Source organism: Amycolatopsis sp. NPDC102522 (assembly GCF_055584485.1).
On sequence record NZ_JBVJLY010000002.1, the window covers coordinates 833,949 to 890,096 of the forward strand.

53 protein-coding genes and 1 tRNA gene (1 of these 54 cut by a window edge) are annotated in these 56,148 nt (G+C 68.3%); 24 read left to right on the forward strand and 30 right to left on the reverse strand.

Annotated features, from left to right (window positions below; genetic code table 11):
• Positions 1–391: 391 nt before the first annotated feature.
• From ACZ6YV_RS09840 to ACZ6YV_RS09855, 4 genes are all read right to left on the reverse strand, one after another.
• A complete protein-coding gene (locus tag ACZ6YV_RS09840) occupies positions 392–1,642 on the reverse strand; it encodes an MFS transporter (protein ID WP_465509225.1) in 1,251 nt (416 codons plus the stop codon).
• Positions 1,635–2,879, reverse strand: coding sequence for a glycosyltransferase family 2 protein (locus ACZ6YV_RS09845; RefSeq protein WP_465509226.1), 1,245 nt, complete (start codon positions 2,877–2,879; stop codon positions 1,635–1,637). Before ACZ6YV_RS09845 ends, ACZ6YV_RS09840 begins: the two co-directional genes overlap by 8 nt.
• Positions 2,880–2,963: 84 nt before the next feature.
• The gene (locus tag ACZ6YV_RS09850) at positions 2,964–4,244 is read right to left on the reverse strand and encodes a cation:proton antiporter (RefSeq protein WP_465509227.1); all 1,281 of its coding nucleotides are present in this window, start codon (positions 4,242–4,244) and stop codon (positions 2,964–2,966) included.
• 68 nt (positions 4,245–4,312) lie between these two features.
• Positions 4,313–9,646 carry a type I polyketide synthase gene (locus tag ACZ6YV_RS09855; protein ID WP_465509228.1) on the reverse strand — a complete coding sequence of 1,778 codons (5,334 nt, stop codon included), beginning with the start codon at positions 9,644–9,646 and terminating at the stop codon, positions 4,313–4,315.
• A 176-nt stretch (positions 9,647–9,822) separates the two neighbouring features.
• Between ACZ6YV_RS09855 and ACZ6YV_RS09860 the strand changes: the two genes are divergently transcribed.
• Positions 9,823–11,469 (forward strand): (2,3-dihydroxybenzoyl)adenylate synthase, encoded by a 1,647-nt coding sequence (locus tag ACZ6YV_RS09860; protein WP_465509229.1) that lies wholly within the window; start codon positions 9,823–9,825, stop codon positions 11,467–11,469.
• Between the two features lie 61 nt (positions 11,470–11,530).
• Here the strand turns inward: ACZ6YV_RS09860 and ACZ6YV_RS09865 are convergent, their stop codons facing one another.
• Entirely contained in the window at positions 11,531–12,544 is a 1,014-nt protein-coding gene (locus ACZ6YV_RS09865) for a methyltransferase (protein ID WP_465509230.1), read from the reverse strand.
• Positions 12,545–12,700: 156 nt separating this feature from the next.
• On the opposite strand from ACZ6YV_RS09865, the gene ACZ6YV_RS09870 reads away from it, so the two are divergent.
• Positions 12,701–13,963 carry an FAD-binding protein gene (locus ACZ6YV_RS09870; protein WP_465509231.1) on the forward strand — a complete coding sequence of 421 codons (1,263 nt, stop codon included), beginning with the start codon at positions 12,701–12,703 and terminating at the stop codon, positions 13,961–13,963.
• Here ACZ6YV_RS09870 and ACZ6YV_RS09875 read toward each other — a convergent pair.
• The 4 genes from ACZ6YV_RS09875 to darT all read right to left on the reverse strand — a co-directional run bounded on the left by ACZ6YV_RS09875 (position 13,927) and on the right by darT (position 17,779).
• Positions 13,927–15,294, reverse strand: a complete 1,368-nt coding sequence (locus ACZ6YV_RS09875; protein ID WP_465509232.1) for a pyridoxal phosphate-dependent decarboxylase family protein — start codon at positions 15,292–15,294, stop codon at positions 13,927–13,929. The genes ACZ6YV_RS09870 and ACZ6YV_RS09875 overlap by 37 nt on opposite strands.
• The gene (locus tag ACZ6YV_RS09880) at positions 15,287–15,916 is read right to left on the reverse strand and encodes a class I SAM-dependent methyltransferase (protein WP_465509233.1); all 630 of its coding nucleotides are present in this window, start codon (positions 15,914–15,916) and stop codon (positions 15,287–15,289) included. Before ACZ6YV_RS09880 ends, ACZ6YV_RS09875 begins: the two co-directional genes overlap by 8 nt.
• An 80-nt stretch (positions 15,917–15,996) precedes the next feature.
• Positions 15,997–17,073: a type II toxin-antitoxin system antitoxin DNA ADP-ribosyl glycohydrolase DarG gene (gene darG, locus ACZ6YV_RS09885; RefSeq protein WP_465509234.1), complete on the reverse strand. Its 1,077-nt coding sequence runs from the start codon at positions 17,071–17,073 to the stop codon at positions 15,997–15,999.
• A 13-nt stretch (positions 17,074–17,086) separates the two neighbouring features.
• Entirely contained in the window at positions 17,087–17,779 is a 693-nt protein-coding gene (darT, locus tag ACZ6YV_RS09890) for a type II toxin-antitoxin system toxin DNA ADP-ribosyl transferase DarT (protein ID WP_465509235.1), read from the reverse strand.
• 275 nt (positions 17,780–18,054) lie between these two features.
• On the opposite strand from darT, the gene ACZ6YV_RS09895 reads away from it, so the two are divergent.
• From ACZ6YV_RS09895 to mscL, 3 genes are all read left to right on the forward strand, one after another.
• Positions 18,055–18,396, forward strand: coding sequence for an FmdB family zinc ribbon protein (locus ACZ6YV_RS09895; protein ID WP_465509236.1), 342 nt, complete (start codon positions 18,055–18,057; stop codon positions 18,394–18,396).
• Positions 18,397–18,511: 115 nt separating this feature from the next.
• Positions 18,512–19,153, forward strand: coding sequence for an SAF domain-containing protein (locus ACZ6YV_RS09900; protein ID WP_465509237.1), 642 nt, complete (start codon positions 18,512–18,514; stop codon positions 19,151–19,153).
• A 93-nt stretch (positions 19,154–19,246) separates the two neighbouring features.
• Positions 19,247–19,651 (forward strand): large-conductance mechanosensitive channel protein MscL, encoded by a 405-nt coding sequence (gene mscL / locus ACZ6YV_RS09905; protein ID WP_465509238.1) that lies wholly within the window; start codon positions 19,247–19,249, stop codon positions 19,649–19,651.
• A 6-nt stretch (positions 19,652–19,657) separates the two neighbouring features.
• Here mscL and ACZ6YV_RS09910 read toward each other — a convergent pair whose 3' ends face one another.
• Positions 19,658–19,831: a hypothetical protein gene (locus ACZ6YV_RS09910; protein WP_465509239.1), complete on the reverse strand. Its 174-nt coding sequence runs from the start codon at positions 19,829–19,831 to the stop codon at positions 19,658–19,660.
• Between the two features lie 54 nt (positions 19,832–19,885).
• On the opposite strand from ACZ6YV_RS09910, the gene ACZ6YV_RS09915 reads away from it, so the two are divergent.
• Positions 19,886–20,164, forward strand: coding sequence for an Rv0909 family putative TA system antitoxin (locus ACZ6YV_RS09915; protein ID WP_465509240.1), 279 nt, complete (start codon positions 19,886–19,888; stop codon positions 20,162–20,164).
• Here ACZ6YV_RS09915 and ACZ6YV_RS09920 read toward each other — a convergent pair.
• Positions 20,161–20,661 carry a MogA/MoaB family molybdenum cofactor biosynthesis protein gene (locus ACZ6YV_RS09920; RefSeq protein WP_005155592.1) on the reverse strand — a complete coding sequence of 167 codons (501 nt, stop codon included), beginning with the start codon at positions 20,659–20,661 and terminating at the stop codon, positions 20,161–20,163. The two genes, ACZ6YV_RS09915 and ACZ6YV_RS09920, sit on opposite strands and share 4 nt — an antisense overlap.
• Before the next feature lie 128 nt (positions 20,662–20,789).
• Here ACZ6YV_RS09920 and ACZ6YV_RS09925 point away from each other — a divergent pair, with 128 nt between their 5' ends.
• Both ACZ6YV_RS09925 and ACZ6YV_RS09930 read left to right on the forward strand, forming a co-directional pair.
• Positions 20,790–21,851, forward strand: coding sequence for an NAD-dependent epimerase/dehydratase family protein (locus tag ACZ6YV_RS09925; RefSeq protein WP_378240108.1), 1,062 nt, complete (start codon positions 20,790–20,792; stop codon positions 21,849–21,851).
• A gap of 71 nt (positions 21,852–21,922) precedes the next feature.
• Positions 21,923–22,726 carry an MBL fold metallo-hydrolase gene (locus ACZ6YV_RS09930; protein WP_465509241.1) on the forward strand — a complete coding sequence of 268 codons (804 nt, stop codon included), beginning with the start codon at positions 21,923–21,925 and terminating at the stop codon, positions 22,724–22,726.
• 5 nt (positions 22,727–22,731) lie between these two features.
• Here the strand turns inward: ACZ6YV_RS09930 and ACZ6YV_RS09935 are convergent, their stop codons facing one another.
• From ACZ6YV_RS09935 to ACZ6YV_RS09950, 4 genes are read right to left on the reverse strand one after another with little or no spacing between them, the layout of a single operon-like run.
• Entirely contained in the window at positions 22,732–23,907 is a 1,176-nt protein-coding gene (locus tag ACZ6YV_RS09935; protein WP_465509242.1) for a serine hydrolase domain-containing protein, read from the reverse strand.
• A gap of 55 nt (positions 23,908–23,962) precedes the next feature.
• Positions 23,963–25,012 (reverse strand): sensor histidine kinase, encoded by a 1,050-nt coding sequence (locus ACZ6YV_RS09940; protein WP_465509243.1) that lies wholly within the window; start codon positions 25,010–25,012, stop codon positions 23,963–23,965.
• Complete coding sequence (locus ACZ6YV_RS09945; protein WP_465509244.1) at positions 25,009–25,707, reverse strand: response regulator transcription factor; 699 nt, start codon at positions 25,705–25,707, stop codon at positions 25,009–25,011. Before ACZ6YV_RS09945 ends, ACZ6YV_RS09940 begins: the two co-directional genes overlap by 4 nt.
• A gap of 10 nt (positions 25,708–25,717) precedes the next feature.
• Positions 25,718–27,070 (reverse strand): hypothetical protein, encoded by a 1,353-nt coding sequence (locus tag ACZ6YV_RS09950; RefSeq protein WP_465509245.1) that lies wholly within the window; start codon positions 27,068–27,070, stop codon positions 25,718–25,720.
• 131 nt (positions 27,071–27,201) lie between these two features.
• Between ACZ6YV_RS09950 and ACZ6YV_RS09955 the strand changes: the two genes are divergently transcribed.
• The 5 genes from ACZ6YV_RS09955 to ACZ6YV_RS09975 are packed head-to-tail and all read left to right on the forward strand — an operon-like array spanning position 27,202 to position 30,578.
• A complete protein-coding gene (locus ACZ6YV_RS09955; RefSeq protein WP_465509246.1) occupies positions 27,202–27,858 on the forward strand; it encodes a glycosyltransferase family 2 protein in 657 nt (218 codons plus the stop codon).
• On the forward strand, positions 27,855–28,499 hold the full coding sequence (locus ACZ6YV_RS09960) for a TIGR04282 family arsenosugar biosynthesis glycosyltransferase (RefSeq protein WP_465509247.1): 645 nt from the start codon (positions 27,855–27,857) through the stop codon (positions 28,497–28,499). The genes ACZ6YV_RS09955 and ACZ6YV_RS09960 overlap by 4 nt, the downstream gene beginning before the upstream one ends.
• Positions 28,496–29,107 carry a methyltransferase domain-containing protein gene (locus ACZ6YV_RS09965; RefSeq protein ID WP_465509248.1) on the forward strand — a complete coding sequence of 204 codons (612 nt, stop codon included), beginning with the start codon at positions 28,496–28,498 and terminating at the stop codon, positions 29,105–29,107. The genes ACZ6YV_RS09960 and ACZ6YV_RS09965 overlap by 4 nt, the downstream gene beginning before the upstream one ends.
• Entirely contained in the window at positions 29,104–30,171 is a 1,068-nt protein-coding gene (locus ACZ6YV_RS09970) for a molybdopterin-dependent oxidoreductase (protein WP_465509249.1), read from the forward strand. The genes ACZ6YV_RS09965 and ACZ6YV_RS09970 overlap by 4 nt, the downstream gene beginning before the upstream one ends.
• Complete coding sequence (locus ACZ6YV_RS09975) at positions 30,168–30,578, forward strand: hypothetical protein (protein ID WP_465509250.1); 411 nt, start codon at positions 30,168–30,170, stop codon at positions 30,576–30,578. Before ACZ6YV_RS09970 ends, ACZ6YV_RS09975 begins: the two co-directional genes overlap by 4 nt.
• Before the next feature lie 120 nt (positions 30,579–30,698).
• Here ACZ6YV_RS09975 and ACZ6YV_RS09980 read toward each other — a convergent pair whose 3' ends face one another.
• From ACZ6YV_RS09980 to ACZ6YV_RS10020, 9 genes are all read right to left on the reverse strand, one after another.
• Complete coding sequence (locus tag ACZ6YV_RS09980; RefSeq protein ID WP_465509251.1) at positions 30,699–32,108, reverse strand: S1C family serine protease; 1,410 nt, start codon at positions 32,106–32,108, stop codon at positions 30,699–30,701.
• Positions 32,109–32,180: 72 nt separating this feature from the next.
• Positions 32,181–33,263, reverse strand: coding sequence for a galactose-1-phosphate uridylyltransferase (galT, locus tag ACZ6YV_RS09985; RefSeq protein WP_465509252.1), 1,083 nt, complete (start codon positions 33,261–33,263; stop codon positions 32,181–32,183).
• On the reverse strand, positions 33,260–34,060 hold the full coding sequence (locus ACZ6YV_RS09990; RefSeq protein ID WP_378240122.1) for a DeoR/GlpR family DNA-binding transcription regulator: 801 nt from the start codon (positions 34,058–34,060) through the stop codon (positions 33,260–33,262). Before ACZ6YV_RS09990 ends, galT begins: the two co-directional genes overlap by 4 nt.
• Before the next feature lie 83 nt (positions 34,061–34,143).
• On the reverse strand, positions 34,144–34,671 hold the full coding sequence (gene lspA / locus ACZ6YV_RS09995) for a signal peptidase II (protein ID WP_378240123.1): 528 nt from the start codon (positions 34,669–34,671) through the stop codon (positions 34,144–34,146).
• The gene (locus tag ACZ6YV_RS10000; protein WP_465509253.1) at positions 34,649–35,149 is read right to left on the reverse strand and encodes a carboxymuconolactone decarboxylase family protein; all 501 of its coding nucleotides are present in this window, start codon (positions 35,147–35,149) and stop codon (positions 34,649–34,651) included. Before ACZ6YV_RS10000 ends, lspA begins: the two co-directional genes overlap by 23 nt.
• On the reverse strand, positions 35,149–36,573 hold the full coding sequence (locus tag ACZ6YV_RS10005) for a HAMP domain-containing sensor histidine kinase (protein ID WP_465509254.1): 1,425 nt from the start codon (positions 36,571–36,573) through the stop codon (positions 35,149–35,151). The genes ACZ6YV_RS10000 and ACZ6YV_RS10005 overlap by 1 nt, the downstream gene beginning before the upstream one ends.
• Entirely contained in the window at positions 36,570–37,262 is a 693-nt protein-coding gene (locus ACZ6YV_RS10010) for a response regulator transcription factor (protein ID WP_378240126.1), read from the reverse strand. Before ACZ6YV_RS10010 ends, ACZ6YV_RS10005 begins: the two co-directional genes overlap by 4 nt.
• Positions 37,263–37,347: 85 nt before the next feature.
• Complete coding sequence (locus ACZ6YV_RS10015; RefSeq protein WP_465509255.1) at positions 37,348–37,962, reverse strand: trimeric intracellular cation channel family protein; 615 nt, start codon at positions 37,960–37,962, stop codon at positions 37,348–37,350.
• Positions 37,962–38,615 carry a response regulator gene (locus ACZ6YV_RS10020; RefSeq protein ID WP_005155565.1) on the reverse strand — a complete coding sequence of 218 codons (654 nt, stop codon included), beginning with the start codon at positions 38,613–38,615 and terminating at the stop codon, positions 37,962–37,964. Before ACZ6YV_RS10020 ends, ACZ6YV_RS10015 begins: the two co-directional genes overlap by 1 nt.
• A 371-nt stretch (positions 38,616–38,986) precedes the next feature.
• Here ACZ6YV_RS10020 and ACZ6YV_RS10025 point away from each other — a divergent pair.
• Positions 38,987–39,059, forward strand: a tRNA-Arg gene (locus ACZ6YV_RS10025).
• A gap of 19 nt (positions 39,060–39,078) precedes the next feature.
• On the opposite strand, the gene ACZ6YV_RS10030 is transcribed toward ACZ6YV_RS10025, so the two are convergent.
• Positions 39,079–39,504, reverse strand: a complete 426-nt coding sequence (locus tag ACZ6YV_RS10030) for a DUF6416 domain-containing protein (protein WP_465509256.1) — start codon at positions 39,502–39,504, stop codon at positions 39,079–39,081.
• A gap of 624 nt (positions 39,505–40,128) precedes the next feature.
• Complete coding sequence (locus ACZ6YV_RS10035; protein WP_465509257.1) at positions 40,129–40,842, reverse strand: hypothetical protein; 714 nt, start codon at positions 40,840–40,842, stop codon at positions 40,129–40,131.
• 206 nt (positions 40,843–41,048) lie between these two features.
• On the opposite strand from ACZ6YV_RS10035, the gene ACZ6YV_RS10040 reads away from it, so the two are divergent.
• Genes ACZ6YV_RS10040 through ACZ6YV_RS10055 form a run of 4 tightly spaced genes read left to right on the forward strand, consistent with a single transcriptional unit; the run spans position 41,049 to position 49,049 of the window.
• Positions 41,049–42,596: a TIGR02677 family protein gene (locus ACZ6YV_RS10040; RefSeq protein WP_465509258.1), complete on the forward strand. Its 1,548-nt coding sequence runs from the start codon at positions 41,049–41,051 to the stop codon at positions 42,594–42,596.
• Positions 42,593–43,786 carry a TIGR02678 family protein gene (locus ACZ6YV_RS10045; RefSeq protein WP_465509259.1) on the forward strand — a complete coding sequence of 398 codons (1,194 nt, stop codon included), beginning with the start codon at positions 42,593–42,595 and terminating at the stop codon, positions 43,784–43,786. Before ACZ6YV_RS10040 ends, ACZ6YV_RS10045 begins: the two co-directional genes overlap by 4 nt.
• On the forward strand, positions 43,783–47,820 hold the full coding sequence (locus ACZ6YV_RS10050) for a TIGR02680 family protein (protein WP_465509260.1): 4,038 nt from the start codon (positions 43,783–43,785) through the stop codon (positions 47,818–47,820). Before ACZ6YV_RS10045 ends, ACZ6YV_RS10050 begins: the two co-directional genes overlap by 4 nt.
• Positions 47,820–49,049 (forward strand): TIGR02679 family protein, encoded by a 1,230-nt coding sequence (locus tag ACZ6YV_RS10055; protein WP_465509261.1) that lies wholly within the window; start codon positions 47,820–47,822, stop codon positions 49,047–49,049. Before ACZ6YV_RS10050 ends, ACZ6YV_RS10055 begins: the two co-directional genes overlap by 1 nt.
• Here ACZ6YV_RS10055 and ACZ6YV_RS10060 read toward each other — a convergent pair.
• Both ACZ6YV_RS10060 and ACZ6YV_RS10065 read right to left on the reverse strand, forming a co-directional pair.
• On the reverse strand, positions 49,046–49,765 hold the full coding sequence (locus ACZ6YV_RS10060) for a hypothetical protein (RefSeq protein WP_465509262.1): 720 nt from the start codon (positions 49,763–49,765) through the stop codon (positions 49,046–49,048). The two genes, ACZ6YV_RS10055 and ACZ6YV_RS10060, sit on opposite strands and share 4 nt — an antisense overlap.
• A gap of 131 nt (positions 49,766–49,896) precedes the next feature.
• On the reverse strand, positions 49,897–50,283 hold the full coding sequence (locus ACZ6YV_RS10065; RefSeq protein ID WP_465509263.1) for a cupin: 387 nt from the start codon (positions 50,281–50,283) through the stop codon (positions 49,897–49,899).
• A 78-nt stretch (positions 50,284–50,361) separates the two neighbouring features.
• On the opposite strand from ACZ6YV_RS10065, the gene ACZ6YV_RS10070 reads away from it, so the two are divergent.
• From ACZ6YV_RS10070 to ACZ6YV_RS10080, 3 genes are all read left to right on the forward strand, one after another.
• Entirely contained in the window at positions 50,362–50,928 is a 567-nt protein-coding gene (locus ACZ6YV_RS10070; protein WP_465509264.1) for a TetR/AcrR family transcriptional regulator, read from the forward strand.
• Between the two features lie 117 nt (positions 50,929–51,045).
• Complete coding sequence (locus ACZ6YV_RS10075) at positions 51,046–52,476, forward strand: UvrD-helicase domain-containing protein (RefSeq protein WP_465509265.1); 1,431 nt, start codon at positions 51,046–51,048, stop codon at positions 52,474–52,476.
• Positions 52,473–53,135 carry a DarT ssDNA thymidine ADP-ribosyltransferase family protein gene (locus ACZ6YV_RS10080; protein WP_465509266.1) on the forward strand — a complete coding sequence of 221 codons (663 nt, stop codon included), beginning with the start codon at positions 52,473–52,475 and terminating at the stop codon, positions 53,133–53,135. The genes ACZ6YV_RS10075 and ACZ6YV_RS10080 overlap by 4 nt, the downstream gene beginning before the upstream one ends.
• Here the strand turns inward: ACZ6YV_RS10080 and ACZ6YV_RS10085 are convergent.
• Together ACZ6YV_RS10085 and msrA are read right to left on the reverse strand one after the other, a co-directional pair.
• Positions 53,130–53,600, reverse strand: a complete 471-nt coding sequence (locus tag ACZ6YV_RS10085) for a molybdenum cofactor biosysynthesis protein (protein WP_465509267.1) — start codon at positions 53,598–53,600, stop codon at positions 53,130–53,132. The genes ACZ6YV_RS10080 and ACZ6YV_RS10085 overlap by 6 nt on opposite strands.
• Positions 53,579–54,073 carry a peptide-methionine (S)-S-oxide reductase MsrA gene (gene msrA / locus ACZ6YV_RS10090; protein WP_465509268.1) on the reverse strand — a complete coding sequence of 165 codons (495 nt, stop codon included), beginning with the start codon at positions 54,071–54,073 and terminating at the stop codon, positions 53,579–53,581. The genes ACZ6YV_RS10085 and msrA overlap by 22 nt, the downstream gene beginning before the upstream one ends.
• Before the next feature lie 108 nt (positions 54,074–54,181).
• Between msrA and ACZ6YV_RS10095 the strand changes: the two genes are divergently transcribed.
• From ACZ6YV_RS10095 to ACZ6YV_RS10105, 3 genes are all read left to right on the forward strand, one after another.
• Complete coding sequence (locus tag ACZ6YV_RS10095) at positions 54,182–54,508, forward strand: hypothetical protein (RefSeq protein ID WP_465509269.1); 327 nt, start codon at positions 54,182–54,184, stop codon at positions 54,506–54,508.
• An 87-nt stretch (positions 54,509–54,595) separates the two neighbouring features.
• Positions 54,596–56,089, forward strand: coding sequence for a TIGR02677 family protein (locus ACZ6YV_RS10100; RefSeq protein WP_465509270.1), 1,494 nt, complete (start codon positions 54,596–54,598; stop codon positions 56,087–56,089).
• On the forward strand, positions 56,086–56,148 hold the 5' end (the start) of the coding sequence (locus tag ACZ6YV_RS10105; RefSeq protein ID WP_465509271.1) for a TIGR02678 family protein. Its footprint extends 1,158 nt past the window's final position; the window shows 63 of its 1,221 coding nt (coding positions 1–63); the start codon lies at positions 56,086–56,088; the stop codon falls past the right edge of the window. Before ACZ6YV_RS10100 ends, ACZ6YV_RS10105 begins: the two co-directional genes overlap by 4 nt.

Below are 56,148 nucleotides of genomic sequence, written 5' to 3' on the forward strand. Positions count from 1 at the left end.
CTTGCCGCCCCCACAATCTCTGTGGGGGGGGGCGGGGGGGGGGGGGGGGGGGGGGGGGGGGGTGGTTTTTGTGTCCCGCCCCCACACCCCCCCACCCCCCCCCCCCCCCCCCACTGGACCGACCGGCCGACCGAGCGTGGACGCAGGCATGCCGTGGGGACCGTCGCCAGTTTGGCGGCGGTCCCCACGGCTTGTGCGGGCTCAGGTGACGGCGCCGGGGAGGTCGGAGCGGGTCAAGGTAAGTGCGGCGGCACGAACTCCGGCCGCCGGTGAGCAGCGCAGGGCCAGGCTCCGGAGATCGGCCGGTCCGCGACGTCACCCCTCAAGCCTCGTGAGTGGTGAGGACGGTTAGAACCGTCCGCACCACTCACGAGACGAGACAAGACGGACCCTAAGCAGCCCGAGGAACCACCGGCTCAGGTTCAGGCCCAGGCTCCGGAGCCGAAGCCCCGGAAGCACTCGAAGCAGGAGCCGTAGCCGCCGCGAACGCGCAGATCACCCCGAGCGGAACCAGCAGCAAAGTCAGCGCGGTACTGATCCCGAACGTCTGCGCCAGCCACCCGAAAATCGCCGGGCCCGCGAGCACTCCCGCGTTGTGCAGCGTGCTGTACCGCGCGATCGCGAGGCTGGTGTTGGACTTCGTGCCGTGCCCGACCGCGCTGGAGATGATCGGGATCGCCACGGCGAGCCCGACACCCGCCATCGCGAGCCCGGCCAGCCCGAACCACACGCTCTGCACCATGACGGCGAGCAGGACGCCGGCCGCGGTCATCGCCATGCTCCAGCGCACCAGCGCCACGGCGCCGAATCGCCGGTGCAGCCTGTCGCCGATGAGCCGGGTTCCGGTCTGCGCCACGATGAACGCGAAGTAGCCCAGTGACGCGATGTTCGCCGCCGCGCCGCGTTGTTCGCTCAGGAACACGCCGCCCCAGCTGGACACCGCGCCTTCGCACAGCGCGACGGCCGCGCCGAGGCCGCCGAGGATGATCACCGCGCGGGTCCAGCCGGAGAAGAAGCCGACCTTCGGCGGCTTCGCTGCGGCAGAGGACGAAGCGGTGCGGGATTCCGTCAGCAGCCAACGGCCGCTGAACAGCGCGATCACGACGAGCACCACCGAAACGACCCAGAAGTGGGTGCTCAGCGAGACGTCCGCCCGGACGGCCAGCACCGTGCCGCCCGATCCGAGCAGCGCGCCGATGCCCCACACCGCGTGCAGGCTGTTGAGCACCGGCCGACGGGCCCGCCGTTCGACCTCGACGCCCTGTGCGTTCATCGACACGTCGAGCAGACCGGCGATCACGCCCCAGGTCAGCATGCCGAGACCCGCGGTGACCGCGCCGGGCATCGCCGCCATCAGCGGCAGGAACCACGGCAGGACTAGGGAAGTGACGCGGATGACCGCACGGCTGTCGAGATGGTTCGACAGATGCCCGGCCAGCTGCATCGCCAGCAGCACGCCGACGGTCTGGCTGAGCAGTACCATGCCCAGTTCCGCGAAGTTCAGCCCGAGTTCGATCCGCAGCTGCGGCACCCGCGCGAACCACGAGCCGAGCATGATCCCGATCATCAGGAAGATCCCCGAGATCGCGATCCGCTGGCGCCGAACGTCCTTCACCGGATGGATCTCCAGCCCGCTACTCATCGCCGCTCGCCACACCGGACGTGTCCCCGAAGCCCGCCTCGCCGGTCCAGCTGCCGACCTCGACGTGCGCGTTGAACGGCTTTCCCTCGGCGTTGCGCATCGGCGGCCGCCGGTGCGCGAGGTGCAGGAAGACGTCGTCGTACTGCGTGACGTCGCCCGCCGCGGAGATGCGGTAGAGCATGTCCTCGTCCTCGCCGCCCCAGCCCTTGTAGCGCTCGTCGAAGCCGCCGATGCGCTGGAAGATCTCCGGCCGCGTCCACAGGCAAGCGCCGGGGACGTCGCGCAGCAGCAGCCCGCGCGCGCCAGCCAAGGGTGCTTCCGGCGTGTTCTCGCCGCAGCGGCGTTCGATCAGCCAGTCGCTCGAAGGGCCGTCCAGCGACAGCATTTCGGTATGCGGCAGATGCGCGTCGGCGCGCTGGTCGGCGAACCGCGCGTGGTTGCGCTCCAGGAATTCCCGGTCCACCAGGATGTCGGCGTCGAGCAGGCACAGCGTCCTCGCCGCGCCGAGGGTTTCGCGCACACCCACGTTCAGCGTCCAGGACTTGTTGAACAGCCCCTCGCCCTGGATGTGCACGTAATGGTCGACCAGCGGCTCGACGATGTGCTTCCAGCGCGGTTTCTCGTCGAACTCGACGACGGTCACCCGGTACCGGTCCGACGGGAACGTCTGGTCGCGCAACGCGAGCAGGCAGGCGGTCAGGTTCCGGATCCGCCCCGCACCGTCCCGATCGGACAGTGGGACGACGACGAGGATCTCGTCACCGGTTCCGGAAGGCCGCGTGCGCACGCCCTGGGCGAGTTCCGTCAGCCTGTCGAGCCCGGCGGGTTCGGACTCCGGTTCGTAGAGCCTGCCGCGGAAGTAGTTGATGTAGACGTTGTCGTCCGCGGCGTCCGCCTCTTGAGCCAGCTTCGAGGCCAGCGAGGGGTTTTCGTCGAGCAACGCGACGACGCGCTCTTCGAGCCGCCGCTCCGCGAACGTGTCGGTCGGCTGCGCGACGAGCCGCCGGTACGACAGATCGTGGCCGATCTCGGCTTCGAGCGGGTCGACGACGGCACGATAGAAGCGTTCGCTGTGCATCCAGTAGTCGGCGGCGACGTCCGGCACCGCGGGGTCGTTGGCCAGCACGACGTACCGGACGATCCGCCCCGCGAGATCCGCGCTCCCCGGCTCGGCCTTCCAGTAGGCCGACGCCGAGGCGAAGGTCTTGCCGCCCGTGCGGGTCGGCCGGATCTGCATCGGATTGGTCGCCCTCAACACGCACATCGGGCTGCAGTCACAGGGATGCGGTTGCACTGCTCCTCCGTCCCTCGTTTTCCTTGGTCATTCGGACACCGAGCGTGACAGTCCGTCGCGGGAACGAACGTCTTCTTGATTGCCGACAACTTCGAAGGGCTCCCGACGGGTGAGATAACGCATCAAGGGTCCGGTGATGGCCGTGGTGACGACGGCGACCAGGACGAGCATCGTGAAGCCCAGCTGGTTCACCAGCCCGTATTTCAGCCCGATGGTGGCGACGACGAGTTCGGTGACGCCGCGGCAGTTCATCAGCGTGCCGAGCTGGATCGCCTGGTTCCCCGGCAGGCCGGCCAGCCGCGCCGCGCCGCCCGCGCCGATGAACTTCGTCAGCTGCGCGACCACGAGCACCCCGGCGAAGAGCAGCCAGTGCGACACGTTCGACCCGAGCAGGCCGATCGACGTGCTCAGCCCGACCAGCGCGAAGAACAACGGCAGCAGGACGACGAGGGTGAAGCCGCGCAGCTGTTCACTGATCCGCTCGACCAGCGGGCAGTCCCTCGGGACGGCGGTGCCGAACAGGAAGGCGCCGAGCAGCGCGTGCAACCCGAGGATCTGGGTCATCACGGCGAAACCGAGCGCGCCCACGAGCAGCACCACGGTCATGACCTTCTCGGACTGGATCCGCGTGACCAGCGCGCTCAGCACCCGGCGCACGACGACCTGGGTGACGACGACCAGCACCACGGCCAGGATCGCCGTCGTGGCCGGGTTTCCGCTGCCGTGGACGCCGGTGCCGACCAGGATCAGGGTGAGCGTCAGCCAGGCGACGCCGTCCCCGATCGCCGCGCTGGTGACCGAAAGCGCGCCGAGCCCGGTGCGTTCCATCTTGAGGTCGACCAGGATCCGTGCCAGTACGGGCAAAGCGGTGATGGCCATCGCGAGCGCGAAGAAGAGTACGTAGCCCGATTTCGGGGCGTCCGCACCGGCCAGCACGGACGACGCGGCGAACGCGACGCCGATCCCGGCGGCGAACGGGAGCCCCATCCCGCCGAGCACCACCGCGCCGACCAGGGATTTGCGTTCGATGCGGTCGGTCCGCAGTTCGCAGCCGAGCAGGAACATGAACACGACCAGGCCCAGTTGCGCGGCTTTGTCCAAACTGGACAGAACCTCGGGCGCGAAGAGCCACGCGCCGCCCGCCGGCCAGATCAGGCCCAGTACCGAGGGACCCAGCAGGAGCCCGCCGACGATCTCGCCGAGCACCGGCGGCTGCCCCAGTCTTCGCAGCACCTCCCCGCAGAAATGGCTGACCAGCAGGATCGCGCCGACGGCGAGCAGGAACCGCGTGATCGGTTCGATGGCCATGGGACACCTTTCTGACGCCGAAGGGCGTGGACGGCCATCGAGGCCGCCCACGCCCTTCGGCTCGGGGATCAGGCCGCGTCGGCCTGGTTTTCGCTCGCCTCGGCCAGTTCGGCGAGGCTGGTGTGGATGTGGTCGGACACCGCGGCCACGGTGGGCTTGGCCCACAGGATGGTCGGCGGGAGGTCCAGCCCGTAGCGCCGCTGCAGCCGCACCCGCAGCGCCACCGTCATCACCGAGTCGACGCCGAGCTCGACCAGCGGCCGCTTCAGCTCGATGTCACCGGCCTCCAGGTTCAGCTCCGCCGCCACCTGCTCGCGGACGTCGCCGGTGACCTTCTCGCGGGTCTCGGATTCGGACAGGTTCGCGAAGTCGACGGTGAACCCGTTGCCCGCGTTGGCTTCGGCGTTCTCGTCGACCACGGTCAGCTCGCGGAACATCGGCAGCTTCCGCTGGTGCGGCGGGGTCGGCAGGACCCGCAGCACAGCCTGGTAGTCCGAGGAGAACCTGTCGCCGAACGCCCACGCCCGGAACGCCTCCGAAGCGGAAACGGCCTCCAGACCGCGGGAATTCGCTTCCAGCATGGTCGTCGCGATGTCCTGCGAGAGACCGACACCGCGCCACGCCGTCCAGCCGAGGCTGATCGTGTCTTGGGTGCCGCCGGAGTTGCGGTGCGTGGCCAGCGCGTCGAGGAACGAGTTGGCCGCCGCGTAGCTCGCCTGCCCGGAGAGGCGGGCGAACTGGCCGCACGAGGAGAACAGGACGAAGAAGTCGAGCGACCCCGCCGGGAAGAGCCGGTGCAGCACCAGCGCCCCGCCGACCTTCGGCGCGAACACGTCGCGCAGCCCGTCCTGGTCGACCTTGTCCACCAGCGCGTCGTTGACCACACCGGCGGCGTGGATGACGCCGGTGATCGGCGGAAGACCCAGCGCGCCCGGCGCGAGCGCCGACGCGACCGCGTCCTCGTCGGTGATGTCCAGCGCCAGCACGCCGACCGTGACGCCCAGCGCTTCAAGCCCGAGGACGCTGTCGATCTGGTGCTTCACGTCCGGGTCGGTCACCGAAGCCCAGTCCGCGCGCGGCGGCAGGCCACGGCGGCCGGCCAGCAGCAGACGGCGGGCGCCGCGGTCGACCAGCCAGCGGGCGACCTCCAGCCCGAGTCCGCCGAGACCGCCGGTGATCAGCACCGTGCCCGAGGGCGAGCAGTGCAGCGGGGAACCGTCGGCGCTGCGGGTGATCTGGCTCAACCGCGCCACTTCCGCGCCTTCGCCGGTCAGCGAGATGACGTCCTCGTCACCGGCCGGGCCGCGGAAGACCTCGATCAGCCGCGAGCCGAGGTCCGAAGCCGTGCAGTGCTCGACGTCGATCGTGCCGCCCCACAGCTCCGGGTGCTCACCGGCGATGATGCGGCCGACGCCCCACAGCGGGCCGTGCGCGACCGAGCGTTCGTCGGTGCCCTGACGCACGCCGCTGGTGATCGCCCAGATCCGCTGGGTCGCGACCTTGCCCTTCGACGTCGCCTGGAGTTCCGCGATCCGCTGCGCGGTGCGGATGAGCGACCACGTGGTGCGTTCGGTCGAGTCCTCCAGCCGCTCGCCTTCCGCCGCCCGCGAAGGCGCGACGACGACCGCGCCCGGGTTCGCGAACATGCCCGCGGTGAGGTCGAGCGGTTCGCCGTCGATCGCCACCTCGACAGCGGTGGCGGAGACCCCGGCGGCGGTGAACTGCTCCACCAGCGTGCCCGTGGTGGCGGGCGGGCCGACCACGACGATCTGGTCGAGCTCCGAAGCCAGCGTGGCCTCGGGCAGCTCGTGCCAGGTGACCTCGTGCACCAGGTCGCGCGGCAGGACCGCGGTGCCCAGGTGCTCGACCGCCGCGAACTTCAGCCCGATGACCTCGCTGACGATGTCGCCGTTCTCGTTGGCGACCAGGACGTCGACAGTGTCCTCCGGTGACTTCGGCGAACGCGTGGCGTGCACGATGATCCGCGCGGGCGGCTCACCCTTCCACGCCACCTTCTCGATGCCGCGCGACATCCACAGCACGGTGGCGTGGCCGGGCGAGACCACCATCGCGCTGATCGTGAGCGCGGCGTCGATCACGTGCGCCCAGCTGGTGGCCAGCTTCGCGGGCGGCGCGACGCAGTCCATCAGCGCGAGCTGCTCGACGTCGTCGTAGTACAGCTCGCTCATGTCCCACGGGAACGCGTAGCCCTCGACGCCCATCCGGCCGAACATCTCGTCGGCCTTCGTGAGCGACCCGCTGGGCAGCCGGTCGCGGATCGTGGCGAATTCGATCCGCCCCTCCGGCACCTTCGCGCTCGTGTCGATCGACGCGGTGGTGTGCGTGATCCACTCGTCGCTGTCGGCGCTGGTCTCGTCCGCGACGCGGGTGGCGAGCGCGAGCGACCGGCCCTCCTTGACGATCTGGACGATGCGGGCGGGCTGCACGGCGAGCGGGGTGCGCAGCACGATGTCGGTCAGCGCGGGCGCGATCTCCTCCTCCGCCGCGAGGGCGAAGGTGTTGATGATCGACGCCGCCGGGGTGACCTCGACCCCGACCAGGCCGTGGCTCTGCGGGTACGGACGGCTGTCCATGTCGAGCCGCGTCTGCCAGACCTGCCGCGACGGGGCGCCGGACACGGTCATCCGGCCGCCCAAGAGGCTGTGGCTCTCCGGGTCGTGCCCGCTGCCGAGGCCGGCGTCGGCACCGGTCTCCGGGAAGATCCAGTACGGCTTGTGCTGCCACGCGGCCGCCGGGATGCTCAGCAGTTCACCCTCGGCGAAGTCGCGTGTCCAGTCGATCTCGACGCCCTGGACGTGCAGCTTGGCGAGGTTGTGCAGCAGCGTGCCGACCTCGTCGGTGTTGCGACGCAAGGTCGCGCAGCCCGCCAGGTCGTCGATGCCGAGGCTCTCGGCGGTCTCGATGATCGAGTGCGAGACGACCGGATGCGACGAGATCTCGACGAACACGCGGTGCCCGTCCTCGAAAGCGGCCTCGACGGCTTCGGCGAAGCGCACCGGGTTGCGCAGGTTGCCCGCCCAGTAGTCGCCGTCGCGAGCCACGCCGGAACGCGGGTCGGTCAGCGCGGTGCTGTAGAGACTGACCGACGGCGTCCGCGGGTTGAGCTGACGCGCCGCGGCCGCGACCTCTTCCAGCACCGCGTCCACATGCGTGCTGTGGAAGGCGATGTCGGTGTCGACGACCCGCATGTCGATGCCCTCTTCACGCCACTGCGTGACGAGTTCCGCGATGGCACCCTTGTCGCCGGAGACGACCGTCGACGTCGGGCTGGCGGAGATGGCGGCGACGAGGTCGGGGCGCTCACCGAGCTTGGCCTGGACCTCGGCGAACGACAGGCTCGCCAGCACCATCCCGCCGTCGCCCTCCAGCCGCTGCAACGCGGCCGCGCGGCGGCAGGCGAAGCGAGCGGCTTCGAGGAGGTCGAGCGAACCTGCGGCCACCGCGGCGGCGATCTCGCCGACGGAGTGCCCGATGATCGCGCCCGGCTCGACGCCGCGGCTGCGCCACACCCCGGCAAGGCCGACCTGCATGGCGAAGGTCAGCGCCTGGACGTGCGCGGCGGTCCAGGGACCACCGTCGAGGATCGCCTCACGCGGCGTCCAGCCCAGTTCCTCGCGGTAGACACCGGCCAGCGAGTCGATCGTGGCGGCGAATCCCGCGTGCTCGGCGAGCAGCTGACGGCCCATGCCGGACCACTGCGAACCGTGCCCGGAGAAGACCCACACCGCGCCATCGCTCTGCTGACCCGCGCGGGCCAGCAGGATGCCGGACGCGGGTTCGTCGACCGCGAGCGCGCGGAGCCGCTCGGCCAACTGCTCGGTGGAGGCGGCGATGACGGTGCCACGCTGCGGAAGGTGCGAGCGACGCCGCGCGAGCGTGTAGCCGATCGAGCCGAGCGACGCGCCGGGGTTGGCGTCGATCCAGTCCGCGACCGAACCGGCCAGCGCGCGCAGGCCCGCTTCCGACATCGCGGAGATCGGGAAGACCTTCCGGGTGCCGTCGCTGGTTCCCTTGCCCGCCTTGGTTTCCGGCTGCACGGGGCCCTCTTCGAGGACGACGTGGGCGATGGTGCCGCCGACGCCGTAGCTGGAGACACCGGCGCGGCGGGTGTTCTCGCCGGCGGGCCACGGGGTGTTCTCGCCGACCAGCTTCAGCCCCGAGCTCGGGTCCGAGATCGCGTCGTTCGGCTCGGTGTGCAGGCTCGGCGGGATCTGCTCGTTCCGCAGGGCCAGCACGGTCTTGATCACGCCGGTGATGCCGGAACCGCCCTCGACGTGCCCGATGTTCGGCTTCACCGAACCGACCAGACAGGGGTTTTCCGCCGACCGCACCGAACCGATGACGGCGGCCAGTGCCTCGACCTCCTCACCGTCGCCTGTCGGCGTGCCGGTGCCGTGCGCCTCGACGTAGTCCACAGTGGACGGATCGACGCCCGCGCGCTCGTAGACCTCGCGCAGCATATGGGCCTGCGCGTCGGCGTTCGGCGCCATCATGCCCTCGGACCGGCCGTCCTGGAAGACGCCGCTGCCGCGGATGACGGCCTGGATCGGGTCGCCGTCGCGGACGGCGTCCGAAAGCAGCTTCAGCACGATGACGCCGGCGCCCTCGCCGCGGCCGTAACCGTCGGCGTTCTTGTCGAAGGCCTTGCTGGTGCCGTCCGGCGACATCGCGCCCGCGCCCTCCAGCGCGACGTTCAGCGCCGGGGTGGCCATGATGTTGACGCCACCGACGAGCGCGATCGACGTCTCTCCGGTGCGCAGGCTCTGCGCCGCGATGTGCAGCGCGGTCAGCGAGCCGGCGCAGGCGGTGTCGACAGCCATGCTCGGGCCGCGGACGTCGAGGAAGTAGGAAACGCGGTTCGCGATCCCGTAGAACGTCGTGCCGTTGACGGCGTACGCGCCGGTGAGGGGGAGGTCCTCCAGCAGGCGGCGGCCGTAGTCGTTCGAGTTGGCGGCGACGAACACACCGGCGTCGGAGTTGCGCAGCGAAAGCGGCGGGACACCCGCGTCCGCCAGCGCCTCCCAGGCCAGTTCGAGGATGAACCGCTGCTGCGGGTCGAGGAAGTCCGCCTCGCGCGGGGAAATGCCGAAGAAGTCGGCGTCGAATCCCTCGATGTCGTCGAGGAAGGAGCCGCGGATCGTGGTCCCCCTCAGGATCGCGGTCGCCTGGGGGCTGCTCGCCGCGTAGGACTTCCATCGCTTTTCGGGCATGTCGCTGACGGTGCTCTTACCATCGGCGAGGAACTCCCAGAACTTCTCCGGAGAGTCGAGGTCTGGAGCGAACCTGCAACTCATACCGATGATCGCAATGGCTTCGTCGGGTGCTTTGTTCTCGCTCAAGTCCTCGCTCCTCGATATAGATCGCCCGACCGGAGACAACACAAGATTCCGGCGCCTCGTTGTACGGACAGCGTCTGCCCTGCCGCCTGACTCCGGCATCTCCTCGACTGCTTGCGCGTGATCCTCGAGCGACCTTCGAGTGCGAGCGCAAGGTTCGAGACGCCCCGGCGCGCACCGCGTCCCTAGTGTCCAGCCGGGACCCACAGCGAGGAGGAACCATGCCGGGATCAGCCGGGCGGTCGACGGGGTCGGGGGTCGTGCCGTGGCCGCGCGCCACCGCGGACCGCTATTTCGCCGAGGGCTATTGGGAGGGCCGGTCGCTGGGGACACAGCTGGCCGAGATCGCGCGCAAGTACCCGGATGAGGTCTGCCTCGTGGACGGCGACGTGCGGATGACGTTCGGGGAGCTGCTGGCCAAGGCCGACGGCGCGGCGATCCGGATGAGCGCGCTCGGTGTCGGCGGCGACGACCGCGTCGTCATCCAGCTGCCGAACTGCTGGGAATTCGTCGTCACCACGTTCGCCTGCCTGCGGCTCGGCGCTGTTCCCGTGTGGACGATGCCGCAGTTCCGCGAGCACGAGATCGGCGGGATCCTCGCGAACGCCGAGGCGAGCGCGATCGTCGTACCGGACGTCTACAAAGGATTCGACCATCAGGCACTCGCTCGCGAGGTACTGCCGGACGGGCTCGTATTCGTGGTCGGCGAGGACGTCGCACCGGGCAACATCGACCTGCGCGGGCTGTTCGTCGCGGACGAGCCCGTCGAGGTTACGCAGGCGCTCGACGCCGCCGCGCCGAACGGTGATTCCGTCGCGACCTTCCTGCTTTCGGGCGGGACGACGGGGCTGCCGAAGCTGATCCCGCGCAGCGGCAACGACCTGACGTACATGATCAAGACGGCGTCGGAGATCTGCCGGTTCGGGCCGGACACCTCGTATCTGGTGGTGCTTCCGCTCGGGCACGGGTTCGCCAACACCGGGCCGGGGATCCTGGGCGCGCTGCTGTCCGGCGGACGGGTCGTCATCGCGCCGTCGCCCGCTCCGCAACAGGCGTTGCCGCTGATCGAGAGCGAGCGGATCACCGCGACGTCCGCGGTGCCGGCGATCCTGCACCGGTGGATCGAGTACCTGGAAACCGAACCCGGGATCGATCTGTCCACTTTGGAAATGATCCAGATCGGCGCGGCCAAACTCGATCCCGCTCTGGCGGCGCAGGTGCGGCCGAAGCTCGGGTGCACGCTGCAGCAGGTTTTCGGGATGGGCGAGGGACTTCTGTGCCTGACGCGGCTCGACGACCCGGACGAGCTGGTGCTGCACACCCAGGGCAAGCCGATCTCACCGCACGACGAGATCCTTTTGGTGGACGAAGAAGGCGCGCCGGTTCCCCCTGGTGAGCCGGGAATCCTGCTGGTCCGCGGCCCGTACACGACTCGTGGCTATTACCGCTCCCCTGAGCTGAACGCGCGGTCGTTCGCCGACGGCTGGTACAACACCGGCGACATCGTCCGTGTGACGCCCGAGGGCTATCTGGTGGTTTCCGGGCGGGAGAAGGACGTCATCAACCGCGGCGGGGAGAAGATCAACGCCGAGGAGATCGAGTCGTTCGCCGTCGAGCTGGCCGGGGTCGATCACGCGGCCGCGGTCGCCATGCCGGATCCGGAGCTCGGCGAGGTCGTCTGTCTCTATGTGGTCGCCACGGAACCTGTGGCGCTGCAAGACGTCCACGACCTGATGCTCGCCGCGGGCGCGGCCCGGTTCAAGCTTCCGGAACGCCTGGTCGTCGTCGACGCCCTGCCCGCCACCGGAATCGGCAAGGTGGACAAGAAGGCACTGCGGGCCGACATCGCTTCACGCCTGGCCGCCTGAAAGTCCGTGAAGGCCTCTTTCCCTACTCTCAAGGCAGGGAAGGAGGCCTTCACGGAACTCGCTAGGCCTTGACCAGTTCCACAATGGACATATACGACTTCTGCCCCACCTTGTGCGTCCCACGCACCTTGAGCCCGGCCATCCGGGCCAGCTCGGCCAGCTCGGAAAGCCCGCGCTCCTTGCCACCGTTGTAGATGAGCATGCGCAGGTCCATGCCGGTGTTCGGGGTCTCGCCGTCGGAACCGATCGCCTCGACGAGCAGCACGACGCCGTCGTCCCCGGCCGCCTCCGCGCAGCGCTTCAGGATCTCGACGGACGGCCCGTCGTCCCAGTCGTGGATGATCGCCGAAAGCACGTACGCGTCCGCGCCGTCGGGCAGCGGGTCGAAGAAACTTCCCGGCACGACGTCGACCCGCTCGGCCAGGCCGCTTCCGGCGAAGCGCTCGCGCGCGTTCGCCGCCGGCCCCGGCAGGTCCACCAGCGTGCCGCGCAGCCCGGAATGCTTGATGAGCAAGGCTTCCAGGAGCGCGCCGCTGCCGCCCGCGACGTCGACCACGTGCCCGAGGCTCGCCCAGTCGTAGGCGTCGACGATGCCCGAGTTGTCCAGCGCGATGTGGTGCCCCATCAGCGCGTCGAAGGACGCCGAGAGTTCCGCGTCGCCGCTGAGGTCGTCCCAGAACGGGACGCCGTGGCGCACCGAATAGGACTCCTCGCCGGTCTTCACCGCGTGGGCGAGGTCGACGAAACTCAAGTCGCCCTTGCCGATGGCGCCGTTCATGTCCAGCCACTTCCGCTTGCTGCGCGGGTGGCCGTCACGGAGCTGCTCGCCGACCTCGGTCACCGCGTAGGCGCCCGTGTGGTCCCTGGTGAACAGCCCGACGGTGACCAGGTGCAGCAGCAGGCGGTCCAGCGCCCCCGCGTGCGTGCCGGTGACCGCGGCGAGTTGCGCCGGGGTGCGCGCCCCGGCCGCGAGGTGGTCGGCGATCCGCAAGGTGGCCGCCACCCGGACCGCCATCGGTGTCGCCAGATCCGCCAACGCCCTCAGCCCGAGCCGTCCCGCGTCGTCGACCGACATTAGTGCTCCCTTCGCCCTTCGGTCAGGCTAGGGGCGACAGGTGTGGCGAGGCTTATCCACGACTGCTCGCAATCGTGGAGAGGCCAGCGGGTGTTCGCGACCTTTAACGTCGTTGTCCGAGGAGAAGGCAGTTCCCCGGACCGGAGGTCGCATCCCGTGGCACACCACGATTTCGAACCTCGGCTGGCGATCCCCGGACGCGGAGCCGTGGAACTGCCCGAACTCGCCGGAACGCTCAGCGTCCGCGACCGTGACCTCGCGGACGCTGAGCGGGACTTCGGCGACCACGTCCACCGCCGTCCGCTCGCCGTCGCCTTCCCGGCCACCGCCGTCGACGTGGCGACCCTGGTGCGGTTCGGCCGGAAGCACGGAATCCCTGTCGTGGCAAGGGGTGCCGGACATTCCGTCGACGGGCAGGCGCTCGTCGACGCCGGGATCGTCATCGACATGTCGTCACTCGGCGGGGTCCGCCCGTTCGGCCCGGACCGGATCAGCGTGGACGCGGGCGCCCGCTGGCGCGCGGTCGTCGACGCGACGCTGCGCACCGGCACCGTCCCGCCCGTACTCCCCGACTACCTGGAACTCTCGGTCGGCGGTTTGCTGTCCACCGGCGGTTTCGGCGGCGCGAGCCACCGGTACGGCTCGCAAGCGGACAACGTCCACGACCTCGACGTCGTCACCCCCGACGGGGAACTGGTGACCTGCTCGCCCACCGGCAACGCGGCGCTCTTCGACGCCGTGCGCGGGACGCAGGGGCGGCACGGGATCATCACGCGGGCCACCGTCGCGCTGACCCGCGCGCCTTCGAAGGTCCGGCGGCATCGCCTGACGTATCACGATCTCGGCGCCTATCTCGGCGATCAGCGGCGGCTGGTGGACGAGCTCCGCTTCGATCACGTCGACGGCCAGGCGCAGTTCGTGGACGGGCGCTGGCGATTCGTCCTGGAAGCGGTTTCCTCGCAGTCGCCGCCGATCGACGACCTCCGGCACGAGTCGGCCGAGATCATCGAAGCGACGTACCGGGAGTTCGTCGACCGGATCCTGCCGATCGAGGCACAGCTGCGGTCGACGGGGTCGTGGTACCACCCGCATCCCCGGGCGAACGTGCTGCTTCCCGGCGCCCACGCCGAAAAGGTGCTCGGCGACGCGTTGGCCGGATTGACTCCCGACATGCTCGGCGCCGGCGGCAGCGTGCTCCTTTATCTGTTCCCGACCGCACGGGTGTCCGCTCCCCGCGTCCCGACCGCGCGGGATCCGTACACCGTGCTGTTCGGCGTCCAGCGGACAGCGCCGCCCGGAGACCTCACGACGCTGCGGCGCATGCGCGAGGCCAACGCCGCCCTGCACGCGACAACGCGGCGTCTCGGCGGTGCGAGCTACGCCTATCCCCTGGACGCGACGGACGCGCGGGCGGCCTGAATCGCGGCGACACTGCGGTCGACGTCGGCTTCGGTCGTGCTCCAGTTGGACACAGAGACGCGCATCAGGCGCCGGCCGCGCCAGGTGGTCGCGCCCATCCAGCATTCGCCGGACCGCTGAACCGCCTCGACCACGCGCTCGGTGTCGTCACCGAAGTCGACGAGAACCTGGTTCAGCACCACATCGTTCACGACGGTGATGCCCGCTTCGGTGAGCTGCTCGGCGAACCTGCGGGCCAGCGCGCAGCAGCGCTCGATCAGCTCGGCGATCCCCGTGCGGCCCAGCTCGCTGAGCGCCGCCCACGTGGCGAACCCCCGCGCCCGGCGGGACGACTCCGGCACGAAGTCGCTCGGCGCCCGCACGCCGCCGTCCCCTTGGCCGGTCAGATACGCGGCGGTGAGCGACATCGCGGCCACATGCGACTCGGGATGGGCGCAGAAGGCGTACCCGCTGTCGTAGGGGACGTTGAGCCACTTGTGGCCGTCGACCGCCCAGGAGTCTGCCGTTTCGAGTCCTGCGGTCAGCCGCCTGAGCGCGGGAGCGGCGGCCGCCCAGAGGCCGAACGCGCCGTCGACGTGGACCCACGCACCATGCCGGTGGGCGATGTCCGTCGCGGCGGCGAAATCGTCGAACGCCCCGGTGTTCACGTTCCCCGCCTGAAGGCAAACGATTGCGGGCCCGTCGAGCGCCTTCTCGAGATCAGCGATGTCGATGGCGCCTTGATCGTCCGCGCGCACCGGCTTGACGGCGTCGGTCCCCAGCCCGAGGAGCCGGAGGGAGCGGTCGATCGTCGCGTGCCGCTCCTCGTTGGCGATGACCCGCAGCGGCGGCGCCCCATGCAGCCCGCGGCGCTCGACGTCCCAGCCGGCCTTCGCCAGCACGTGATGCCGGGCGGCGGCCAGGCCGACCGTGTTCGCTCCCTGCCCTCCGGTCACGAAGCCGAAAGAAGCGTGGGACGGCAGGCCGAGGACGTCCTTGAGCCACTCGCCCGCCACGTCCTCGACGATCGCGGCGGCCGGTGAGGTGACCTTGTTGAACGCGGGCTGATCCCAGCCGGTCGCCAGCATGTCGGCCGCCGTCGCGGCATCGAGAGCGCCACCGGTGACGAAACCGAAGTACCTCGGCCCCGTACTCCCCACCAGCGCGGGCTCGACGGCATCGGCCAGCCGCCGGACCACGTCGGCGGGCAGCACCGGCTTCTCGGGCAGGTCGCCGAGCTTCTCGCGAACACCCGTCGTGTCGTCCGGGAAGACAGGCCCGTCGGCCACGCTCTCGCGGTAATCGGCCGCGCGGGCGGCGACATCGGCCAGCAGCTCTCGCAACTCACTCATCCGACGGCTCTCTTTCGATCGTCGCGAACCAGGCGGGAGCGCCGTTCTCGTCGTGGAACCCGGTCCGGACGCGCTCCTCCGCGATGGTCTTCACGCGCCATCCTGCACCGAAGGGCTTTGTCAGCGCCTCGCGTTTTACGGGATGCGGCCCGGCGTTCTCGCCGTCGCGGAAACACAGGATGTAGAGCGTGCCCTTGGTGACCGCTTCGAGGCTTTTGACGTACGCCACGCGCTCGTCGGCGTCGAAAGCGTGGAAGAGCCCGCAATCGAGCACCGTGTCGAACTTGAGCTGGAGCCGCTCCAGGTGGAGCGCGTCGGCCGTCTTGAACTCGGCCTCGAGGTTTCGCTCACGGGCCTTCCTTCGCGCGGTCTCGAGCGCCGTCTCGGCGACGTCGATGCCCAGGACCTGGAGCCCTCTGGACGCGAGGTGGAGCGTGTTCTCGCCGGAGCCGCAGCCCGCGTCGAGCACCGTTCCGGCGAACCTCCCGGCGGCCCTGACCACGGCGGGTTGGGGGCCGCCGAAGTCCCAGGGAGCGGGGCCGTCGTGGTAGGAGGCGTCCCAGGGGAGGCCGGTCATGCGCTCGTGACTGGTCGGGTTTCTGCCGTCGAAGGGATCTTCCACCCCAGCGCTCCTCATCCCACGCCGCCAGAATCGAATTTCACGAAAGATCTTCCGCCGAGAAGACGAATCGGCGAACTGTTCTAGATAGCGATGCTCGCGTCCGCAAGCTGGACATTTTGCAGGTGCCGGTACGCGGTCTGCGCCTGCCGCGGCTTGAACAACCGCCCTTTCCTCGCCGACCAGCGCCCGATCGCCTGCACGACTTCGTCCAACGACGGCACGGTGGCAGAGTGGGCCACTACGTAGTGCACTGTGGACAGCAGCTCGATCCCATACGGAAATTCGAACCCTTCCACGATGACGTCGAACCGTTCAAGGGTCCGCTGGAAGGCCTCGTCTTCACCCAGCACTTCGCGTGCCTCATCCAAAGCGCTGTCCACGAGAGTCAGTGTGGCTTTGCTACCGCTGCTACCGTCTCCGAAGCCGTGAAGGAAATGCCCCTCGACGCTGCTGACGAACTGGTCGATCGTCTGCGCGTATGGACCGAAATGGCTTGGCGTGAATGTCCACGTCTTCTTGCCACCCGCCAACTGCAAGAAGTATGCGACCTTCTGGGCTTCCACCAACGAGATCGCTCCGGTATCGGACAGACCTGAGTCGATGCTTCGATCACGATAACGTTCGAATGCCAGCAACAGCGCCGCCTTCGCACGCGTTACCGCAGGCCGTTTGGTCCGTATCGGCATATTCTCCGGGGCGGGCGCCCCGGCGGGGGGGTACACCAGCACCCGGACCCCCTCCAGGTCGCCAAGAGCGTCCCGAATCATCGGGTAAACCTGCGCCCAGTCCAATCCACCATTACCACAGCCCAGCGGCGGCACCGCGATCGAAGTCATCTCATTTTTCTCGATCACTCGCCGCAGATCCCGCAGACCGCTCGCGATGTCCTCGATCCTCGACGACGCCTTCCAGTGCCCCTTGGTGGGAAAGTTCACAATGAACCGCGGGCCGGTGATCGTGTCCAACTCGTGGACGAACATCTCACCCAGGCGGACCTGCTTGCTCTTGCACGCCTTCTCGTACTGGCGAAAATTCTCGGGGAAAGCACGTTTGAACTGCAAGGCGATGCCCTTGCCCATCACGCCGACGGTGTTCACCGTGTTCACCAGGGCATCGGCATCCGCCTCGAGCAGGTTTCCTGTCGCTTCCTCGATCATTTTCGCCTCCCTCTCAAATGTAGTACCTAGGCAGGACTCTGATGTCCGTCGACGCGGGAAGCTGTGGACGGATGATCGAAGCCACCCGTTCCGACTTCACCGCGACCCCCAGTACCAGATCCAGCGGGAAGAATTCGTGCGCCAGGAATTCCGCCATCCTCCTGTTGCGGCGTTGTCCGTCCTCAGGCGTGTTCGCCCAGTACTGGGCCTCCATGATGTCCCAATCGGTGTTGGCTTCCAGGCCGTCCCAGGTGTTGCAGAACTCCGTCAACGCGGCTCGCGCGTTGCCGTCCGTGCATGCCCACCGCAGACCGGCCTCTCGCACCCGCTCCAACGACGACACCAGGTAGACCAAATCCTGGTTCGAGGTATAGCCAGTCACCTTGCCATTGCTGATCGCGCTCATCATGGGCGACCGCGGGGCGTAGTAGAACGGCACGTAGTCCGCGACCACACCACCCGGAGGACAGGACACCACCCTTGTCCGCCTGTCGTTCTTGACCCCCTCGTGCGCACACTCGGTGAACGCCCGACCACTGGCCATCATCTGAGAGTCGCCGAACAACCCGCCATCTGCCACGATGCCCGCCAAGTTGGCATGGTCGGTGAAGTGATAGATGCGCCGATCCTGCACGCAGGCCACCCTAACGGTCGTCCCGATCTCTTCGGCGATCAAGGCGACGTCGCCCCCGAGCCGGTCGATCACATCTCTCGACAATAGAACACATGTTCTAATTTTGACAAGTAGGCCGCCGATGACTCGCCGGACATGCCGACACCATCGGAGATCGCCCAGCTTCCGACGGCCCGTAGCCGACCGAAAGCCGATCTCGGTCCAACACGGAACAGGTACGGAACAGGGGGCGTGACCAGGTCCTCATGTGACCTTGGGAAACCTTGTTTGACCTGCGTCGGAATGCCCCGGTACCGTGTTGTGTTAGCACTCATGTCGGCTGAGTGCCAATGCACGAAGGAGCAGCAGTGCCCACCTACCAATACGCCTGCAAGGAATGCGACCACGCTTTCGAGGCCGTGCAGTCGTTCTCCGACGCGAGCTTGACCGTGTGCCCGCAGTGCTCGGGCCCGCTTCGCAAGGTCTTCAGCTCGGTCGGCGTGGTCTTCAAGGGCAGCGGGTTCTACCGCAACGATTCGCGTGACTCGAAGGCCAACACGACCTCGGGCTCGTCGTCTTCCAAGACCGAGGCCAAGTCCGAGAGCAAGTCGGAGTCGAAGACCGAGTCGAAGTCGGAGACCAAGAGCGAGTCGAAGAGCTCGGCATCGTCCTCCACGGGTACGACGAAAACGGCCGCCGCCGCTTCCTGACGTCCCGAGTTGTCCACAGGCCCCCGGTTATCCACAGCCGGGGGTTTTCGTTCTTTCCAGGGCGGCGCACCGCCCCTAGCGTCGAGATCATCACCGATCGACGAGGGGGAATCCCGTGCTTCACGATCTGCCCGTCCTGCGAAGACTCCACGGCAGGCCCGCGCGGCTGCTCCGCCGCTGGCTTGCCCTGTCCCTGCTGCTCAGCGGCCTGATAGCGCTCTTCCTGCCCGCGTCGGCGCGCGGTGCGCCCGGTATCGCGACCGTGGTCTCCGCCCGTGACCTCCCGGCCGGGTCGCTGCTGCGTGCCGGGGACCTCAAGCTCGTCGACCTCCCGGACGACGTCCGTCCACAGGGCGCCACCGGCCTGCCGACCTCAGTGGAGGGACGGCTGCTCGTCGGTGCGGCGCGGGCGGGCGAACCGCTGACCGACGTCCGCCTGCTGGACGCGGCCATCCCCGGATCGGGTGATCCCGAGAGTTCGACTGTGCCGGTGAGGCTCGCCGACGCGGGTGTCGCGGAGCTCCTCAGGCCGGGTCAGCGGGTCGACGTCGTCGCGGCCGCCGAGGCCGGGCGAGAGGCGTCTGTGCTGGCCAGCATGGCCGTCGTGGCGGCCGTCGGCGAGCAGGGCATCCGTGACCCGAAAGCCTCCGGCGGCGGGAGCAAGGGACCTTTGGTGCTGCTTTCCCTGCCCTCCGCGATCGCGACACGGGTCGCGGCCACTTCGCTGGAACGGTCCTTAACGGTTACCCTCCGCTAGCTCGCGCCTGCCCGGTGGCGGCGGGCGCCTGCGTCCCCCCGGTAAGAAAAAGGGACGGTCGGCGAACCGTCCCCAGGTGAAGAGGAGAGCGTCTTGCTCAAGGGTTTCAAGGACTTCCTGATGCGCGGGAACGTCGTCGACCTCGCGGTCGCGGTGGTCATCGGCGCCGCGTTCACAGCGATCGTCACGGCTTTCACGAACGGCCTGATCAAACCGCTGATCAACACCATCGGCGGATCGGACGCCGCCAAGGGGCTGGGATTCAACATCCTGTCCGCGAACGACGCCACGTTCCTCGACTTCGGTGGCGTGATCAACGCCGCGATCAACTTCGTGCTGGTCGCCGGTGTCGTCTACTTCGTGATCGTGCTGCCGGTCAAGCACGTCCAGGAGCGGCGCAAGCGCGGCGAAGAGGCGGGCCCGGCGGAGGCGACCGACGTCGAACTGCTCACCGAGATCCGCGACCTGCTTCGCGCACAGCAGAACCGCCAGGGCTGACCCGGATCACCGGTCGTGATGAGGCGGCCGGTTCTCCAGGAACCACGAGTCGGAGTCCGGGGCTCGCTGCCCCGGCTCTCGCTCGTCGGAGGTCGTGTCCGGCAGGACGTCGCCGAAGATCTCGTCGACCCGGCGTTTCGCTGCCGCGGCGGGGCGCTTGTCCTTGTCTTCACCTGGCATGACGTCATTTTCGCACCGGTCGCGGGACCCGCCGACCGGTGGGACCATCAGCACATGGGCATTGTCGACAAAGCGAAGGGACTGGCCGCACAGGCCGTCCACAAGGCGGAAGAGGTCGCGGGCGAAGTCCGCGAGAAGGCCGGGCCGCTGGCCGAGAAGGCGGGCGACGTCGCGGCCAAGGGCGTCACGGTCGCGTCTGCCGGGGCGAACAAGGTCACCGGCGGCCGGTTCGAGGACAAGATCGGCCAGGTCACCGAAAAAGTGGAAGGAGTGCTCCACCAGGACAAAAAGGGCGAGCCCGGGACAGAGCCCGGACCCGCCGCCAAGAATTAGGCCTCTTCGAGCCCGGAAAGCTCGTCGATCACGTACGGCACGAGCGATGAGAGCGTCGCCATGCCGTCGCGGACGGCCGCGCGTGAACCCGCGAGGTTGACCACCAGCGTGCTGCCGGAGACGCCGACGAGCCCGCGGGAGATGCCCGCGTCCACCGCGCCGGCGGCCAGGCCGGACGCGCGCAGGGCCTCGCCGATGCCCGGGATCGGACGGTCGAGCACACCGGCCGTCGCGTCGGGTGTGCGATCGCGCGGGGAGACCCCGGTGCCGCCGACGGTGATCACCAGGTCGGCGCCGCCGATCACCGCGGTGTTGAGCGCGTTGCGGATCGCGGCCGTCTCGGCCTCGACCACCACGACACCGTCGACGATGAACCCCGCCTCTTCGAGCAGCTCCGTGACCAGCGGTCCCGTGTTGTCCTCGTGTTCGCCGTGGGCGACACGGTCGTCCACGATGACCACCAGTGCGCGGCCCAGCCGTTGTGCGCTCCGTTCCATAGGCACACCGTATCCGGTTTCGGCTGATCTTCGCTCCCGCGGTGTCAGGGGCCACGAGTTGTGACGATTCCCTGACGTGAGCCGCCGATACGGGGCTCACGGCTAAGATCGCCCCTAGCGTCGTGAAGGTGCGAACACTGGTAACCGGCGGGGCCGGGTTCATCGGCTCCCACATCGCCGATCTGCTGTCCGATCAGGGTCACGAGGTCGTCGTCCTCGACAGCCTCCTGCGCACCGCCCACGGGTCGCCGCGCCCGCCCGCGTACACCGGCCGCCACCGGTTCCTGCGCGGCGACGTCACCGACACCGAGCTGGTCGCCGAGCTGCTGGACGGGGTCGACGCGGTCTGCCATCAGGCGGCCGTCGTCGGCCACGGTGTCGACCCGTCCGACGCGCCGTCGTACGCCCTGAACAACGACTACGGGACAGCCGTACTGCTCGCCGCGATGCACCGGGCCGGGGTCCGGAAGCTGGTGCTCGCGTCGTCGATGGTCGTCTACGGCGAAGGCCGCTACGAATGCCCCATCCACGGGATCGTCCCGCCGTCGCCGCGGAAACAGTCCGATGTGGACGCGGGCTGCTTCGAGCCCGCGTGCCCGGCATGCGGCGCCGAGCTCGACTGGCGGCTTGTCCCCGAGGACGCGCCGCTGCGGCCGCGAAGCACGTACGCGGCCACCAAGCTCGCGCAGGAGCACCTGGCGGCGGCGTGGGCCCGGCAGACCGGCGGCACGGTCTGGGCCATGCGCTACCACAACGTCTACGGCCCCCGGATGCCGCAGAACACCCCGTACGCGGGCGTCGCGTCGCTGTTCCGGTCCTCACTACTGCGCGGCGAGGCACCCGTCGTGCTGGAGGACGGTAAGCAGCAGCGCGACTTCGTGCACGTCCACGACGTCGCGAGGGCGAACGTCCTGGCGCTGACCACCGACGGCCCCGAGGCCGACCTGACGCCGCTGAACATCTGCTCCGGGCAGCCGCACTCCGTCGGCGAACTCGCCGAAGAGCTCGCGAAGGCCTGCGACGGCCCGGTTCCGAAGATCGCGGGCGGCGCGAGGCCGGCCGACGTCCGGCATGTCGTCGCCGACCCCGCCCGCGCCGAACGGCTGCTCGGCTTCACCGCGCGGACCGGTTTCGCCGAAGGCATCGCCGGGTTCGCCACCGCTGAACTGCGGGAACCGGTCGGTTCCTGAAACCGGGAACAGACCCGGCCCCCGCTCGGTTGTCGTTCCCGGCAACGGAATCGACTTTTTTGGGGGTTTTGGTGGGCATCACCATCGGAGACATCGAGATCGAAGCACTCGGGGACGGCCTGATCAGGCTGCCGCTCGCGTTCTTCCCCGGCCTCGACCCCGAAGCCCACCCGGACGTCCTCGACGAGGACGGCACCGTGCACGTCCCGACCGGCGCGTATCTGATCCGCGGCAACGGCCGCACGATCCTCGTCGACACCGGTCTCGGCCCGCGCGAGTTCGCCTTCCCCAAGGGGATGACGCCCGCCAAGGGCGACCCCACGCCGCCGATGGGCACGGGCGGCGACCTCGCGGCCGCGCTGGACAAGGCGGGCTGCCCGGTCGGCGAGATCGACACCGTCTTCCTCACCCACCTGCACAACGACCACATCGGCTGGATCGCGCCCGAAGGCGAGCTGACCTTCCCCGGCGCTCAGGTCGTCTTCGGGCAGCTCGACTGGGAAGCCCTGATCGAGCCCGCCGGGACGGGCGAGTGGGGCCGTGTCGGCATGGAGACCGCGCGTGGCGCGGGCCTGACCGAGGCGATCAGCGGCGACGACGTCGAGATCGCGCCCGGGATCGTGGCGCGGCACGCCCCCGGCCACACGCCGGGCCACTACGTCCTCGACATCACCGCGGACGACGAGCGTCTGCTGCTGCTCGGCGACGTCCTGCACACGCCCGCGCAGCTGACGGACACGCGGGTGAGCTTCCTCAGCGACGTCGACCCGGATCTCGCGCTCCGCACCCGGCTGCGCTTCCTCGCCGAAGCCGAAGAGACCGGCGCGATCATCGCGCCGGCCCACTTCCCGGATATGGGTTTCCTGCGGCTCTGACGCCTTTACTTGCCGCAGAGCACCTTGTCGGTGAGTGTCTGGTCCGCCTTGAAGTACGCCTGCCCCAGGTCCGCGGCGGAGTCGCCGTAGGTCATGGACAGTTCGTAAGTCCTGCTGCCGTCGAGCGTGCTCGCCATCAGCGTCCCGTAGCCGTGGAAACCGCCCATGCCCTTGAGGATGGTGCCGCAGCTCGCTTCCTGGACGTACAGCCCGAGGCCGTAGCCGCCCTTGGGGTGCGGTTTGCGCATCTCGGCGAGCAGCGGGGCGGGCAGGAGCTTTCCGCCCAGCAGCGCGGAGAAGAACGTGTGGAGGTCCTTGGTGGTCGAGATCAGCTCACCGGCGCTGGAGGCCCAGGAGGGGTTCTGGTTCGTGATGTCGACCGTCTTCCACTGCCCGGCCTCCTCGTAGCGGTAGTAGCCGTGGGCGTGCGGGCCCGGGATCCCCGGCCACGTGCCCGGCACCACGGTGTCCCGCAGCCCCAGCGGCCGCAGGATCCGCCGCTGGATCTCGTCGCCGTAGGGGTTGCCGGTGACCTTCTTGATCACCAGCCCGGCCAGGACGTAGTTGATGTTCGTGTAGTTCCAGTCCGTTCCCGGCGCGAACAGCGGCGGCTTGGACAGGCCGAACCGCACCAGCTCCTCCGGCCGGTAGGTGTGGAAGCGGTTGTCCAGGAACTCCTTGCCCGCCAAGGGGATTCCGGGCACGACCGTCCCGTCGGGCAGGACGGCGCCGGTGTAGTCGAACAGGCCGCTGGTGTGCTGCAGCAGCATCCGCACGGTGATCCGCCGGTCGATGCCGAACTCGGGCAGGTAGCCGGCCACCGGGGAGTCCAGGCCCACCTTCCCCTCGCCGACCAGCTGCAGGACGACGGTGGACACGAAGGTCTTGGTGTTGCTGCCGATCCGGAACCGCCCGTTCGTCGGCGGCTTGGCGGCCGAGCCCAGCTCACGCACCCCGGCGCTGCCGGTCCAGTCGCCCCGCTGGTCGTGCACCCGCAGCTGCGCCCCGGCGAATCCGGAGGCGGCGATGTCCTGGACCGTCGCCCGCAGGTCCGGGCGGTCCCGCCCGGAGTCCGCCGCGGCCACTCCGGGCATGGCCGCCCCGGCCAGCAGTGCCGCGGCCACCGCGGTGACCCCCGCCCGCCGGAACATCGTCTTGGCTGTGCTCGCTGAGTTCGTCATGCCGGTAACCATCGCGATCCGCGCTGACACAGCGGTGACACGGCACTGACACGGGTCAGGGCATCGCCAGCGGCAGCCGGACCTCGAAGCGGCATCCCGGACCGTCGTTCCGGACGCCGATGCGACCGCGATGGGCCTCGACAAGGCCTTTCGCGATCGCCAGCCCGAGCCCGCCGCCGCTCGCCAGCCCGCCACGTTCGGGCGTCCGCGCCGGCGTCCCGCGGAACGCGACGTCGAAAACGCGCCCGATCTCGTCGTCGGGGATCCCGCCGCAGCAGTCGGAGACCGCCAGGAGCGCCTCACCGCCGTCGATGCCGATCTGCACCGCCACCGTCCCGTCCGGCGGGGTGTGCCGCACGGCGTTGGACACCAGGTTGCGCACGATCCGCGCCAGTTCCGGGTCGCTGCCGGAGACGACCGGCCATACCGTGGCCTGCTCGATCATCCGCACGCGTTTCTGTTGCGCGAGCGGCGCCTGCGCGGCGACGGCGTCACTCACGACGTCGCGCAGCGGCACGGCGGCCATGGTCAGTTCCAGCGCGCCCGCGGTGATCCGCGACAGCTCGAACAGATCGCCGACCATGCCGGACAACCGCGTGGTCTCGCCGCTGATCCGCCGCGCGTAGCCGGTGACCTCGATCGGTTCGGCGACGACACCGTCCGCGACGGCCTCGGCCATCGCCTGGATCCCGGCCAGCGGGCTGCGCAGGTCGTGGCTGATCCACGCGACCAGTTCGCGCCGCGACGCCTCGGCCGCGCGTTCCCGTTCCCGCGCCTCCCGCTCCCACACGCTGCGGCGCGCGATCATGCGGCCGAGCACGAGCGCCGCGGGCACCGTCACCAGCGCGACCAGCAGGCAGACCAGCGTCATCGTGGTCAGCGCGGGGGTGAACATGAACCCGCTGATCCCGAGCACGGCGATCAGCGTCGCGAGCACCGGGATCAGCACGAGGATCGTCATCGTGCCCGCCAGCGAACCGCGCCTGAGCAGATACAGCGCCAGCCAGCCGAGCAGGACGACAGGCACCGCGAACATCAGCGCGAACGGCAGGATGTGCCAGGCGTGCGCCAGCATCTCGCCGAGCGACTCCCCGGCGCCGATCACGGCCGCACCGGGTCGTACCGGTAGCCGACGCCCCACACGGTGGCGACGCGGACGGGTTTGGCCGGATTCCGCTCGATCTTCTCCCGCAGTCGCCTGACGTGGACTGTCACGGTGGACTGGTCGCCGAAGTCCCAGCCCCAGACCTTCTCCAGCAGGTCGGCGCGGGAGAACGCCACGCCGGGATGGGTGAGGAAGAACGCGAGCAGATCGAATTCCCGGCTCGTCAAAGGAAGTTCGGCGCCGCCGAGGGTCGCCTGCCGCGCCGTCATCTGCAACGAGAGGTCCCCGTCGGCGATCAGGCGCGCCGCCGGTTCCGGCCGCGGCATCCGCGCGCGCCGCAGGACCGACGCCACACGTAACGCGAGTTCCTTGGGGCTGAAGGGTTTCGTGACGTAGTCGTCGGCGCCGAGCTGGAGGCCGGCGATCCGGTTCTCCTCCTCGCCGAGCGCGGTCAGCATCACCACCGGCACCTGGCTCACCTGCCGCAGCCGGCGGCACACTTCGAGCCCGTTGAGCCCGGGCATCATGACGTCGAGGACCACGAGGTCCGGCCCGGTCGCCGAGAACAGCCGCAGCCCCTCGGTGCCGTCCCCGGCGACGTCGACGTCGAAACCCGCGACCTCCAAGTACCGCCGGACGACGTCCCGCACGGTCTCGTCGTCGTCGACCACGAGCACGCGGCCCTGCTCTGTCATACGGTCCACCTCACCAGCTCGTCAGCACCAGATGGTTCACCACCAGCGCCGTGGCCGCCGACGCGGCGAGCCACCACCGCCGTCCCGCCTGCGGAAGCAGCGCCACCGCGGGCAGCAGCCACACCTCGAACGGTAGCCAGATGCGTTCGACCTCGGCCTTCGACAGGCCGGAGAGGTCCGCGAACGCGATCGTCAGCGCCGCGGCCAGCACGATCAGGACGACCGGGTCGCGGAACGACCGTTTCGGCTCGGTGAGGAACGCCGCCCCGGCCCGTCGCGTCCCGGCGATCGCGGCCGGGCCGATCGCGATCAGCACCGCCGCGATATCCGCCCACACCCAGTAGGAGTACGGGCGCAGCGTCGCGATCCCCTGGTAGTAGCGCTCGACCACCAGGTGATAGCCGTCGAGCCACCAGAACCCGCTCAGCGCGAAGGCCACGACGACCGCGGCCACACCCGCCAGGGCGAGCAGCAGGATCCGCCATTCGCGGGTCAGCAGGACGACGGCCAGCACGATCAGGCCCAACAGCACGAGGCCGTACGAGAGGAAGAGCCCGAAACCGAGCAGCAGACCGCCGGGCAGCGCGAGGATCCGGCGCCGCGTGGCGAGCGCCAGCAGGGCGATCCCGGTCGCCGTCACCCCGGCGAACAGCCCGTCCGCGGAGACACCGAGCCAGATCGCGCCCGGGGTCAGGACGGCGAACGGCAGGACCGTCCGCGCGGCGTCCTGCCTGCCCAGCGCGGAGAGCGTGACCGGCACCGCGACCACGGCCAGGCAGCCGACCAGCACGACGAACGTCGAGGCCCAGGCGCCGCCGTGCAGGCCGAGCCTGTCGAGCCAGACGAAGACCAGCGTCGCGCCCGGCGGATGCCCGGAGACGTGCGTCGTCCACGAGTCCGGCTGGTAGTCCAAGATGCGCGAGGAGAACTCGCTCAGCATCTTCGGGATGTCGGTGATCCCCGGGACCTCGTGCAGGTACTCGTGCTCCGTGGTGAGCCTGCCGGTGAAGCCGCGCGTCCAACCGTCGATCATCGCCAGCGAGAACGTCCACGCCAGCGCGGTCACGTACCCGAGCGCGAGCAGCGGGCGCCAGCTCAGCCGGGCCGCGAGCAAGGGACCTTTGGTGACGACGAGGAGCGCGAGCACGACGGCGGCGACCGAGCCAGGCCCCACATGCGGCAGCCACAGCCCGAACAGCGGCGGCGCGAAGGCGTAGATCACCACGCCGGAACCGGGGCGGTTGTAATAGAGGCCGACCGCGATCGCGGCGGCGACCACGAGCATCGCCAGCCCGACGGCGATCAGATCGGCCCGGCGGCCCGTGCGGGTAGGGGCGGTGACAGTGGACATCACCGGCACCATAACCGCGTTCCAGCCCTGCGACGGCGCGAAGACGCGGTCCGTCAGAACTCGGTAAGAACTTCGCCGACGTCATGATTCGGTAAGCACGACAAGGGTTTTCGTCCGTCCATCCCGGACTTAACGTGCGATGGGTGAACGATGACCAGGTTGACGTCGTACTCCCCTGTCTCGACGAGGCCGGTGCCCTCCCAGGGGTACTGGCGGCCCTGCCCGAACGCTATCGGGCGATCGTGGTCGACAACGGATCGAACGACGGTTCCGCCGAGATCGCGGCCAGGTTCGGGGCGAAGGTCGTCCACGAACCCCGGCGCGGCTACGGCGCCGCGGTGCACACCGGACTCGAAGCGGCCACGGCGGACGTCGTTTGTTTCGCCGACGCCGACGGTTCGCTCGACCTCGCCGAACTCCCGGCGCTGGTGCGCGGGCTGGCCGATGCCGACCTGGCTGTCGGACGTCGAGTGCCGACCGGCCGGAACGTCTGGCCATGGCACGCGAGAGCGGGCAACGCGCTGATCTCGGCCCTCCTGCGATACAAGGGCTTGCCGGTCCGAGACATCGCGCCGCTGCGAGCCGTCCGGCGGCAGGCGCTCCTCGACCTCGACGTCACCGATCGCGCCTTCGGCTACCCGCTCGAACTGCTGCTCAAGGCACAACGCGCGGGCTGGCGGGTCGCCGAGTTCGACGTCTCCTACGGCGAGCGCGCCAAGGGCACGAAGTCGAAGGTCTCCGGCTCGCTGCGCGGCACCCTCCGCGCGGCAAGGGATTTCGGGCGGGTGCTGAGCCGATGAGCTTCTGCCTGCTGATCGTCGCCAAGGCGCCCGTACCCGGCTTCGCGAAGACGCGGCTCTGCCCGCCCGCGACGCCTGAGCAGGCCGCCGAGATCGCGGCCGCCTCACTGCTCGACACCCTCGACGCCGCCCTGCGGACCCCGAACGCCCGCGTGGTCGTCGCGCTGACCGGCGATCTCGGCAAAGCCGCACGCGGCGCGGAAATCGCTGTAGCACTCGAAAAGACCGAGGTGATCCCCCAACGCGGCGATGGTTTCGACCTCCGCCTCGTCAACGCCCACGCCGACGCTCCCCTGCTCGGGGAACCAGTGCTGCAGATCGGGATGGACACCCCGCAGGTCACCCCGGCTTTGCTGGCCGAGGCCGCGGACCGGCTCGAAGATTCCGTCCTCGGGCCGGCGGACGACGGCGGCTGGTGGGCGCTGGGACTCAAGGATCCGCTGCACGCCAAGGCTCTCGCCGGGGTCCCGATGTCCCGCGACGACACCGGCCGCCAAACGCTGCGCGCGCTCGCCGACGTCGGCCTGAATCCGGGGACCCTGCCGACACTGTCCGATGTGGACACTTTCGCGGACGCGCGACGGGTCGCTGCTCTCAAGCCGGAGAGCCGGTTCGCCCGAGCGGTGGCCGAAGTCCGGTGACCGCCTTCGATCGTGGTCTGCTCGGCCACCGCTGCTGGCTGGAACTCGCGACCGGCGAACGCGTCGACCTGCCGGTGGACCGCTGGACGGCCATTCCCTGCGAGGGCGACGACGTCCTCCTCGACGCCTGCGACGGCCCGACCCTCGACGTCGGCTGCGGCCCCGGCAGGCTCACCGCCGCGCTGTCCGAACGCGGCGTCGCCTCGCTCGGCGTCGACATCTCGGCCACCGCCGTGCGGCTCACGCACGCCCGGGGCGCCGCCGCCCTCCACCGGGACGTCTTCGACCGGCTGCCCGGCGAAGGCCGCTGGCGGCACGCCCTGCTCGCCGACGGCAACATCGGCATCGGCGGCGACCCGCTCCGGCTCCTCGCCCGGATGGCGGAACTGATCGGCGACGGCGGCACGGTACTCGTCGAACTCGACCCACCCGGTTGTGGCATCCGCCAGGACCAGGTCCGCCTGCGCCCGGACGACGGCGGCTCTTGGTTCACCTGGGCGTGGGTCGGCGTCGAAGCGATCGCCTGGCTCGCCGCCCGGACCGCGTTCCGCGTCGCCTGGGAAACCCGCCGCGACCATCGCTGGTTCGCCTGCCTGGAGAAAGCATGAACCAGACTTCCGAGCGGGTGACGTCCCGGATCGGTCTCGCCCTCGCCGTCACGTTCACCCTGTGTTTCGTCACCGGCCTGATCAGCCATCTCGTCCAGCATCCGCCGTCGTGGTTCGGCTGGCCGAGCCGCCCGGTGTGGCTGTACCGGGTCACCCAGGGTACGCACGTGATCTCCGGGATCGCGTCGATTCCCTTGCTGCTGGCCAAACTCTGGAGCGTCTTCCCGAAACTGTTCGAGCGCCCGGTGATCCGCTCCCTACCGCACGCGCTCGAACGCCTGTCGATCCTGGTGCTGTCCGCGGCCGCCTTCTTCGAACTCGTCACCGGCCTGTTCAACGTCGCGCAGAACTATCCGTGGAACTTCTACTTCCCGCAGCTGCACTACGCGGTCGCGTGGGTGGCGATCGGCTCGATCCTCGTGCATATCGCGGTGAAACTCCCGATCGTGCGCCGCTCGGTCACGAAGGCGCCCGAACCGTCCCGACGCGCCTTCCTCCGCACGACCTGGCTGGCCGCGGGAGTCGCCGTCGTGGCGACGGCCGGAGCGACGGTTCCGTTGCTGCGCACCGTCTCCGGGCTGTCCTGGCGTAGCGACAAGGGACCGCAGGGCCTGCCGGTGAACCGGACCGCCGAGGCGGCCGGCGTCCTGACAACGGCGAAAGACCCGAACTGGCGGCTGTCCGTGGTGACGCCGAAGGGCACGAAGACCTACTCGCTGGAAGAACTCCGCGCGCTCCCTCGGACCTCCGCCGAATTGCCGATCGCGTGCGTCGAAGGCTGGAGCGAGTCCGCGAGCTGGAGCGGCGTCTCACTGCCGGAGTTGTTGCGGCACGCCGGAAGCGCGCCCGGCACCCCGGTTCGCGTGTTCTCGCTGGAGAAGGCCGGGCCGTACGGGATCAGCGACCTCCCCGGCGAGCACACCGCCGACGAACTCACCCTGCTGGCGCTCGAACTCAACGGCGAGGTCCTCGACGCCGACCACGGCTTCCCGTGCCGGATCATCGCCCCGAACCGGCCCGGCGTCCTGCAGACGAAATGGGTCACCCGGTTGGAGACGCTGTGAAGACGTTGCGGCTACTGCTGTTCCTGCCCGGCCTCGGCGCGCTCGCCTGGGGCGCGGTCCTGTTCTCCGAGTACGCCTTCCCGCTGCGCCCGGACGTCTTCGGGACGCTCGGCTGGCTCGGCGGCGGCCCGCTGGTGCACGACCTGCTGATCGCGCCCCTGGTCGGCGCCGTGGGGTTCGCCCTGAGCAGGTTGCTTCCGGAACGCTGGAAGACCCCGGTCAAGACGGGCGCCGTCCTCACCGGTGTCCTGACGCTGCTCGCGTTCCCGTTGCTGTGGCGGCCTTTCGGCGGCGCCCGGAACCCCGGCCTGCACGACGCCGACACCGTCACCGGCCTGCTCGTCACGCTCGCCGTCGTGTGGCTCGGCGTCCTCGTGGCCGCGCTCCTCCCCCGAAAAGCGCGTTAAAAGGGCCACGCGCGACCGGGATTGGCAGCCGGTCGCGCGTGGCCTCTGGGTCCGGCCCGCTGGGGGTTCGAGCCGGGGTTTGGTCTCGGCCGCGCACTGCGGCCGAGCGTCTGTGCGGAACTAGTTGGGGGTGACGGGCTGGCCGCCGAGGGTCACCTCGACCACCTTGTCACCGCCGAGGGTGAACTTGACCTTGTCGTTCGGTGCCCGGGTGCGGATCTCGGCGACGAGCGCGTCCGCGTTGGGGATCGAGCGGTCGTCCAGCTTCGTCACGACGTCACCGGATTTGAGGCCCGCCTTCTCCGCGGGGCTGCCCGGCGAGATCTCACCGAGCTGCGCGCCACCCGTCGGCGCCGTCTGCACTCGTGCGCCGATGAAGGTCTGCGTCGCCTGGCCGGTGTTGATGATGTCGTCGGCCGTGCGGCGCGCCTGGTCGATCGGGATCGCGAAGCCGATGCCGACGTTGCCGCCGCTTTCACCGCTCTGGCCCTGGGCCGACTTCGGGCTGTAGATCGCCGAGTTGATGCCGATGACCTGTCCGGCCATGTTCGCGAGCGGGCCGCCGGAGTTGCCCGGGTTGATCGCCGCGTCGGTCTGCACCGCTGACATCACCGTGGTCTGGTCGCCGCCGCCACCGGCGCTCACCGGCCGGTTCAGCGCGCTGACGATGCCTGAAGTGACAGTGCCCGCCAGCTCGAACGGCGAACCGATGGCGACCACCGGCTGCCCGACCCGCAGGTCGTCGGACCGGCCGAGCTCCACCGGGGTCAGGCCGCTGACGCCGCTGACCTTCACCACGGCGATGTCCGTCGTGGGGTCGCGGCCGACGACGGTCGCCGTGCCCTTCTTGCCGTCCTGGAACACCGCCTGGATCTGCCCGCCGGCGGCGGCGACCTCGACGACGTGGTTGTTGGTCAGCACGTAGCCGTCGGTGCTGAGCACGAAGCCGGAGCCTTCACCGGCACCGGACCGGCCGGACACCTGCAGCTCGACCACGCTCGGCGACAGCTTCTGCGCCACCGATTCGACCGAACCGGCGGGCAGGTTGCCCGTCTGCTGGGCGGGCTTCGGCGCGTCCAGCGCGTTCACGGAGGAACCGCCGGAAGCGTCGCCGGTCAGGTAGCCGACCGTGCCGCCCGCGACACCGCCGACGACCAGCGCGATCGCCGCGACACCGGCGAGCAGCTTGCCCGAGGTGGACTTCTGCGCCTGCCGCTGCTGCGGGACCGCGTAGACCGACGGACCCGGCTGGGTGAACGGCTGCTGCCCGGGGATCTGATTTCCCTGGGTGTACGGCGCCTGCTGGGTCTGGGCCTGCTGGGATTGCGGCGACCACGGGTTGTACTGCTGTTCCGGGGTGTAGGCCTGCTGCGCTCCGGTCTGCGGAGTGGCATGGCCGCCGAGGCCGGTCGCGTCAGCCTGCTGCGGGGCGGGCTGTGCGGCCCAGCTCGCGCTCTGCTCCGCGTCCGGCTGCGTGCCGGCGGGCCGCGCCTTCTCGGCGTCCTGGCCGCTGGGGTCGTTCTCGGTCATGTCCTCACCTTGCGGGATGGTCCTGAGAAGTTCCTGAGCCAAAGCTGTGCATCGCACATGAGTATGGCCCCGTCAGTGGGTGGCGCGCAGCCTGTCCGCGATCTGCTCGGGCGTGGCGTCGTTGATCCACACGGCCATCCCGGACTCCGAACCCGCCAGATACTTCAGCTTGTCCTTGGAGCGCAGGACCGAGAAGACCTCCAGGTACAGCCAGCCGAGCTCGCGATCGCGTTTGGCGGGCGCCTGGTTCCAGGCGGCGATGTAGGGCAACGGCCGGTCGTAGAACCCGTCGCAGCGGCGAAGGACTTCGAGGTAGACGTCGGAGAAGTCGTCGCGCTCGGCTTCCGTCAGCGCGGGGATGTCGGGCACCTGGCGATGCGGCACGATCTGGACCTGCACCGGCCAGCGCGCGGCGGGCGGCACGAACGCCGTCCAATGCTCGCCCGCGACCACGACACGCGCCCCGGATTCCCGCTCGGCGGCCAGGACGTCGCCCATCACCGGACGGCCGTGTTCGGCCTCGTAGGCGCGAGCGACCTCCAGCATCCGCTCGGTCTTCGGCGTCACGAACGGGTAGCCGTAGATCTGACCGTGCGGGTGATGCAGGGTCACGCCGATCTCTTCGCCGCGGTTCTCGAACGGGAAGACCTGCTCGACACCGTCCATCGCGGACAGTTCTACGGTGCGGTCGGCCCAGGCGTCGACGACGGCGCGGACCTGCTTCGCCGTCAGCCCGGCGAAAGAACCGTCGTGGTCGCTGGTGAAACAGACGACCTCGCAACGGCCGACGCCCGGCGCGATCGGCACCAGCCCCGCGCCGTCCACTGTGGACGAGTCGCCGAGGACGTTGCGGGAGAAGGAAGGAAAGCGGTTCTCGAACACCGCGACGTCGTAGTCCGGCTCCGGGATCTCGCTGGGCTTCCCGGGTTTCGTGGGGCACAGCGGGCACAGGTCGGCGGGCGGTTTGTAGGTCCGCGTCTGCCGGTGCGCGGCCATCGCCACCCATTCCCCGGTCAGCGGGTCGCGCCGGATCTCCGACGCCGCCGCGACCCGGGGGAGGTCACGGGTGTCCTCGGCGGTGCGTTCGGGCGCGCCGGGCGAGTCGAAATAGATGATCTCCCGGCCGTCGGCCAGGTGCCTAACCGTGCGCTTCACGCTTCTTCAGCCTCAGCCGTCTCCGCCGTTTCGGCGATCATCAGCTCACCCGCCTGCTCGGTGAGCGTTTCCCTTGCGCTGTCGGACAAACCGTCGTCCGAGACGACGACGTCGGCCTCTTCGAGCCCGGCGATGGTGGAGATGCCGACGATCCCCCACTTGGTGTGATCGGCCAGCACGACCAGCTTGCGGCCCGCTTCGACGAGCGCGCGGTCGGTCTCGGATTCGGTCAGGTTCGGGGTGGTGAAACCGGGGCCGTCGGCCATCCCGTGCACGCCGAGGAAGACGACGTCCAGGTGCAGCGAACGCAGGCTCTGCACGGCGACCGGCCCGACCAGGGCGTCCGACGGGGTGCGGACGCCGCCGGTGAGGACCACCGTGCGATCCGGCTGGTTCGCGCCGCGCAGCACGTCGGCGACCTGGATGGAGTTCGTGACGATCGTCAGGCCGGGGACCTCGTCGAGCGCCCTGGCCAGGGTCCAGGTGGTGGTGCCCGCGGAGATGCCGATCGCGGTGCCCGGCCGGACCAGTCCGGCGGCGAGGGCGGCGATGGCTTCCTTCTGCGCGCGCTGGCGCACGGATTTGGCCTCGAAACCGGGTTCGTCGGTGCTCTTGCCGACGATGGAGGTGGCGCCGCCGTAGACCTTCTCGACCAGCCCCCGGCCGGCGAGTACGTCGAGGTCGCGGCGCACCGTCATGTCGGAAACGCCGAGCCTCGTGACGAGGTCGCTGACCCGGACCGCCCCGGTCCGGCGCGCCTCCTCGAGGATCACCGCCTGTCGTTGCCGCGCGAGCACGAAGCCTCCGATGACTACACTGGATCAACTACACAAAATCCTACACGATCAAACACGGACTTTGCGTGCCGGAGAGGCGGAAACTACTCGGCCGGAGCCTCTTCGGACGGCTTGACGCCGTCGATCGGGACGCCGCGGAAACTGAGCACGAAAAGCGAGACCGCGCCGAAGAACAGCGCGATGTCCGCGACGTTCCCGACGAACCAGCCGTTGTAGTCGATGAAGTCGACGACGTGGCCGCGCGCGAAGCCGGGCTCGCGGAACAGGCGGTCGCCCAGATGCGTCGTCGCGCCGCCGAGCAGCAGACCGAGCGAGATCGCCCAGCCCGCCGAACGGACCTTGCGCGAGATCCACAGCAGCGCGACCACCGCGGCCGCGGCCAGGATCGCGAAGATCCAGGTGGACCCCGAGCCCAGCGAGAACGCCGCGCCCGGGTTGTAGAGCAGCCGGAACCGGATGAAGTCGCCGATCACCGGGATCGGCGCGCGATCGGTGAGGGCGTCGACGGCCCACCATTTGGTCAGCTGGTCGGCCACCAGCAGCACCGCGGCCACCAGCAGTGTCCACAGCAGACGGCGGGGCGGTATCTCAGGCGCGTTCTCGGTGCTCATCACTCGTCAGGGTACGGGCGACGCCGAGTGCGTTGAGCGCGGCGGGGAAACCCACGTAAACGGCGAGATGCAGGATCGCCTCGACGGCCTCCCCGAGCTCTCCCGCGTCCCGCGCCTCCTGGAGGACGACGGCCAGCTCCGGCGCCACCCCGCCCTTCGCCGTGAACACCGCGATCCGCCTCAGCCGCCGGGTCGTTTCGTCGTCCTGACCCAGGTCACCGCCGACGTTCGCCACGGCGTTCTCGTGGAACCGAAGCTGCGCCTCCGCGTAGCCCAGGGCCTCCAGCGCGGCGACCGTCACCAGCTGCCGCTGTGCCGGCGAAAGCCCCGGCCGCTGGTACACGCCGCCGTAGACGAACGCGACGGCCTCCTTGCCGTAGTCCGTCGCCTGGACGGCCTCGAACAGCTCCAGCACGGCGGGGTTCTCGACGCCGCCGAGCAGCCGGAGCAGTTCGAGGCCCTTGTCGTAATCGCCCATCAGGCCGGGGCTCCCGGGAGCCGCAGGGTCATCAGCGCGCCGCCTTCGGGAGCTCGCCCCGCGTAGACGTCGCCGCCGTGGCGCTGCGCCGCGTGCTGGACGATGGCCAGCCCGAGCCCGGAGCCGGGCAACGTCCGCGCCTCGGACGAGCGGTAGAAGCGGTCGAACACCTTCGGCAGGTCCTCGTCGGCGATCCCCGGTCCGGCATCCTCGACTTCGAGCACCGCGGTGCCGTCGCCGACCGGGTACAGCCGGACCCCGACCGTCGAACCTTCCGGCGAGAACTTCACCGCGTTGTCCAGCAGGTTCAGCACCGCGCGTTCCAGCGCGCTGCTGTCGCCGGTCAGCACCCACGGCTGGAGCGAGACGTCGAACTCGATCTCGCCCGCGCGGCGGCGCGCCCTGTCCAGCGCGCGCTCGACGACGTCGGCCATCTCGACCCGCTCGTGCTCGATCCGCGGCTCGTCCTGGCGCGCGAGTTCGACGAGGTCGCCGATCAGCTGGGTCAGCTCGTCGAGCTGGCCGCGGATGTCGGCCTCGATGTCGCTGCGGTCTTCGTCGGACAGCGTCCGCGCGCCCGGCCTGCTCGCGGACAGGAGCAGCTCCAGGTTGGTGCGCAGCGACGTCAGCGGGGTCCGGAGTTCGTGGCCGGCGTCGGCGACGAGCTGCCGTTGCCGTTCCTGCGATTCGGCGACCGTGCCCAGCATCGTGTTGAAACTCTGGGTGAGGCGGGCGAGTTCGTCGTCGCCGCTGACCGGGATCGGCCGCAGGTCACCCGTGGTGGCGACGCGTTCCGCCGCCGACGTCAGCCTGTCGACCGGTCGCAGGCCCGCTCTCGCGACGGCCGTTCCCGCGGCCGCGGCGACCAGGATCCCGGCGCCGCCGATCAGGAACAGGACCACCGAAAGCTCGTTCAAGGTCCGCTTGGTCGGGCCGAGCGACTGCGCGAGCACCATCGCCTGCCCCGCGCCCTGCGGGAGGGCGACGACGCGGCTGTCGGTCTTCGGGTCGGTGCGCAGGGAGAACGCCTTGTCCCCGGAGGCGACAGCGATCTCGTCCTCGCCGTACGGCGGGCGGCTCCCGGACTGCGGATAGGTCAGCCGGACCTTCTGCCCGACCGTCAGCTGGCCGATCTGCAGGTCCGCGCTGGCCAGAAAGGCGCCGGGCACCTGCTGCAGTTCGGTCTGCACCTGCGGCGAGTCGACCGCGGCCTGCGCGCGGGCGAGGAGGTTGTCGTCCACCTGCTGGTAGAGGTTGTCGCGCACGACCAGGTACGCGCCGAGGGACACCAGCGCCACCGCGCCCGCCACCGAAGCGGCCGCGAGCAGCGTCACGCGGCCGCGGAGCGAGAAGCGCCGCGTGCCCCAGCGGTCGCCGCGCGGATCCTTTTCGGACGCGTCGACGACCTGGACCGGGTCGGTCACGGCGGGGTTTCCCTCAGCACGTAGCCCACTCCCCGCACCGTGTGGATCAGCCTCGGCTCGTCCCCCGCCTCGGTCTTTCGGCGCAAGTAGCCGACGTAGACCTCCAGCGCGTTGCCCGACGTCGGGAAGTCGTATCCCCATACTTCCTCCAGGATCCGGCTGCGGGTCAGGACGTGCTTCGGGTAGGAGAGGAACAGCTCCAGCAGGGCGAACTCGGTCCTCGTGAGACTGATTTCCCGGCCCGCCCGGCGCACCTCACGCGTCCCCGGGTCCAAGGTGAGGTCCGCGAACGACAGGATCTCGGCGTTCTGCCCCGCCTGCGGATCCGGGATCGCACGACGCAGAAGCGCACGAAGGCGCGCGAGAAGCTCTTCGAGCGCGAAGGGCTTCGGCAGGTAGTCGTCGGCGCCGGCGTCGAGACCGGACACCCGATCGGAAACGGTGTCGCGTGCCGTCAGCACGAGAATCGGCAGGTCATCACCGGTGCTTCGCAGGCGTCGAGCGACCTCGAGGCCGTCGAGCCGCGGCATCATCACGTCGAGGACCATCGCGTCGGGTCTGTTGGCGATGATCGCTTCCAGGGCCTGCGCGCCGTCCCCGGCCATCTCCACCTGGTACCCGTTGAACTCAAGGGATCGCCTGAGTGATTCACGGACGGCCCTGTCGTCGTCCACTACGAGGATGCGCATGGCGACAGTCTTACGCAGAGTGCTGAGACTCGCCTAAGAACACACACAGAACAAACAAAGAGAATTCGACAGTCCACAAGACGTTTCAGCCGGTCTCGGGCCCTTTTGCAACAGGTGCGTTCCATCTGCGCCACAAAGCGAGCATTCGCACCCCTACTACGACGGCTGCTGCTATCACCGTCACCGGCCCCGGCGGCAGTCGCAGAGAGTGACCGATCACGACGAGCACGGCCCCCGCGAGGGCGGCGACCGCGTAGATCTCCTTCCGCAGCACGAGCGGGATTTCCCGCAGGAGGAGATCACGCACCGCGCCGCCACCGATACCCGTCGTCATCCCGATCAGGCACGCCGCGTAGGGAGTGGCGCCCGCGTTCAACGCGGTCGTGGTCCCCGCCGTCGCGAACACCCCGAGCCCGAGCGCGTCGGCGAGCAGCACGCCGCGCCGCAGCTTCGCGATCTGCGGATGGAAGACGAACACGACCAGCGCCGTCCCGCCGCAGACCGCGAGGTAAGGCCACGTCCGCAAGGTCGTGGGCGGCGTGATCCCCAGGAGGACGTCGCGGATGATCCCGCCGCCGAGCGCCGTGGTGAGCCCGACGACGACCACTCCGAAGACGTCCAACCTGGACCGCACCGCCGCGAGCGCCCCCGAAGCGGCGAACGCGATCAAGCCGAGGAGCTCGAGCGCGGTGAGGATCATTACTGGTCGAGCAGGCCGCCGCGGTAGGCCAGCAGCGCGGCCTGCACCCGGTTCGCCGCGCCGATCTTGGACAGGACGGCCGAGACGTAGCCCTTGACCGTGGCCTCGGACAGGTGCAGGCGCCCGCCGATCTCCGCGTTGGACAGCCCCTGGCCGATCAGCCCGACGACCTCACGCTCCCGTTCGGACAACGACGCGAGCAGCTTGCGCGCCGGCTGCGCGGCCCGCTGCTCGTCCCGATGCGACTGGACCATGCGCGCCGCGACCCCGGGGTCCAGCACCGCGCCTCCGCGAGCGAGGTCACGAACCGCCCGCAGCAACGCCGCCGGATCGATGTCCTTGAGCAGGAAGCCGTTGGCCCCGAGCCTGAGCGCGAGACTGACGTAGTCGTCGATGTCGAACGTGGTCAACATGGCCACGGTCGGCGGATCCGGCAGGGCCAAAATCGCCCTCAGCGCGCGAATGCCGTCGTCAGGCGCCCGCATCTTGATGTCGAGCAAAGCGACGTCAGGGTGGTACCGCCGGGCGACCTCGACCGCTGATCTCCCGTCGCTCGCCTCGCCCACGATCTCGATGTCGGCAGCGCCGGACATCATGGCACGCAGGCCCGAACGGACCAGTTCCTCGTCGTCGGCGAACATGAGCTTGATCAACGAAGCCCTCCGGCAGCCGGGGGAGCGGCGTCTCGCGTCCCGTTAACGAAGATTACCTACTGTTGTTCAGGGTTTCGAAACCAGACACGTACGAGTGACCCGTGCGGGTCATCTGTGTCGATCTAGCTTTCGATTCAGACCCTGATTTCCTGGGTGTGAGTGTGCGTGCTCGGGGACGGATCCGCAGGTCGAGTGTCACTAGGCGGCCAGTGTCCCTGTTCGGCCGCAGGTTTCCCGGCCTGCTCGTGCGCAACCGCCGTTCGGGGGGTTTCGGGACTTCACCGGGCTGGCCGCTTGGTCCCCTCAGGGACGACTTCGCCCTCCCGTACTCCTTCGCATAGCTACGCGGTAGGCTGCGCCTGGCAGTACATGCCCTCGTAGCTCAGGGGATAGAGCACCGCTCTCCTAAAGCGGGTGTCGCAGGTTCGAATCCTGCCGGGGGCACACAGACAGCAGGACGCACTCAGTGATCTCGCGCCTGCCGGAAGAGGTCGGCGACTTCATCGGTCATCCAGTAGCGCACATTCTCGCCTTCCGGATATTCCCATCTCCACAGCCATGTCCGCCCAGCCCCTTGACAGTGCCGGCCGGGCCACCCGAGAATTCCGGCTACACCATGCTTTCCGTTGGAAAGCTCAAGCAGCAGACCCAGTTCGTCGCCGCTGAATTTCGCGCCAGGCTTGTTCATCAAAATCGAGAAAAGCGCCTTGGCGGTTTTGCTCAATTTTCCCCAGACGATCTTGGCCAGTTCGCCGTCGGAGCGACTCCACGCGACGAGCTCATCCGCCGGCGAGCCCTCGCTCGTCGCGGGCTCGGCAAGCCAGCTTCCGAACATCGAGTAGAACTCGGCGACGCGCTCATCAGGGACTTTGACGGTGATGTCGATCATTCGCCACTCCTCGCTCCTGGGAACTTCCATGTCCCCGACAAGGTCAACGTACCCTGCCTACAGATATCTTACAAGGTCTCAGACATATCTCAGAGCCTCGTACTCAGAGGCCACCAGAGATCACTCAGTCGGCGACCGCCGGGCGTTGACGGAGTAGATCAAGACACGGCCACCCTTGCTTCGCTCACCGAGTCGCGGACAACCCTCGAACCACACAGAGGCCAGGTGACCGGTTCAGCGCGGTCGCCCCTCGACGTGCGGGCGAGGCCTTGCCGAACCGCGCGTCCTCCGACATGAAGGGCGCACCATGAAGGATCAGGTGACAAGACTCGTAGCGCGGAACCATCAACACTGGTCGTTCCGGCCTCAGATCAACTGAACGAAACCGTCTGCTTCGGGCGCCGCAGATGAAAACGATGGAAGCTCGACACTTCGGCAAATGTGATTCAGCAATCCCAATGATTCTTCACGACCTGGATAGATACAGCATCGGCGAAGAGGAAAGGGTCCATATGCGACAGCCACTTCGAAATGCGACTCTCACCGTCCGGCTGACTCTCCCGGAGAACGTGGACGGCTTCGCATCGACCATTGACGAAGTGCGGCCAGTCGCCGATTATCCAACTATCCTACCGGCAAATAGACGGCGACGTCGGCAAGGGCGTCCAGGGTCGCGGGGTCCACATGACCGGTCGCGGTGTCAGTCTCCGCCACTATCATCCCGTGTCCCTCCGGACGTGGAGAGTAGTGCAGGCCACTGATCCGAACATTCGCCAGACCTAGCATGGCGGCGATCTCCAGCGGGCGGATATCCCCACTGCCGTGGACCGCCTCGACCCTTTCGAACGCAGTTGCTTGCTTCTTGCTTCGGAACCCGACCCGCACGACTGAGACCACCGCCGCGTTGCCATGGCCGTCGCCCACCGCCATCAACATCCGGTCCAACGAGGTACAGGGCGTGCGGACCAGGAACTCTCGCACCTTCCCTGTCGACGAGGCGACACACTCGATCTCATGCTTGACCTGACGGTCGAGTCGCTTGAGCTTGAAACGGCTCAACGCCTCGTCCGTCTTTCCCCGCTTCGCCGAGTTCTGCGCCTCGCCTTTACGCGTCTTGAGCGAGCGGCCAGGCAGAGAATCGACGACATCGCCTGCCAAGTTGCTCTCCAGCGCCGGTGCCGTAGAGCCGCCGCCGAGACCTCCCAACGCGCCCATCCCGCCGCTCGCGACGCCGACCACGATCACCGCCGCAGCGGCTACCGCGGCCCCCGTACCTTTGTTCCGTAGTTTGATTCTTCGGCCATCGGGCAGCGTGCGCCACCCACTGTCCTCCGCCATTCGCAAGCCCCTCGTCCAGTACGCCGGCACTTCGCGCGATCGAGCAACCAGTGGACCAGACACGTCCGACACTTTCCGATGGTTGCCTTTGGTTCGCAGTTGCCGCGACGACTGGACGACTGTCCTGCGACCTAGGCAGCTGCGCGTGCCGACCAGTCGTGCGGTGGGGGCCGCGCCGAAGCTGTCGGTGCCCTCTCCATAATGGGATGGTGACCGACGGACAGGAGCCGCAGCCGTTCGCGCACCTGAGTGCGCCGAACGCGGCGCTCTACCGCGACGTCCTGCTGACGTTCGCGCGGGCGAGGGACCGGTTCATCGTGCACATGCGGCCGGAGGACGTCACGACCGACTTGGGCCGATCGGGTGACATCGAGCAGGTCGCGGACGCGCTGGACAAGCTCGTCGACTGGGGCAACTTGCGGGCCGATCCGGATACGAGCCGGGTGACCAGCGTCGCCGACTTCCATCGCGCCCGGTACCTCTACCAGCTCACCGCGGCCGGTCAAGCCGCTGAAGAAGCGCTCGCGGTCTACGACCAGGCTCTCGGTCGACGGGGTTCGCTGCAGTCGGTGGCGCTGGAGGACATCGCCGCGCAACTGCGGGCGCTCGTGGAGCTGGCGAGGGCGCGGGAGATCGACCCGGCGAAGGTGCATTTGCTGCTGCTCGCGCTCGCGGAGCGGTTCACGGGCTTGGCTGACAACGCTCAGGCATTCATGGCGTCGCTACGCCGGGTGATCGATTTCGCCGACGGGGACGTGGAAGCGTTCGTCGCCTACAAGCAGCGGCTGATCGACTACGTAAACCGGTTCATCGCCGACCTCGCCAACCGGGGCGCGGAGATCGCGACTTTGCTCGGCAAGATCGAAGAAGCCGGCGTGGAGAAGCTGCTCATGGTGGCTGCCAAACGCGAAGCAGCCGACGTCGCGCCTGACGATCACGAGAACGCTGCCGCCATCGAGAGCTGCTACGACACTTGGCGAAATCGGTGGCGGGGGCTGCACGACTGGTTCGTCTCGGCCGACACTCGACGTCAGTCACAGGCGCGGCTGCTGCGCGGAGCCGCCGTCACGGCGATCACCCAGCTCATCGACACGGTGGCCGCGCTCAACGAGCGTCGTTCCGGACGTTCCGATCGCTCGGCGGATTTCCGTACTTTGGCTCGCTGGTTCGCGGAGTCCCCGGACGATGAAGCGGCGCATCGTCTGTGGCGGACGGCGTTCGGGCTCAGTTCTGCGCGACACCTCACGGTCGACAGCGAAACCGTTGCCGTCTGGGAGGAAGAACAGCCCGCACCGAGTACGCCGTGGCGGCAGGCGTCGGGGGTGCACATCAGCCCGCAATTGCGCAGGACGGGCACCTACGAGCGTCGTGGCCAGCCCAATCGGGTCGCGGACCGTGCGGAGCAGCGGCAGATCCTGGCCGAGCAAGCGGCTCTCGAAGCCGAGCAGGTCGCCGCGGCGCGTGAACGGCTGGAGACGCCGGGGCCGACGCGGCTATCGGCGCTGGGTGAGCTCGACACACGGGCGTTCCGGCTTTTCCTTGGTCTTCTCGGCGACGCGCTCTCGACCCGCGCCCCTGGCGATCACGAGGTCCGGACCACCACGAGCGACGGGACGATGGAGGTTCGCTTGACGCTCGTGCGCGGCGGCGGAACGGTGAGCATCGAAACCGAGGACGGGATTCTCCGCGGGCCGGAACACCTGATCGAGATCATCGACCTGATCGGGAACGGCCGGGTTGAGGCGATCGCGTGACCACGCTTGGCGAGGAAACTTCTACCCAACAGCGGAAAGCCTTGCGGGCGCTACTCGCCAAGCCGTTGTTGACGGCGGGAGCGGACGACGAAGTGCTGCGGTTGGTCCGGCGCCATGCGGCAGACCTTCGTGATTGGCTTGCCACGGAGACGGGCTGGCGGCTACTGGTCGGCGCGGAGTCGGCGCGCTTGTTCAAAACCGCGCCGACCCTGACCGACCAGACCCATCCGGCGAGGGACGGTAAGGGCAAACCGCCGTTCGGGCGTCGCAGGTACGTCCTGCTTTGCTTGGCACTGGCCGTTCTGGAGCGAGCCGACGCACAGATCACCCTCGGCCGCCTCGCCGAAGGCGTGCTCGCCGCCGCAGGTGAACCCGAGCTTGTCAACGCGGGCGTGTCGTTCACGCTGAGCAGGCGCGATGAACGTTCGGATCTTGTCGCCGCGGTCCGGCTACTGCTCACCTGGGGTGTCCTCGAGCGTGTCGCCGGTGAAGAAGACGCCTATCTGAGCGACAACGGAGACGTCCTCTATGACGTACAGCGCCGAGTGCTCGCCTCGCTCTTGACCAGTGGTCGTGGTCCTTCGACGATCGACGCCGCCGATTTCGAAACCAGGCTTGAAGAACTTTCCCACGAACCCGTCGCCGACACCGATGACTTGCGCAATCGAGCCTTGCGCCACCGGCTCACCCGCCGCCTGCTCGACGATCCAGTGGTCTACTACGCCGAGTTGGCCGACGCCGAACGAACGTACCTGGCGAGCCAGCGGCACGCGATAACGCGCCGGATCGAGGAGGCCACCGGGCTGGTCGCCGAAGTCCGCGCGGAGGGCATCGCGATGGTCGACCCTGACGACGAGCTGACCGATGTGCGTATGCCGGAGCAGCGCACCGATGGTCATGCCACTTTGCTCGTCGCCGAGTATCTCGCGGCGAGGAACGGACCGGTGCCGATCGAAAGACTGCTGGCGTATATCAGGAAGATCGCCCGTGAACACGCCACCTACTGGCGCCGCGGAGTCACCGAAGAAGGCGCCGATGAGGAGCTCCTCGCCATCGCGTTGCACAAGCTGCGCGCGCTGCGGCTCGTCGAGGACTCCGAAGGGATTCCGCCGATGGTGCGTGCGCTGCCTGCGATCGGCCGTTATCGGATCGACGCACCCACCATTCGGGAGAGGAAGACCGGGAAATGAGCTTGCCCGTTCCGGACACGGCCCGTTGGCAGCCACTTCGTGCCGGCCTGGTCGACCTGTTCTACTACGACATCGAAGAGTTCCACTTCCACGATGGCCGCTTGCTGTTACGCGGTAACAACGGAACCGGCAAGTCCAAGGTGCTCGCGCTCACCCTGCCGTTCCTGCTCGACGGCGAACTGTCGGCGCACCGGGTCGAGCCGGACGGTGACCGCAACAAACGCATGGAATGGAACCTGCTGCTCGGCGGGAAACATCCGCACAACGAACGCCTCGGCTACACCTGGCTGGAATTCGGCAGGGCCCTTCCTGACGGGAGTGCCGAGTACCGCACGATCGGTTGTGGCCTCAAGGCGGTCGCCGGACGCGGCATCGCCCGGCACTGGTTCTTCGTCACCGATCAGCGCATCGGCCGGGACCTCTCCCTGGTGAGCCCCACCCGAGTGGCCTTGACCAGGGAGAAGCTCAAAGACGCCGTCGACGGACACGGCCTGGTGTACGACACCGCGTCCGAGTACCGGCGCGCGGTGGACGAAGCGCTTTTCGGGCTGGGACAGCACCGCTACGAAGCCCTTGTCAATCTGCTGATCCAGTTGCGACAACCGCAGTTGTCGAAGAAACCGGATGAGAAACTGCTGTCCCGAGCGCTCACCGAGGCGTTACCGCCGCTCGACCCGGCCCTGGTGACAACGGTCGCGGAAGCTTTCCGTGGACTGGACGAGGAGCGGGGGACCTTGCGGGCCCTCGCCGAAGCGAAGACGGCGGCAGAGCAGTTTCTCAACCATTACCGGCGCTATTCCCGGATCGCGGCCAAACGCCGTGCGGCACCTGTTCGCCACACCCACAGCAGGTACGAACAGCTCGGACGGGAATTGGGGGAAGCAGAGGCGGCTTACGAAAAGGCGACACTGGCACTCGACGGAACAGAACGACTGCTCGGTGAGTTGACAACGGCGAAGGCTCAGCTGGAGGCACGTCGCGCCGCGCTGCAGAGCAGTCCGGAGATGCGGGACGCGGAGACCCTGAAACGAGTGGGGGAAGAGGCCCACAAGCTCAGCGGATTCGCCGCTTCGCGGGAACGCGACCTGGTATCAGCAATGCACAACCTAAGCCGCCGTGAAGCGGACGTCGAAACAGCACGGCGGACGATTGACGCCGACTCGGAGATTTTCGAAAAAGCCAAGGACATAGCGCGGGAGGCCGCCGAAGCGGCGTACCTGGCAGAAGGACATGCTGCTGTCGTCGCTGACGAAGATGAGCGAGCCGGGCAGGCACTCATCGAACGGCGGACCAAGGCGGTCGACCAGCTGCGACAGCTGCTCAACGCCGCGACGCAGGCCGAGGCCGCGTTGCGCTCGGCACGCGAAAGCGTGGACCGGATCACCGCCGAGCAACAGGGTGTCTCCGAACGGATCACGACGGCAGGGAAGAACATCGCCGAGCACGGTGCGGCGCTTGTCACCTCCTATCGCTCCTACCTGGCGGAGGTAGAGCAGTTCACCTTGTCCGATGTGGACGAATTGCTCGACTCGCTGGACACATGGACCGAGACCCTCGCCGGTGACAGCCCGGCGGCATCCGCCGTGGAAGAAGCCGTGCTGCGGGCAACCACAGAACTCGGCCGCGGACAAGCGACCCTGGAGGCCGGGCGAACGGCTGCGGAAACCGAACGGCAAGCCATCTCCGACGAGATCGCCCGGCTCGAAGCGGGCGGGCACGACGCACCGCCGACGCCGTACACCCGTGACGAAGAGGCCCGAACCGGCCGCCCGGGCGCGCCGCTTTGGAAGGTCGTGGACTTCGTCCCCGGCGTCGATGCCGAGCACCGAGCCGGACTCGAAGCGGCCTTGGAGGCCGCGGGCATTCTGGACGCTTGGGTAACGCCGGACGGTGAACTGCACAGCACACTGACCGGTGACGTGGTCGCCAAGCCCTGCGACCCCGCGACGGACGGTGGCCTCACCGCTGTGCTGGCTCCGGCAGTGGACCGGGCCGACCCTCAGGCCGGGGCCCTGAACGACGACGTGGTCGAATCGGTCTTGCGCGCGATCGGCCTCGGTCCCGGTGCACACACTTGGGTCGGAGTGGACGGCAGATTCGCCGTCGGCGTGTTGAGCGGGGCGTGGCACAAGGACAAGGCCGGCTACCTGGGCGAGGGCGCCCGCGAAGCCGCCCGAAGGGAACGAGTCCGGCGCCTGCGGGAAGAGGGAGCGCGGCTGGATCGGCGCCTGGCCGAATTGACGGACGCCGAGAACAGCTTGGCCGCGCGGCGAGCTGCCCTCACCGCGGAACACCGAGCTCAGCCGAAAGACAACGAACTCCGCGACGCTCATGTCAAACTCGCCAACGAGCACGAGTCGAAGCGCCGGATCGACGTCCGACTCGGCGAGGCAGTGGCAATTTCCGGCGAGTGTGCTGACGAAGCCGAGCAGGCACAGGGAAAGGTCGTCGAATTCGCCGGTGATGTCGGGCTACCGACAGACCGCGAGGAGCTGGCTCGAGTTCGTGAAGCCGTCGGTGACTATCGGGTGGCCCTGGCCGGGCTTTGGCCCGCGGCGCGGGCACTGGCTCGAGCGCTGGCGCAATCGGCCAAGGCCGAAGACGAACAGCGAGCAGCTGCCGAACACCACGGCGAAGCACAGGAGTCGGCCGTCGAAGCCCGCGCCGACGCCGAAGCCGTGGCGGAACGTCACCGTGTACTGATCGAGACCGCGGGCGCGGGAGTCGATGAGCTGTACCGCAAGCTGGCCGCGGTCGCCAAGGAACTGGGCGAGCGGGACGCTCGTGAGAAGCAGGTGCGCACAGAAGAGCAGGTTGTCCGCGAAGAGCGGGGTACCGCCAATGGGCGCCGCGAGGCACTCCGTGATTCGATCTCGACCGCCACGGCCGAACGTGACGAGGCCATCCGTGAGCTGCGGGCCTTCGCGATGACAGGACTGCTGACAACCGCCATTCCCGAACTGGAATTCCCCGATGCCGGCAAGGAATGGGCTCCCAACCCGGCTGTCGCCCTCGCGCGGGCCGTCAACACCGCATTGGACGGAGTGGACGACGCAGACCGTCCATGGGAACTGGTGCAGCAACGTGTCTCGGCAGAGCACAAGCTACTCACCGACGCGCTGTCGACGCATGGCCATTCGGTCGGCATGACCGTACGAGACGGGATCATCGTCGTCGATGTGCTGTTCCAAGGGCGCACTCAAGATATTCCGACGCTGGTGGCGGCTTTGGAGGTGGAGAACGAGCAGCGAGCGAACTTGCTCTCGGCGAAGGAACGCGAAATCCTCGAGAACCACCTCATCAACGAAGTGGCGGGCACGCTGCAAGAATTGATCGTCAACGCCGAGGACCAGGTTCGGTCCATCAACACCGACCTGGAGGCCCGGCCGACGTCGACCGGAATGCGCCTGCGGCTGCAGTGGCGCATTTCAAGGACGGCGCCCGACGGTCTCGGCCGGGTGCGAGACCGGTTGTTACGGCAGACCGCCGATGCCTGGAGCGCGGAAGACCGCACCGCGGTCGGAGGGTTCCTCCAAGAGCAGATCAACCGCGAACACGCCGAAGACGCGGCGGGTGGCTGGGTCGAACAGCTGACTCGCGCACTGGACTACCGTTCTTGGCACGATTTCGCGATCCAGCGCTACCAGGACGGTCAGTGGCGGTCGGCGACCGGACCGGCGTCCGGCGGCGAACGAGTTCTCGCCGCGTCGGTTCCACTCTTCGCCGCGGCGTCCTCCTTCTACTCGTCATCGGCCAATCCCCACACACCACGCCTCATCGCGCTCGACGAAGCCTTCGCCGGCGTCGACGACGACTCACGGGCCAAGTGCCTCGGTCTGCTCGCCACGTTCGATCTCGATGTCGTCATGACCAGCGAACGCGAATGGGGCTGCTATCCGCAGGTACCCGGTCTGGCCATCGCACAGCTCGCCCGGCGCGACGGAATCGACGCCGTGCTGGTGACGCCCTGGCGGTGGAACGGCCGCGAACGTGTCCAGGAGCAACGACCGATTCCGTACGTCCCGAGCGCCTGATGGCCGATCTTGACCGCCTTCGCAGGCTCTTGGGTGGCGAAGAAACCGAGTGGCTGCTCGACCGCTTGCGCCGACGGATGATCAACGGCAAGCCGTTGAGCGGGATCGTCACCCTCGGCTCGGCGACACATGACCAGCGCAGGGCCATCGAAAGGTTGCTTGGTCGCCGAGCCGGTACCGGCGCTTCCCTCAGCGTTTCTCTGGACGAAGTCGATGCGATACTCCGCCGCAGCGGTGCGGCGCCGGACGGCCTCGCCGACGTGGCGAAGCTGCTGATCGGAACCGTGCCTGACCGGCCGACCGAGGCCGCGGCATGGGCGGCGGCTCATCAGCCCCTGGACAACCTGGCCGCACAACGTCCGGAACTGGCCACATGGCGCGGCTGGTTGGACTCCACCGGCATGGTTCGCAGATTGGCTTCCGATCCCGAGGCCGCTTCGGCGTTGACCAGCGCGGCGGTCCGCGTTCTCACCGAGCTGCCCTCGAAGGGCATCGCGTTGGGGCGCCTCGCCGCGGAAACCAGTGGCGACGCGCACGGCCTGGACGACGGGCGCCCCTTGGCGACGATCGTCCTCTCGGCGGCGAGGTGCCTTCGTGGCACCCCACCGGCGGGAGACGGAACAGCGGGCGAACGACGTGCTTCCTGGGCCGCGGTCGGCGTACACCGTGACGAGCTGTCCTCGTCCGTGCTGTGCCTCGGCTTGTCCGGTGGCGCGGACACGGTGACCGGCCGGATCCTGGCACTGGCCAAGGAATCCGGAGAGCCGTGTGTGCTGACACTACGTCAGTTGAACGCCGCGATTCTCGGTGTCGGCTCCGGGGTCGTGTCGGTCTGCGAGAACCCGATCGTGCTCGCCTCCGCGGCCGATGAGCTGGGCCCCGGATGCCCTCCCCTCGTCTGTGTGAACGGCCAGCCATCGGCCGCGGTGTGGCGGCTGCTCGATCTTCTGGCTGCGGACGGTGCCCGGTTCAGGTATCACGGTGACTTCGACTGGGGCGGCATCCGGATCGGCAACACATTGCGAGACCGGATCTCCTGGCAGCCCTGGCGATTCGACACCAACGCGTACGCGGCGGCGACGGCGACCGGTGGTGAGCTGACCGGCAAACCGGCGGAAGCCAGTTGGGACACAGGACTTCGTACGGCGATGGAACTACGCGGCCTGCGCATCGAGGAAGAACTGATGCTGCCTGCCCTGTTGGACGACCTGCGAGCTCTCGCTGATTAGTCCGTCACCGAAGCTTGTGCCGCAGGCAAGGCGGGCATGAGCCCGGGAACCATGTCAGGTTGCCGGTCGTGAACACCTGCGTGCTGGAGCCAGCCTTGCGGCAGCCAGCCACCCGTCACCAGTTGCGGGTGCTGCGGATGCTGATTGAGGGCCCAAGTCACGAAGAGCAGTTCCGCGTAGTCCGACTGCAGAAGCCACGAAATCGGTCCGTTGTCGCCGTCCCCGGTGAAGTGCAGCGTCGCGGGAGCGACGATGCTGGCCGCGGTCATAGCGCTCCAGTGCCACCGGAACACCTGCGGCGTGTACATATAGAAGCCGTAGCTGCTGGCAAAAACGGAACCATGGTCTATCGGCACCCATCGGGGCACGACAGCCGCCTGCGCCGCCGTGCGCGCCCGGGACTTGGCGACGGCCCCGCCGATCAGCGAGCCGGCGACCAAACCCAGCCCCACCGCTCCGGTGCCGAAGACCATCGGCGTACTGACTTGCCAGCTCCCGTCTCCCAATGCTCGAAAGTCGGACAGGACGAACTGCCCTACGGCCCACAGTCGCTCATCATCGGCATTGACCGCCGGAAAAGGTGCGAGCACTTCCGGCGTCTGGCTGAGATCGTGCCCACCCGCCATCATGGCCGCGAGATAACAGGTGTATCGCAACACTTCGTCGCGCTGCGTCCATGGAGGAGGGCCGGTCGGTTCCGGCTTCTTCCGCCCCATTCCGGATCCCTCCAGCGATCTTGGCGATCAAGATTACGCCGCAGGATAGCAATCGATTCTCGACTCTCTCCGTACGCAGGGAAACGGCTGAATCCGCACTAAAATCCTTGCTATGCCACGTTTTCCGGAACTCACGCCTCGTGGAAGTCGTCGAGGCGGCGCGCTTCGGCCGACGATTCCGTGGCGGCCAGCCAGTGCGGATAGGTGACGTAAACCAGTTCCGTGTCCTCATCGGCCGCGTAGACGACCTCGGTCCCCGCTCGCAGGTAGATCACCTCACCGGCCCGAGCCGTCACCGCCCCTGAGGGGCCTTCGACGGTGAAGACGCCGGAAGTGATGACCAGAGCCTCATCGTAGGTCATCTTCCAAGGATTCTTCTCGCCTTTGCGGTAGCGCCCGAAGCCGACGGACATCGATGCGCCACTGTCTTGCGCGAGAACGTCGGCCAGGAAGATCTGCTGGTCAAGTCGCTGGAACCAGGTCGAAACGTCGTCGCTCGTGAAGTGTTCGACGGACATCCAAGTCTCCTTAAGTGGAAGTTCCTCCACTTATTTAACCGGAGAAAGTTCCACTTGTCCACCGACTAAGCTCGGAGGGTGCTTCCCATCGCAGGATCCGGACCGGTAGAGCGGGCGGACGCGGCTCGCAACCGGCAGAAGATCGTCCGGGCCGCGGCCAAGCTCGTTGCGGCCAAGGGGATCGACGGGCTCGCGTTGGACGAGGTCGCGACGGAGGCGGGGGTCGGGATCGGGACCGTGTATCGCCGGTTTCCGGACAAGGGCGCGTTGGCGCAGGCGCTGCTCGACGAGAACGAGCGCGAGTTCCAGGAGGCGTTCATCAGCGGGCCGCCGCCGCTCGGGCCGGGGGCTCCTGCGACCCAAAGACTGAAGGCGTTCACCGACGCGTACGTCGACAGGCTTGAGACGCATGGCGAGTTACTGATGGTCGCGGAGACCGAGACGCCGATGGCACGGTTCGTGACCGGCGCGTATCGGCTGCACCACAGCCACCTGGTCGCGTTGATCAGCGAGATCGAGCCGAAAGCAGATGCCCATTTCAGGGCGGACGCGGTCTTGGCGCCGCTTGCCGCGGCGCAGTACGTCTACCAGCGACAAAACGGCATGACACCGGAACGCATCAAGCACGGCCTCCAGAGCCTGTGACCGACGTGCCAGACCATAGGGCTTCTACTGAATCAGAAGTCTCAGGCTTCGAACTCTGCTGTTTTCGCAATTGCAGGACATGCCAGCAGAGCTTGATCATCATGCAATACTCCCCGAATGGGGTACAAGCTCCCTGAACCGCAGGGGCAACAACGTGAGGTCGTCTATCTACGAGGCAAGGGGCACTGCGTCGCACTGGGTGTAGCCGGCAGCGGCAAGACGGTCATGGCCGTCAGGCGTGCTCGCTATCTGGCGACAGTGCCCGGCTTGGGCGGACCAACCCTGCTCATCACGTTCAACGGTGCGCTGGTCACTTACTTGAAGAGTCTGGTCGACGAAGAATCCGGTATCACGGTCGAGCAGTATCACCTGTTCGCGCGCCGTGCCCTCCGGGAACACTTCGGGAAGAGCCCGCGAATCGCTGGAATTGCCACCAGAAACAACCTGATAGCGCGGGCCTTGAAGGATGTTCGTCTCGTTACCACAGAACGATCCGCAGTCTTCAGGAAGCCGGTGCGATTTTTCGCGGACGAGTTCGACTGGCTGGACGGGAACGGAATCGACGACTTCGACGAGTACTTGAGCGGGGATCTCGAACGGATCGGACGCGGATCGAACCTGCCCAAGGCAGACCGGCTGGTTGTCCACCAGGTTTATCGTCGATACAAGGAGCTGCTGGCAAGCGCGGGCTTCGATCTGGACTGGTCGAGTCTGGCGAGTGAACTCTTGCGTACCGTCAACAACGAAGTGGCTGCGCATGGCTATCGACATGTCGTGGTGGATGAGGGGCAGGACTTCACCCCTGAAATGATCCGGTCGCTGGCTGCGTTGATACCCGAAGACGGCTCCCTGACCTTCTTCGGCGACTACGCGCAGCAGATCTACGGTAGCCGGATGTCTTGGAAGTCCCTCGGGCTCAAGGTCACAGGCGGAAGGCTGGTGCGGTTCGATCGCAACTACCGCAACACGCGCCAGATCGCGCAGCTAGCGAAGGCGATATCCGACTATCCGAGATTCGGCGACGGAATCGATCTGGTGAAACCAACCGCGCCCGTCCGTGCTGGTGAGCCTCCAGTTCTGGACGAAGCCGAGTCGGATTCCGACCTGATCAGGGTGGCGGCGCGCTACGCCACACATCTCTGCATCGATCGGAATACCAAGGCGAAGGACCAGCGCGTGGCGGTGCTCTCCAGGGATGGTGCGCTCACCGAGCGAATCGCCAGACTGGTGGACCGGCAGCGAACGATCAGGCTACACAAAGGCATGACCAAATGGGACCAGTCTCCAGGTGTCTACTACGGCCCATACAGCGAAGCACGGGGTCTGGAGTTTGACACCGTCGTACTCCCATTCCGTGCCGAGGACGAGCTGCCGCCGGAGGCGAGCATCGACGCCTTTGGGTTGGACGAGGCCAAAGTACGTCAAGCTCGGGAGTTGTACGTTGCTGTGACGCGGGCCCGCACCGATGTCGTCCTCATCCATCACGGCCGACTGGCAAGCGTGCTTCCCGTAGCCGAGTCCGGCCTCTATGAACTGATGAGCTCATGAACGAGATCCTGAGCGAAGTCGGACAGCGAGGGATCACCAGGTTGTGTCACTTCACCAGGGCTGCGAACCTGGCGCACATACTCGCGAGTGAAACCTTGCAAGACGTCGCATACCTGCGAGACTCCGCCGATGCTTACCGCCCTACCGACGAACACAGGCTGGACGGGCACCTCGGCCATATTTCCTTCAGTCTCGAATATCCCAACGCCTGGTACTTCAGGGAAGCGCGCAAGCGAGACGAGCAGTTCCTAGAGTGGGTGGTGCTGTCGGTGGATCCGGTACTGCTGGACACACCGGGTACCAGGTTCTGTCCACACAACGCCGCAAAGCGTTCAGGCCGCGGTATCCAGGACGGCCTCGACGGCTTCGAAGCGATGTTCGCCGAGCGTGTGGGACAACGTTTACGCGAACCCAGGCACCCGCCTTGGTGGCCGACGGACGATCAAGCGGAAGTGTTGATTCCCGGCCCGATCCCGATCAGCGCGGTTCGGAGCGTGATCCTCCAGAGCGAGGAACAGGCGGCGTTGGAGGACTTCCGGCTTCGAGAGATCGGGCTGAAGACACACCCTCCGTTCGTCGTCGCACCTGATGTTTTTGAGACGGACAAGCTGTCGTCGCAGCTCAGGAAGGGCATAAGGCCGCCCGAACTCGCGCTATGAGATCTCTACGGGACCCACGCGTAAGACGCCGTCGTCCAGCGGCACGCAGCGCTTCCCACCGCGGCCACGAAGAGCAGCGAAAGTGCCGGGAGGGTAGACGACGTCCATCCACCCACAGGGATTCGCGGGCCGGTGCACCTCGAAGCACACAGGACCATCGCCAGAGTCCAGCGTGACAACGGACCCCCGGGGCAGAGCGTCCACATCAAAGCCCGAGAGCACGATGTTCCGCCGAGCCAGCAGCGGGTCGCCGGGGACAACCGAAGAGAACAGCGTCACCGCGGCCGAGCGATGCGCGGGGTGGTTGAAGTACCGGTCCCCGACCAGGCCCAGCCCCGCGCGCACCTCGACGAGGTCGCGCGAGACCGGCACCGGATCAGGGCGCGGCCCCAAAGAGGGACGGCCTTCGTAGGCGTGCACGGAAGAGACGTGCAGCGCGACGATCAGCGCTCGCCCAGTTGCCATTCCGGCCGCACGTAGTGGCAGGTGTAGCCGTTCGGGATGCGCTCCAGGTAGTCCTGGTGCTCCGGCTCGGCTTCCCAGAAGTCGCCGGCCTGGGTCACCTCGGTGACGACCTTGCCCGGCCATTTGCCGGAGGCGTCGACGTCGGCGATCGTCTGTTCGGCGACCTGCTTCTGCGTGTCGTCCGCGTAGTAGATCGCCGACCGGTAGCTCGCGCCGAGGTCGTTGCCCTGGCGGTCGCGGGTCGTCGGGTCGTGGATCTGGAAGAAGAACTCCAGGATCTGCCGATACGACAGCCGGGCCGGGTCGAAGACGATCTCGATGCCTTCGGCATGCGAGCCGTGGTTGCGGTAGGTCGCGTTCGGCACGTCGCCGCCGGTGTAGCCGACCCTGGTGGAGACGACTCCGGGGTGCCGGCGGAACAGGTCCTGCATGCCCCAGAAGCAGCCGCCCGCGAGAACAGCCTTTTCCCTCACTGTTGATCTCCTCTGGTCGTTGACACCCAGTACAACGTGTCCCACCGCCCCTGTCATCCCCGTCCAAGTGTGACGGAACGCTTACGTCCCCCGCGCGTCTCACACTGGGTGAAGCTCCTGCTCGCGGTACTGGCCCTCCTGCTGGCCGGCTGTGCGACGGCACAAGACGCCCCAAGGCCCGAAGATGCCTTCAAGTTCGGCGGGATCTCGATGCCCGCGAGCGGCAAGGTGCTGGAGACGAAGTACGAGAGGGGCATCGACGTGATGTACCGCGTCGACCTCACCCTTCCGCCGGAGGACGTCCCTCAGCTGCTCAAGGCGTCCGGCTTCGCGCCCGGTGTCATGAAGGACGACCAGCTCGTCGACGGTCGCCGCGTGTTCCGCGAGGTCACCGTCGACGGGGCCACCGTGCACCTCAGCCTCTTCACCACGTGAGTACTCAGCGTTAAAAAGATGGGCCGTTCGGACTCGTCTGGGTGACCCCCTAACGTGTAGCTCCACGCACCATCCGCCGGAGGACGCATGGATCCGTTCCGTGTACCGCCCGAGCTGTTCCGTTTCACCGACGGGAGCAGATCCGGGCTCCCCCTGGCGATCCTTCATGCCTTCAGTGAGGCGAACGAGCGGCTCGAGACGGCGCTCGGCATCGACGACGTCCGCACGGAACTGCGAGCGGTCGGCTGGCTCGAGACGCTGGACGACGATGAGCTGGTCAGGGCGCTGGACCAGCTGAGGAGCCAGAGCCACCTCGACGTCGTCCAGAACCACGCGGGCGACTATCGGACGGCGTCCGAGTACGAGCGCCGCAACCTCCAGTACTCGCTGACCAGGCAGGGCGAAGCGGCGTACGCGGGTGTGGTCCGCGCGAACGAGGTGCTCAACGCCACCGGCGCGCTGCAGACGGCCACCCTCGACGCGCTGGGTGAGCGGCTCGGCGAGCTCGCGAAGCAGCTTGAAGACGGCACCGACAGGCGCGTGTTCAGCACGCTCGCCGAGGTCGAGAGCCATCTTGAGGCATTCCGCGACAACACGAAGCGCTTCAACGGCGACCTCCAGCGTCTCCTGCACGCCGAAGCCGATCTCGTGACGTTCCACGAGGTCAAGGCAGCCACTGTCGCGTATCTGCAGGAGTTCCTGAACGACCTGGAGCACCACACCCACACGATCGCCACCCGCATCAAGGAGATCGACGACCACGGCATCGAGCGGGTGCACCGGCGGGCTCTCAACGGCGCGGCCCTGCAGAGCCCTGATCAGCGCTGGCTCGACGTCCGCGAGGCGCGTTGGGCCGGGCTGCGCGCGTGGTTCCTGCCCGAGGACGGCGCGGAGCCGCGGGTCGAGGACCTGCATGTCCTCGCGCGGCGGGCGATCGTCACGCTTCTGCAGGTGCTGGACCGGATCACCGAGTCGCGGCGGCGCGCGAGCAGCGCGGTCGCGGATTTCCGTGAGCTGGCGCGGTGGTTCACCGTCGTCCCCGCGCAGGAGGACCTGCATCGCCTGTGGTCCACGATGTTCGGGCTGAGTTCCGCGCGGCACGCGCATCTCGCCCACGCGGACCCGGAAGTGGTCAGCACGACGGCGTCGTGGCTCGACGCGCCGCCTGTCGAGGTGTCCGAACTGCTCCGGTCGGCGGGCCGCACCGAGCGGTTCACCAAGACCGGACGCGTTCGCGACGTCACCGCGATCCGAGCCGCGCGAGTCCAGCAAGCGATCGCGGAGCGCGCCGAACTCGAAGCCGCCTGGAGCATGCTCGACACCGGTGGGGTCGTGCGGCTTTCGGCGTTCGAGAAGCTGGACCACACCGTTTTCGAGCGGCTGCTGGACCTGCTGGGGCAGGCGCTGGGCAGCCCTGTCGGCGCGGACGGCACCCGGCGGAGCACGACGTCCGACGGCCAGATCGAGATCGTCCTCCGGCCGCCACCCCAGGGCGCGGTGGCCCGCTTGACCACCACGAGCGGCGTCTTCCGGGGCCCCGACTACGAAATCGAGATCAGCACGGCCGGAGGCGGTGCGTGAGCCTTACGAACCAACTGGTCATCGCGGAACGCGAAGAGGTCGCACGCGGGATCCGGGCG

Excerpts from the sequence above, each read along its gene's own strand:
- ACZ6YV_RS09840 (WP_465509225.1), bottom strand. The coding sequence starts at position 1,642 with ATGAGTAGCGGGCTGGAGATCCATCCGGTGAAGGACGTTCGGCGCCAG.
- ACZ6YV_RS09845 (WP_465509226.1), bottom strand. The coding sequence starts at position 2,879 with ATGCAGATCCGGCCGACCCGCACGGGCGGCAAGACCTTCGCCTCGGCG.
- ACZ6YV_RS09850 (WP_465509227.1), bottom strand. The coding sequence starts at position 4,244 with ATGGCCATCGAACCGATCACGCGGTTCCTGCTCGCCGTCGGCGCGATC.
- ACZ6YV_RS09860 (WP_465509229.1), top strand. The coding sequence starts at position 9,823 with ATGCCGGGATCAGCCGGGCGGTCGACGGGGTCGGGGGTCGTGCCGTGG.
- ACZ6YV_RS09865 (WP_465509230.1), bottom strand. The coding sequence starts at position 12,544 with ATGTCGGTCGACGACGCGGGACGGCTCGGGCTGAGGGCGTTGGCGGAT.
- ACZ6YV_RS09875 (WP_465509232.1), bottom strand. The coding sequence starts at position 15,294 with ATGAGTGAGTTGCGAGAGCTGCTGGCCGATGTCGCCGCCCGCGCGGCC.
- darG (WP_465509234.1), bottom strand. The coding sequence starts at position 17,073 with ATGATCGAGGAAGCGACAGGAAACCTGCTCGAGGCGGATGCCGATGCC.
- ACZ6YV_RS09910 (WP_465509239.1), bottom strand. The coding sequence starts at position 19,831 with ATGCCAGGTGAAGACAAGGACAAGCGCCCCGCCGCGGCAGCGAAACGC.
- ACZ6YV_RS09915 (WP_465509240.1), top strand. The coding sequence starts at position 19,886 with ATGGGCATTGTCGACAAAGCGAAGGGACTGGCCGCACAGGCCGTCCAC.
- ACZ6YV_RS09920 (WP_005155592.1), bottom strand. The coding sequence starts at position 20,661 with ATGGAACGGAGCGCACAACGGCTGGGCCGCGCACTGGTGGTCATCGTG.
- ACZ6YV_RS09935 (WP_465509242.1), bottom strand. The coding sequence starts at position 23,907 with ATGACGAACTCAGCGAGCACAGCCAAGACGATGTTCCGGCGGGCGGGG.
- ACZ6YV_RS09945 (WP_465509244.1), bottom strand. The coding sequence starts at position 25,707 with ATGACAGAGCAGGGCCGCGTGCTCGTGGTCGACGACGACGAGACCGTG.
- ACZ6YV_RS09950 (WP_465509245.1), bottom strand. The coding sequence starts at position 27,070 with ATGGTGCCGGTGATGTCCACTGTCACCGCCCCTACCCGCACGGGCCGC.
- ACZ6YV_RS09960 (WP_465509247.1), top strand. The coding sequence starts at position 27,855 with ATGAGCTTCTGCCTGCTGATCGTCGCCAAGGCGCCCGTACCCGGCTTC.
- ACZ6YV_RS09970 (WP_465509249.1), top strand. The coding sequence starts at position 29,104 with ATGAACCAGACTTCCGAGCGGGTGACGTCCCGGATCGGTCTCGCCCTC.
- ACZ6YV_RS09980 (WP_465509251.1), bottom strand. The coding sequence starts at position 32,108 with ATGACCGAGAACGACCCCAGCGGCCAGGACGCCGAGAAGGCGCGGCCC.
- lspA (WP_378240123.1), bottom strand. The coding sequence starts at position 34,671 with ATGAGCACCGAGAACGCGCCTGAGATACCGCCCCGCCGTCTGCTGTGG.
- ACZ6YV_RS10000 (WP_465509253.1), bottom strand. The coding sequence starts at position 35,149 with ATGGGCGATTACGACAAGGGCCTCGAACTGCTCCGGCTGCTCGGCGGC.
- ACZ6YV_RS10010 (WP_378240126.1), bottom strand. The coding sequence starts at position 37,262 with ATGCGCATCCTCGTAGTGGACGACGACAGGGCCGTCCGTGAATCACTC.
- ACZ6YV_RS10015 (WP_465509255.1), bottom strand. The coding sequence starts at position 37,962 with ATGATCCTCACCGCGCTCGAGCTCCTCGGCTTGATCGCGTTCGCCGCT.
- ACZ6YV_RS10030 (WP_465509256.1), bottom strand. The coding sequence starts at position 39,504 with ATGATCGACATCACCGTCAAAGTCCCTGATGAGCGCGTCGCCGAGTTC.
- ACZ6YV_RS10035 (WP_465509257.1), bottom strand. The coding sequence starts at position 40,842 with ATGGCGGAGGACAGTGGGTGGCGCACGCTGCCCGATGGCCGAAGAATC.
- ACZ6YV_RS10040 (WP_465509258.1), top strand. The coding sequence starts at position 41,049 with ATGGTGACCGACGGACAGGAGCCGCAGCCGTTCGCGCACCTGAGTGCG.
- ACZ6YV_RS10050 (WP_465509260.1), top strand. The coding sequence starts at position 43,783 with ATGAGCTTGCCCGTTCCGGACACGGCCCGTTGGCAGCCACTTCGTGCC.
- ACZ6YV_RS10055 (WP_465509261.1), top strand. The coding sequence starts at position 47,820 with ATGGCCGATCTTGACCGCCTTCGCAGGCTCTTGGGTGGCGAAGAAACC.
- ACZ6YV_RS10060 (WP_465509262.1), bottom strand. The coding sequence starts at position 49,765 with ATGGGGCGGAAGAAGCCGGAACCGACCGGCCCTCCTCCATGGACGCAG.
- ACZ6YV_RS10065 (WP_465509263.1), bottom strand. The coding sequence starts at position 50,283 with ATGTCCGTCGAACACTTCACGAGCGACGACGTTTCGACCTGGTTCCAG.
- ACZ6YV_RS10075 (WP_465509265.1), top strand. The coding sequence starts at position 51,046 with ATGGGGTACAAGCTCCCTGAACCGCAGGGGCAACAACGTGAGGTCGTC.
- ACZ6YV_RS10080 (WP_465509266.1), top strand. The coding sequence starts at position 52,473 with ATGAACGAGATCCTGAGCGAAGTCGGACAGCGAGGGATCACCAGGTTG.
- ACZ6YV_RS10085 (WP_465509267.1), bottom strand. The coding sequence starts at position 53,600 with ATGGCAACTGGGCGAGCGCTGATCGTCGCGCTGCACGTCTCTTCCGTG.
- ACZ6YV_RS10100 (WP_465509270.1), top strand. The coding sequence starts at position 54,596 with ATGGATCCGTTCCGTGTACCGCCCGAGCTGTTCCGTTTCACCGACGGG.